Annotated in this window: 53 protein-coding genes (1 of these 53 running past the window's edge); 34 read left to right on the top strand and 19 right to left on the bottom strand. The window is 60.3% G+C overall.

The window, feature by feature from the left end:
- Window positions 1–572 precede the first annotated feature (572 nt).
- On the bottom strand, window positions 573–1,871 hold the full coding sequence (locus tag ACM6I6_RS17645) for an ATP-binding protein (RefSeq protein ID WP_414920323.1): 1,299 nt from the start codon (window positions 1,869–1,871) through the stop codon (window positions 573–575).
- 4 nt (window positions 1,872–1,875) lie between these two features.
- Window positions 1,876–2,577 (bottom strand): response regulator transcription factor, encoded by a 702-nt coding sequence (locus ACM6I6_RS17650; RefSeq protein ID WP_274077108.1) that lies wholly within the window; start codon window positions 2,575–2,577, stop codon window positions 1,876–1,878.
- A 269-nt stretch (window positions 2,578–2,846) separates the two neighbouring features.
- Between ACM6I6_RS17650 and ACM6I6_RS17655 the strand changes: the two genes are divergently transcribed.
- The 3 genes from ACM6I6_RS17655 (at window position 2,847) to ACM6I6_RS17665 (ending at window position 7,907) form a co-directional block, all read left to right on the top strand.
- A complete protein-coding gene (locus ACM6I6_RS17655; RefSeq protein WP_414920324.1) occupies window positions 2,847–4,004 on the top strand; it encodes an efflux RND transporter periplasmic adaptor subunit in 1,158 nt (385 codons plus the stop codon).
- 15 nt (window positions 4,005–4,019) lie between these two features.
- Entirely contained in the window at window positions 4,020–7,109 is a 3,090-nt protein-coding gene (locus tag ACM6I6_RS17660) for a multidrug efflux RND transporter permease subunit (RefSeq protein WP_414920325.1), read from the top strand.
- Window positions 7,110–7,265: 156 nt separating this feature from the next.
- Complete coding sequence (locus tag ACM6I6_RS17665) at window positions 7,266–7,907, top strand: DUF1345 domain-containing protein (RefSeq protein ID WP_406592163.1); 642 nt, start codon at window positions 7,266–7,268, stop codon at window positions 7,905–7,907.
- A 7-nt stretch (window positions 7,908–7,914) separates the two neighbouring features.
- Here the strand turns inward: ACM6I6_RS17665 and ACM6I6_RS17670 are convergent, their stop codons facing one another.
- Window positions 7,915–9,798 (bottom strand): fibronectin type III domain-containing protein, encoded by a 1,884-nt coding sequence (locus ACM6I6_RS17670; RefSeq protein ID WP_414920326.1) that lies wholly within the window; start codon window positions 9,796–9,798, stop codon window positions 7,915–7,917.
- Between the two features lie 193 nt (window positions 9,799–9,991).
- Between ACM6I6_RS17670 and ACM6I6_RS17675 the strand changes: the two genes are divergently transcribed.
- From ACM6I6_RS17675 to ACM6I6_RS17705, 7 genes are all read left to right on the top strand, one after another.
- Entirely contained in the window at window positions 9,992–10,861 is an 870-nt protein-coding gene (locus ACM6I6_RS17675; protein WP_414920327.1) for an AraC family transcriptional regulator, read from the top strand.
- A 22-nt stretch (window positions 10,862–10,883) separates the two neighbouring features.
- Window positions 10,884–11,492, top strand: a complete 609-nt coding sequence (locus ACM6I6_RS17680; protein WP_414920328.1) for a LysE family translocator — start codon at window positions 10,884–10,886, stop codon at window positions 11,490–11,492.
- A 120-nt stretch (window positions 11,493–11,612) separates the two neighbouring features.
- Complete coding sequence (locus ACM6I6_RS17685) at window positions 11,613–12,638, top strand: LacI family DNA-binding transcriptional regulator (RefSeq protein ID WP_414920329.1); 1,026 nt, start codon at window positions 11,613–11,615, stop codon at window positions 12,636–12,638.
- A gap of 125 nt (window positions 12,639–12,763) precedes the next feature.
- Window positions 12,764–13,546, top strand: a complete 783-nt coding sequence (locus ACM6I6_RS17690; RefSeq protein ID WP_323609390.1) for an AP endonuclease — start codon at window positions 12,764–12,766, stop codon at window positions 13,544–13,546.
- Window positions 13,539–14,561: a sugar kinase gene (locus ACM6I6_RS17695; protein WP_414920330.1), complete on the top strand. Its 1,023-nt coding sequence runs from the start codon at window positions 13,539–13,541 to the stop codon at window positions 14,559–14,561. Before ACM6I6_RS17690 ends, ACM6I6_RS17695 begins: the two co-directional genes overlap by 8 nt.
- Window positions 14,562–14,601: 40 nt before the next feature.
- Entirely contained in the window at window positions 14,602–15,897 is a 1,296-nt protein-coding gene (locus ACM6I6_RS17700) for an MFS transporter (RefSeq protein ID WP_414920331.1), read from the top strand.
- A gap of 13 nt (window positions 15,898–15,910) precedes the next feature.
- The gene (locus ACM6I6_RS17705; protein ID WP_406592166.1) at window positions 15,911–16,888 is read left to right on the top strand and encodes a 2-hydroxyacid dehydrogenase; all 978 of its coding nucleotides are present in this window, start codon (window positions 15,911–15,913) and stop codon (window positions 16,886–16,888) included.
- Window positions 16,889–17,123: 235 nt separating this feature from the next.
- Here ACM6I6_RS17705 and ACM6I6_RS17710 read toward each other — a convergent pair whose 3' ends face one another.
- Window positions 17,124–18,311 carry a pyridoxal phosphate-dependent aminotransferase gene (locus ACM6I6_RS17710; RefSeq protein WP_414920332.1) on the bottom strand — a complete coding sequence of 396 codons (1,188 nt, stop codon included), beginning with the start codon at window positions 18,309–18,311 and terminating at the stop codon, window positions 17,124–17,126.
- Between the two features lie 363 nt (window positions 18,312–18,674).
- Here ACM6I6_RS17710 and ACM6I6_RS17715 point away from each other — a divergent pair, with 363 nt between their 5' ends.
- Window positions 18,675–18,959, top strand: a complete 285-nt coding sequence (locus ACM6I6_RS17715) for a helix-turn-helix transcriptional regulator (RefSeq protein ID WP_274077121.1) — start codon at window positions 18,675–18,677, stop codon at window positions 18,957–18,959.
- A gap of 70 nt (window positions 18,960–19,029) precedes the next feature.
- Complete coding sequence (locus ACM6I6_RS17720; RefSeq protein ID WP_414920333.1) at window positions 19,030–19,680, top strand: response regulator; 651 nt, start codon at window positions 19,030–19,032, stop codon at window positions 19,678–19,680.
- A gap of 5 nt (window positions 19,681–19,685) precedes the next feature.
- Here the strand turns inward: ACM6I6_RS17720 and ACM6I6_RS17725 are convergent, their stop codons facing one another.
- From ACM6I6_RS17725 to ACM6I6_RS17735, 3 genes are all read right to left on the bottom strand, one after another.
- The gene (locus ACM6I6_RS17725; RefSeq protein WP_414920334.1) at window positions 19,686–23,279 is read right to left on the bottom strand and encodes an RHS repeat domain-containing protein; all 3,594 of its coding nucleotides are present in this window, start codon (window positions 23,277–23,279) and stop codon (window positions 19,686–19,688) included.
- Between the two features lie 198 nt (window positions 23,280–23,477).
- Entirely contained in the window at window positions 23,478–24,623 is a 1,146-nt protein-coding gene (locus tag ACM6I6_RS17730) for a glycerate kinase (RefSeq protein WP_414920335.1), read from the bottom strand.
- A gap of 231 nt (window positions 24,624–24,854) precedes the next feature.
- Window positions 24,855–25,976: a sugar diacid recognition domain-containing protein gene (locus ACM6I6_RS17735; RefSeq protein WP_323606132.1), complete on the bottom strand. Its 1,122-nt coding sequence runs from the start codon at window positions 25,974–25,976 to the stop codon at window positions 24,855–24,857.
- 146 nt (window positions 25,977–26,122) lie between these two features.
- Between ACM6I6_RS17735 and ACM6I6_RS17740 the strand changes: the two genes are divergently transcribed.
- Both ACM6I6_RS17740 and rarD read left to right on the top strand, forming a co-directional pair.
- Window positions 26,123–27,133: an aldo/keto reductase gene (locus ACM6I6_RS17740; protein ID WP_414920336.1), complete on the top strand. Its 1,011-nt coding sequence runs from the start codon at window positions 26,123–26,125 to the stop codon at window positions 27,131–27,133.
- Between the two features lie 201 nt (window positions 27,134–27,334).
- Window positions 27,335–28,216 carry an EamA family transporter RarD gene (gene rarD / locus ACM6I6_RS17745; RefSeq protein ID WP_274077139.1) on the top strand — a complete coding sequence of 294 codons (882 nt, stop codon included), beginning with the start codon at window positions 27,335–27,337 and terminating at the stop codon, window positions 28,214–28,216.
- 120 nt (window positions 28,217–28,336) lie between these two features.
- On the opposite strand, the gene hppD is transcribed toward rarD, so the two are convergent.
- Window positions 28,337–29,413: a 4-hydroxyphenylpyruvate dioxygenase gene (hppD, locus tag ACM6I6_RS17750; protein WP_274077140.1), complete on the bottom strand. Its 1,077-nt coding sequence runs from the start codon at window positions 29,411–29,413 to the stop codon at window positions 28,337–28,339.
- A 445-nt stretch (window positions 29,414–29,858) separates the two neighbouring features.
- Here hppD and ACM6I6_RS17755 point away from each other — a divergent pair, with 445 nt between their 5' ends.
- Window positions 29,859–31,391: an EAL domain-containing protein gene (locus ACM6I6_RS17755; protein WP_414920337.1), complete on the top strand. Its 1,533-nt coding sequence runs from the start codon at window positions 29,859–29,861 to the stop codon at window positions 31,389–31,391.
- Window positions 31,392–31,618: 227 nt separating this feature from the next.
- Window positions 31,619–31,981 carry a histone-like nucleoid-structuring protein, MvaT/MvaU family gene (locus ACM6I6_RS17760; RefSeq protein ID WP_008065377.1) on the top strand — a complete coding sequence of 121 codons (363 nt, stop codon included), beginning with the start codon at window positions 31,619–31,621 and terminating at the stop codon, window positions 31,979–31,981.
- Window positions 31,982–32,159: 178 nt separating this feature from the next.
- Here the strand turns inward: ACM6I6_RS17760 and ACM6I6_RS17765 are convergent, their stop codons facing one another.
- Complete coding sequence (locus tag ACM6I6_RS17765) at window positions 32,160–32,684, bottom strand: DUF4946 domain-containing protein (RefSeq protein WP_414920338.1); 525 nt, start codon at window positions 32,682–32,684, stop codon at window positions 32,160–32,162.
- Between the two features lie 145 nt (window positions 32,685–32,829).
- Here ACM6I6_RS17765 and gloA point away from each other — a divergent pair, with 145 nt between their 5' ends.
- Entirely contained in the window at window positions 32,830–33,351 is a 522-nt protein-coding gene (gene gloA / locus ACM6I6_RS17770) for a lactoylglutathione lyase (RefSeq protein ID WP_274077143.1), read from the top strand.
- Window positions 33,352–33,529: 178 nt separating this feature from the next.
- Here gloA and ahpF read toward each other — a convergent pair whose 3' ends face one another.
- The 3 genes from ahpF to ACM6I6_RS17785 all read right to left on the bottom strand — a co-directional run bounded on the left by ahpF (window position 33,530) and on the right by ACM6I6_RS17785 (window position 36,859).
- Entirely contained in the window at window positions 33,530–35,092 is a 1,563-nt protein-coding gene (gene ahpF, locus ACM6I6_RS17775) for an alkyl hydroperoxide reductase subunit F (RefSeq protein ID WP_414920339.1), read from the bottom strand.
- Window positions 35,093–35,219: 127 nt separating this feature from the next.
- Window positions 35,220–35,783, bottom strand: coding sequence for an alkyl hydroperoxide reductase subunit C (gene ahpC / locus ACM6I6_RS17780; RefSeq protein WP_007975937.1), 564 nt, complete (start codon window positions 35,781–35,783; stop codon window positions 35,220–35,222).
- A gap of 137 nt (window positions 35,784–35,920) precedes the next feature.
- Window positions 35,921–36,859 carry a site-specific integrase gene (locus tag ACM6I6_RS17785; protein WP_414920340.1) on the bottom strand — a complete coding sequence of 313 codons (939 nt, stop codon included), beginning with the start codon at window positions 36,857–36,859 and terminating at the stop codon, window positions 35,921–35,923.
- Between the two features lie 254 nt (window positions 36,860–37,113).
- Here ACM6I6_RS17785 and ACM6I6_RS17790 point away from each other — a divergent pair, with 254 nt between their 5' ends.
- Window positions 37,114–38,127, top strand: a complete 1,014-nt coding sequence (locus ACM6I6_RS17790; RefSeq protein ID WP_414920341.1) for a DNA-binding protein — start codon at window positions 37,114–37,116, stop codon at window positions 38,125–38,127.
- Here ACM6I6_RS17790 and gorA read toward each other — a convergent pair.
- The 3 genes from gorA to galU form a co-directional block, all read right to left on the bottom strand.
- Window positions 38,124–39,482 carry a glutathione-disulfide reductase gene (gorA, locus tag ACM6I6_RS17795; RefSeq protein WP_414920342.1) on the bottom strand — a complete coding sequence of 453 codons (1,359 nt, stop codon included), beginning with the start codon at window positions 39,480–39,482 and terminating at the stop codon, window positions 38,124–38,126. The two genes, ACM6I6_RS17790 and gorA, sit on opposite strands and share 4 nt — an antisense overlap.
- Window positions 39,483–39,573: 91 nt before the next feature.
- Entirely contained in the window at window positions 39,574–41,097 is a 1,524-nt protein-coding gene (locus tag ACM6I6_RS17800; RefSeq protein ID WP_414920343.1) for an MFS transporter, read from the bottom strand.
- A gap of 816 nt (window positions 41,098–41,913) precedes the next feature.
- Entirely contained in the window at window positions 41,914–42,753 is an 840-nt protein-coding gene (galU, locus tag ACM6I6_RS17805; protein WP_274077150.1) for a UTP--glucose-1-phosphate uridylyltransferase GalU, read from the bottom strand.
- Window positions 42,754–43,045: 292 nt separating this feature from the next.
- Here galU and ACM6I6_RS17810 point away from each other — a divergent pair, with 292 nt between their 5' ends.
- A complete protein-coding gene (locus ACM6I6_RS17810; protein WP_110747774.1) occupies window positions 43,046–43,234 on the top strand; it encodes a hypothetical protein in 189 nt (62 codons plus the stop codon).
- A gap of 130 nt (window positions 43,235–43,364) precedes the next feature.
- Entirely contained in the window at window positions 43,365–43,646 is a 282-nt protein-coding gene (locus tag ACM6I6_RS17815; RefSeq protein WP_274077151.1) for a hypothetical protein, read from the top strand.
- 11 nt (window positions 43,647–43,657) lie between these two features.
- On the opposite strand, the gene ACM6I6_RS17820 is transcribed toward ACM6I6_RS17815, so the two are convergent.
- Window positions 43,658–43,888, bottom strand: a complete 231-nt coding sequence (locus ACM6I6_RS17820) for a hypothetical protein (protein ID WP_414920344.1) — start codon at window positions 43,886–43,888, stop codon at window positions 43,658–43,660.
- Between the two features lie 73 nt (window positions 43,889–43,961).
- Window positions 43,962–44,315, bottom strand: coding sequence for a hypothetical protein (locus tag ACM6I6_RS17825; RefSeq protein WP_274077153.1), 354 nt, complete (start codon window positions 44,313–44,315; stop codon window positions 43,962–43,964).
- Between the two features lie 211 nt (window positions 44,316–44,526).
- Between ACM6I6_RS17825 and ACM6I6_RS17830 the strand changes: the two genes are divergently transcribed.
- From ACM6I6_RS17830 to ada, 5 genes are all read left to right on the top strand, one after another.
- Entirely contained in the window at window positions 44,527–44,829 is a 303-nt protein-coding gene (locus ACM6I6_RS17830; protein ID WP_008065357.1) for a DUF1883 domain-containing protein, read from the top strand.
- 35 nt (window positions 44,830–44,864) lie between these two features.
- Window positions 44,865–45,032, top strand: a complete 168-nt coding sequence (locus ACM6I6_RS17835; protein ID WP_274077159.1) for a hypothetical protein — start codon at window positions 44,865–44,867, stop codon at window positions 45,030–45,032.
- A 119-nt stretch (window positions 45,033–45,151) separates the two neighbouring features.
- On the top strand, window positions 45,152–45,856 hold the full coding sequence (locus ACM6I6_RS17840) for a 2OG-Fe(II) oxygenase (RefSeq protein ID WP_414920345.1): 705 nt from the start codon (window positions 45,152–45,154) through the stop codon (window positions 45,854–45,856).
- 5 nt (window positions 45,857–45,861) lie between these two features.
- A complete protein-coding gene (gene alkB, locus ACM6I6_RS17845; RefSeq protein WP_323606427.1) occupies window positions 45,862–46,527 on the top strand; it encodes a DNA oxidative demethylase AlkB in 666 nt (221 codons plus the stop codon).
- Between the two features lie 87 nt (window positions 46,528–46,614).
- A complete protein-coding gene (gene ada / locus ACM6I6_RS17850) occupies window positions 46,615–47,679 on the top strand; it encodes a bifunctional DNA-binding transcriptional regulator/O6-methylguanine-DNA methyltransferase Ada (RefSeq protein ID WP_414920346.1) in 1,065 nt (354 codons plus the stop codon).
- 138 nt (window positions 47,680–47,817) lie between these two features.
- Here the strand turns inward: ada and ACM6I6_RS17855 are convergent, their stop codons facing one another.
- On the bottom strand, window positions 47,818–48,801 hold the full coding sequence (locus tag ACM6I6_RS17855) for an MDR family oxidoreductase (protein WP_274075999.1): 984 nt from the start codon (window positions 48,799–48,801) through the stop codon (window positions 47,818–47,820).
- 120 nt (window positions 48,802–48,921) lie between these two features.
- On the opposite strand from ACM6I6_RS17855, the gene ACM6I6_RS17860 reads away from it, so the two are divergent.
- From ACM6I6_RS17860 to ACM6I6_RS17895, 8 genes are all read left to right on the top strand, one after another.
- On the top strand, window positions 48,922–49,986 hold the full coding sequence (locus tag ACM6I6_RS17860) for an NAD(P)H-dependent flavin oxidoreductase (protein WP_414920347.1): 1,065 nt from the start codon (window positions 48,922–48,924) through the stop codon (window positions 49,984–49,986).
- A 132-nt stretch (window positions 49,987–50,118) separates the two neighbouring features.
- Entirely contained in the window at window positions 50,119–50,886 is a 768-nt protein-coding gene (modA, locus tag ACM6I6_RS17865; RefSeq protein WP_414920348.1) for a molybdate ABC transporter substrate-binding protein, read from the top strand.
- Complete coding sequence (gene modB / locus ACM6I6_RS17870; RefSeq protein WP_414920349.1) at window positions 50,887–51,567, top strand: molybdate ABC transporter permease subunit; 681 nt, start codon at window positions 50,887–50,889, stop codon at window positions 51,565–51,567.
- Window positions 51,568–51,570: 3 nt separating this feature from the next.
- Complete coding sequence (gene modC, locus ACM6I6_RS17875) at window positions 51,571–52,650, top strand: molybdenum ABC transporter ATP-binding protein (RefSeq protein ID WP_414920350.1); 1,080 nt, start codon at window positions 51,571–51,573, stop codon at window positions 52,648–52,650.
- A 76-nt stretch (window positions 52,651–52,726) separates the two neighbouring features.
- The gene (locus tag ACM6I6_RS17880; protein ID WP_414920351.1) at window positions 52,727–53,746 is read left to right on the top strand and encodes a DNA topoisomerase IB; all 1,020 of its coding nucleotides are present in this window, start codon (window positions 52,727–52,729) and stop codon (window positions 53,744–53,746) included.
- 72 nt (window positions 53,747–53,818) lie between these two features.
- The gene (locus ACM6I6_RS17885; protein ID WP_274075993.1) at window positions 53,819–54,040 is read left to right on the top strand and encodes a hypothetical protein; all 222 of its coding nucleotides are present in this window, start codon (window positions 53,819–53,821) and stop codon (window positions 54,038–54,040) included.
- A gap of 130 nt (window positions 54,041–54,170) precedes the next feature.
- A complete protein-coding gene (locus ACM6I6_RS17890; RefSeq protein WP_274075992.1) occupies window positions 54,171–54,401 on the top strand; it encodes a hypothetical protein in 231 nt (76 codons plus the stop codon).
- Between the two features lie 200 nt (window positions 54,402–54,601).
- Window positions 54,602–54,886, top strand: a complete 285-nt coding sequence (locus ACM6I6_RS17895; RefSeq protein WP_323606172.1) for a hypothetical protein — start codon at window positions 54,602–54,604, stop codon at window positions 54,884–54,886.
- Window positions 54,887–54,932: 46 nt separating this feature from the next.
- Here the strand turns inward: ACM6I6_RS17895 and ACM6I6_RS17900 are convergent, their stop codons facing one another.
- On the bottom strand, window positions 54,933–55,574 hold the full coding sequence (locus ACM6I6_RS17900) for a TetR/AcrR family transcriptional regulator (protein ID WP_414920352.1): 642 nt from the start codon (window positions 55,572–55,574) through the stop codon (window positions 54,933–54,935).
- Between the two features lie 167 nt (window positions 55,575–55,741).
- On the opposite strand from ACM6I6_RS17900, the gene ACM6I6_RS17905 reads away from it, so the two are divergent.
- Window positions 55,742–56,570: the 5' portion of an NAD(P)H-binding protein gene (locus ACM6I6_RS17905; protein WP_414920353.1), read on the top strand. It continues 8 nt past the right edge of the window; 829 of the gene's 837 nt are visible here — the first part of the coding sequence; its start codon is at window positions 55,742–55,744; its stop codon lies off the right edge, out of view.

The following is a 56,570-nucleotide window of genomic DNA, read 5'->3' on the forward strand; positions in this document are numbered from 1 at the left end:
GAATACGTATGGGTTCGTCGCAGGGGATCCCGTTAACCTCAGTGATCCGACTGGGCATTTTCCTGTTCGCAAGCTGCTTGTCGGCGCAATTGTTGGCGTTGGTGTTTCAAGCGGGATCGCGGCTGTATTTACTGAAGGCGAAGTTAGAATCGCGCTAACCGTTGCTGCTGCTGCGCTTTTTTCTGCGGCTTCGATATCAACCATGTTATCTGCCAAGGTCGATCGTCCGAACATATCCAGGCATACTCCTAGGCATACTCCTAGGCCTACTCCTAGGCCTACTCCTGGGACAATTGAGCAAACGAGCCCTCTCGACTGGCGAAGGGGGTCGCTGCCGCGCTACGAGTCGCCTCTTTCTAACGATTCCATCGAATTGTCTAATTTCCTATCTAGACGTGAACCTCCTCCTCCTTACCCGTTTAATGACCAGGCTCTGAATGCACAATCATTGAACAGCTCGGGGGCCTACCCTTTCCAGTCACCGACAAACTCACTGATTGGCGCAAGCGTATTGCCATCGACCACGGCGACTAATCAAGTCGCTCGCATTCGCTCATCCATTTAACAGCCAATCAGGCGGGCGTCGGCAACCACAACCGAAACCGCGCCCCGCCCAACGGCGACGACTCGACCGTCAACGTGCCGCCTTGCGCCTCCAGCGCCCGGCGGCTGATCGCCAGCCCCAGGCCAAATCCACCGGTGGACCGGTCCCGGCTGCGATCGAGTCGATAGAACGGCTCGAAAATCCGCTCACGCTCGTCATCCGGAATGCCGATTCCGTCATCGTCCACCCAGATTTCGCAGCCCCTGGGGCAAACCTGAACGCCAATCTGAATGCGCTTTTCGCAGTAGCGCATGGCGTTGCGCAGCAGGTTCTGCAGGGCGCGGGCGGTCAGGCGTGGGTCGAGGCTGAAGCGTTCGAGCTGGCCGTGGAGCAGCACGTCGATGACGATGTCCGGGGCTTGTTCGTCATCGATGCTGCCCAGGATGCTGTCGATGAATTCATCCAGCGACACCTCGACCTGTTCCGGCACCCGTGCCGGGTTTTGCAGGCGACTGTAGGACAGCAGTTCCAGCACCAGCTCATCGAGTTCACGAATGTGGTCGACCAGCCCTTGCAGGCGCTCGCGGCTGGTCGCCGGCAAGTCGTCGGACAGCGCCAGGGCCAGGCCGAAATCCAGGCGCGTCAGGGGGGTGCGCAGTTCGTGGGACACCGCATTGAGCAAGTCCCGTTGCTGGTTCAGCAGGTTCTCGATGTCGCCCGCCATGGTGTCGAAGACATTGGCCAGGCCGCCGATGTTGGAGCTGGGGGCGATCTGTGTGCGCTCGCTCAAATGGCCCTTGCCGAAGCGTTCCGCCGCGCTTTTCAGGCGCTCCAGGTCGCGCCAGTGCGGACGCAGCCACAACAGCAGGCAGGCGAGCATGGTCGCGCCGATCAGCACGTTGATGCTCCAGTACAACAGGCTGACGTCCATCGGGTCCGGCGGCACGACCATCTGCACCACGGTGTGCTCGTCCAGCGGCGTCACCGCCAGGGTGCGCCAGCCCCAGTCGCCAATGCGCACGACGTTTTCGCCGCGCTGCAAACGCTGCTGTTCCTCGAGGGTAAACCCGGCATCGTCGTTGCCGCTGAGCACGATGTGCAGCGGCTGGAACTCCTTGTCCATTTGCGCCGCCAGGGCCGGCCATTGCTCGGACGGGACGGCCTTGAACTGCTTGACCATGAGGGTTTGCAGGCCACGGGAATAGTCGAGATTGTAGGTGAGGAAGCGCTCGTGGAAGACCTTGATCACGAGGTCCGGTACCAGGTAGATCGCGGCGCTGAAGGAAACGATGGTCACCAGGTACAGGCGAAAGAGGATCCTGAACATCGTCTTAGCATTCCCACTCGGAACGGCTGAACAGATAACCCTTGCCCCACACGGTCTTGATCTTGCGCGCTTCGCCGGCGTTGTCGTCGAACTTGCGCCGCAGCTTGGAGATCGCCACGTCCACCGAGCGGTCGGTGCCGTTGAATTCGATGCCGCGCAGGCGTTGCAGGATCTGGTCGCGACTGAGCACTTCGCCGGCGTGTCGGGCCAGCACCACCAGCAGGTTGTATTCGCCGCTGGACAACTCCACCGGTTGTGCGCGCCAGGTCACCGTGCGTTCGGACAGGTCGATGCACAGGTTGCCCATGAGGATGCGGTCGTTGGCCGCCGGTGGATCGCTGAGGCTGCTGCGCCGCAGCAAGGTGCGCACCCGAGCCAGCAGCACCCGGGGCTCGCAGGGTTTGGTGACGTAGTCGTCGGCGCCCATTTCCAGGCCCAGCACCTGGTCGTGGCTATCGTCGCGGGCGGTGAGCATCAGGATCGGCAAGGTCGCCGAATCGGCACGCAGCAAGCGGCAGACCTGCAGGCCATCGAGACCGGGCAGCATCAGGTCGAGGATCACCAGGTCCGGCGGATCGAGCCGCGCACGCTCGCGCACCTGGTCGCCGCGGCCTATCACGCTGACGCAGTAGCCGTTGCGTTCCAGGTAGCTGGCAATCAGCTCGGCGAGTGCGGTGTCGTCTTCGACCAGGAGGATGTTGGGCATGGGGTGTTTTCCAGCAAAATGCGAGGGTGACTGTTCCGGTCTCTTCGCGGGCAAGCCCGCTCCCACGAAGATTTCGCGGACAACTGTAGGAGCGGGCTTGCCCGCGAAGAGGCCGGGACAGTCGCAATAAAATTCAAGTTGTTCAGGATATACGCCCTCACGCACACCCGAGTAAAACCCTTACACAATTTCACACAGCACCAACAAAGCTTCACCGCTACCCTCGCCGTCGCCCAGTAGGATGCTGGGGGTCATTATTGGGGTCTTTCATGTCTAAGAATCTGCTTGCCGGGCTCAGCCTGATCGCACTGGCGTTGACGCTGAGCGCGTGCGACAGCGCCTCGAACGCCGAAGAACAGGCGCCGCCAGTCACCGTGCGCATCGAAACCATCGAAGCCCGCCCGCTGTCGATCAGCAGCGAATTGAGCGGGCGGATTGCCGCGCCGCGCATTGCCGAAGTCCGTGCCCGCGTGGCCGGCGTGGTGTTGCAGCGGGCCTTTCGCGAAGGCAGCGACGTGAAAAAGGGCGATGTGCTGTTCCGCATCGACCCGGCGCCGTTCAAGGCCGACCTGGACAGCGCCGACGCCGCGCTGCGCAAGGCCGAGGCCAATGCGTTCCAGGCCAGGCTGCAGGAACAGCGTTACGCCCAGTTGATCGAAGGCAACGCCATCAGCGGCCAGGACTACGACAACGCCCGGGCCGCCACGCGGCAAACCGCTGCCGACGTCGCCGCCAGCAAAGCCGCCGTGGAGCGAGCGAAACTGAACCTGGGTTATGCCACGGTGACGGCGCCGATTTCCGGGCGCATCGGCCGCGCGTTGGTCACTGAAGGCGCGCTGGTGGGGCAGAACGAAACCACGCCACTGGCGCTGATCCAGCAGTTGAACCCGATCCACGCCGACCTCAGCCAGTCGACCCGTGAACTCAACGACCTGCGCCGCGCCTTCCGTTCCGGCCAGTTGCAGCAGGTCGGCCAGGACCAGGTCAAGGCCACGCTGATCCAGGACAACGGCAGCCTCTACACGCTGCCGGGCAAGCTGCTGTTCACCGACATCACGGTCGATCCGGGTACCGGCCAGGTCATCCTGCGCAGCGAATTCCCCAATCCCGATCTCGACCTGCTGCCCGGCAGCTTCGTGCGCGTACGCCTGGAGCAAGGGGTCAACCAGCAAGGCATCAGCGTGCCGCAACGGGCCATCCAGCGTGACAGCGCCGGCATCGCCCAAGTGTTGTTGCTTGACGCCGAACAGCGCGTGGGCCTGCAACCGGTGGAACTGGGTGGCGTGCAGGACGACCGCTGGATCGTCACCGGCGGCCTCAAGCCCGGCGATCGCATCGTCATCGAAGGCCTGCAGCACGCCCGCCCCGGCGAGACCGTGCAGATCGATGACACCCCTCTTCCACTTGCCCAGGTTTCTGGCCAGTAAGCAGGACGCTTGTTTATGCCGCAGTTCTTTATCGACCGCCCGGTGTTCGCCTGGGTGGTGGCCCTGTTCATCCTGCTGGCCGGTGCCCTGGCCATCCCGCAGTTGCCGGTGGCGCAGTACCCCGATGTGGCGCCGCCACAGATCGAAATCTATGCCGTGTACCCGGGCGCTTCGGCGCAGACCGTGGACGAAAGCGTGGTCAGCCTGATCGAGGAAGAACTCAATGGCGCGGATCACCTGCTGTATTTCGAGTCGCAAAGCAGCCTCGGCAGCGCCACCATCAAGGCGACTTTCCAGCCGGGCACCGACCCGGAAATGGCCCAGGTCGACGTGCAGAACCGCCTCAAGGTGGTCGAATCGCGCCTGCCGCAAGCAGTGAACCAGCAGGGCTTGCAGGTGGAGAAAGTCTCCGCCGGTTTCCTCCTGCTGATCACCCTCACCTCCAGCGACGGCAAGCTCGACGCCGTGGCGCTCAGCGATTACCTGGCGCGCAACGTGATGAACGAGATCAAGCGCCTGGACGGCGTCGGCAAGGCGCAACTGTACGGCGCCGAACGGGCGATGCGGATCTGGATCGACCCGCAGAAACTGATCGGCTTCAACCTCACGCCTGCCGATGTCAACGCCGCCATCGTCGCGCAGAACGCCCAGATCTCGGCCGGCAGCATCGGCGACTTGCCGAGCCGCACCACCCAGGAAATCACCGCGACCATCCTGGTCAAGGGTCAACTGTCGACCCCTGAAGAATTCGCCGACATCGTGCTCAAGGCCAACCCCGACGGCTCCACGGTGCGCGTGGGCGATGTCGCGAGGGTCGAGATCGGCAGCCAGGAGTATCAGTTTTCCACACGCCTCAACGGTAAACCCTCGACTGCCGTCGGCGTGCAACTGTCGCCGGGGGCCAACGCCCTGAACACCGCGACGCTGGTGCGGGCGAAGATGGATGAACTGGCGCGTTACTTCCCCGCTGGCGTGGAATACAAGATCCCGTACGACACCTCACCGTTCGTCAAGGTCTCGATCACCAAGGTGGTCTACACCCTTGGCGAGGCGATGTTGCTGGTGTTCGCGGTGATGTTCCTGTTCCTGCAAAACGTGCGCTACACGCTGATCCCGACCCTGGTGGTGCCGGTGGCGCTGATGGGGACGTTTGCGACCATGCTGGCGCTGGGTTTCTCGATCAACGTGCTGACCATGTTCGGCATGGTGCTGGCCATCGGCATCCTGGTGGATGACGCGATCGTGGTGGTGGAAAACGTCGAGCGGATCATGGCCACCGAGGGTTTGTCGCCCAAGGAAGCGACACGCAAGGCGATGCAGCAGATCACCGGCGCCATCGTCGGTATCACCCTGGTGCTGGTGGCGGTGTTCATTCCCATGGCGTTCATGCAGGGTTCGGTCGGGGTGATCTACCAGCAGTTTTCGCTGTCGATGGCCACCTCGATCCTGTTCTCGGCATTCCTGGCCCTGACCTTGACCCCGGCGCTGTGCGCAACCTTGCTCAAGCCGATTGCCAAGGGCGAGCACCACGAAAAGAGCGGGTTCTTCGGCTGGTTCAACCGCCGTTTCGAGCAGCTCACCGAGCGCTATCAGGGTTGGGTCGCCTATGCGTTGAAACGCACCGGCCGCTACCTGCTGATCTACGGTGTGCTGCTGGTGGGGCTGGGTATTTGCTTCAGCCGCCTGCCCTCCTCGTTCCTGCCGGTGGAAGACCAGGGCTACACCATCACCGACATCCAGTTGCCACCCGGCGCGAGCAAAAACCGCACGGTGCAGGTGGTCGAGCAGATCGAGGCGCATAACGCCACGGAACCCGGCGTGGGCGACAGCACGGTGATCCTCGGTTTCAGTTTCTCCGGCAGCGGCCAGAATGCGGCGCTGGCCTTTACCACGCTCAAGGACTGGTCGGAGCGCAGCAGCGACGACTCGGCCAGCTCCATTGCCGATCGCGCCAACATCGCCGTCAGCCAGATCAGGGATGCCGTGGCCTTCGCGGTACTGCCGCCACCCGTGGACGGTCTCGGTACCTCCAGCGGTTTCGAGTTCCGTTTGCAGGATCGAGGCGGCCTCGGCCATGCCACGTTGATGCAGGCGCGCACTGAATTACTCGCCGCCGCCGAGAAAAGCCCGATCCTGATGAATGTGCGTGAAAGCGCCCTGGCCGAAGCGCCGCAGGTCGAGCTGATCGTCGACCGCAAGCAGGCAAACGCCCTGGGGGTGTCCTTCGCCGACATCGGCAGCGTGTTGTCCACCGCCGTCGGCTCAAGCTACATCAACGACTTCCCCAACCAGGGGCGGATGCAGCGTGTTGTCGTGCAGGCCGAGGGTGATCAACGCAGTCAGGTGGCCGATCTGCTGAAGATTCATGTGCGCAACAGCGACGGAAAAATGGTGCCCTTGTCGGCCTTCGTCCAGGCCAGATGGACCCAGGGGCCGGCGCAATTGACCCGCTACAACGGCTATCCGGCGGTGAGCATTTCCGGCGAACCGACGCCCGGCCACAGCACCGGCGAAGCCATGGCCGAGATCGAACGGCTGGTGGCGCAGGGTCCGACCGGGTTGGGCCAGGAGTGGACCGGGCTGTCGTTGCAGGAACGCCTGTCCGGCAGCCAGGCGCCGATCCTGTTGGGCTTGTCGCTGTTGATCGTGTTCCTGTGCCTGGCGGCGTTGTACGAGAGCTGGTCGATTCCGACCTCGGTGTTGCTGGTGGTGCCATTGGGCGTGCTCGGTGCGGTACTGGCGGTAACGCTGCGCGGCATGCCCAACGATGTGTTCTTCAAGGTCGGGCTGATCACCATCATCGGCCTGTCGGCAAAGAACGCGATCCTCATCATCGAGTTCGCCAAGAGCCTGTACGACGAAGGCCACGACCTGATCGACGCCACATTGCAGGCCGCACGCCTGCGCCTGCGGCCGATCGTCATGACCTCGCTGGCGTTCATCCTCGGCGTAGTGCCCTTGGCGATCGCCACCGGCGCCAGCTCGGCGAGCCAGCAAGCCATCGGCACCGGGGTGATTGGCGGGATGATCACCGCGACCCTGGCCGTGGTGTTTGTGCCAGTGTTTTTCGTGGTGGTGATGAAGCTGGTGCGCAGAAAGCACTAACCAACACCAATCCCCTGTAGGAGCTGCCGAAGGCTGCGATCTTTTGATTTTGATTTGTTTAAGATCAAGATCAAAAGATCGCAGCCTTCGGCAGCTCCTACAAAAGCGGGGTGGCCTGCGTTATGGTGCAACGAGGTTCCGTCAAAGTATGCCTTCATGCCCTATCTCACCCACACCCACCCTCGCCTGTCGGCCGCCACCACCTTCGGCATCGCGGTGGGCATTCTGGCGCCGGCCGATTCGATCATCAGCAAGATACTCTTTGGCTGGAATGCCGGGGTCTGGACTTATCTGCTCCTGATGATCTGGCTCGCCGCGCGCAGTAAAGCGCAAGACGTGCGGCGCATTGCCGAGATCGAAGACGAAAACGCCGGGCTGGTGCTGCTGGTGGTCAGCATCGCCGCGATTGCGAGCCTTGCCACCATCGCCTTCGAACTGGCCGGCAGCAAAGACCTGGAAACCACGCGCAAGTTGCTGCACTACGGGTTTACCGCGTTGACCGTCACCGGTTCCTGGCTGCTGATCGGGGTCATCTTCAGCCTGCACTACGCCCGCCTGTTCTACACCTGGGAAGGCAAGGACCCGGCGCTGCGATTTGCCGAGGGTTTGACCACCCCCAACTATTGGGACTTCCTGTATTTCTCCTTCACCATCGGCGTGGCAGTGCAGACTGCGGATGTCGGTGTGGCGACTCGGGATATGCGCAAGATTGTACTGGCGCAGTCGTTGATCGGGTTTCTATTCAATACAGCGATATTGGGCTTTTCGATCAATATCGCCGCGGGATTGTTTGGCTGATGTTGCCTCATTTAGTCGTCATCTCAGCGATTAACGGCAGCGATTCCCCAACAGCATTTCGCGCTGTAATCCGCACGTCATAGCGGGTGTTTGCAAGCAGGAGCGGCGTCAACATCGTGCCATCTGCGGTGTAATGAAGATCGCGTCCCTGTGGTCCGGTCAATATGATTCGATAATCGATTACATCCATCCCATCTATCGGAGCATCCCATCTCAGTATGGATAACAACACCGATGTTGAATAACGGAAGTTTCGGGGAGCACTTGGCGCGACGTGTTTCCCGTGAGACACGTCAGCCGAAACAGACCAATTTCCAGCCGCGTCTCTGGCGCGCACTTCAAATCTTTCGACGGCACCCTCTATCAAACCAGTGACAGGATGGCTGGTTCCGCTCACAGCGACCCAAGCCCCGTCGTTGCGGCGAACTTGATAACCTGTCACGCCCACATTGTCTTCAGGGGCACTCCAGTTCAGTGTTGCGTTACCTGGTGTTGATGCAATGAGTTTCAATTTCCTCGGCTTGGTGGGGGGCACTCGGTCATGGGTCACTACCTGAATCGACACAGGCAACGCCGGAGCGGGACCTTCGATCCTGCGTGGCTGGAGCTTGAACGTATAGGCCTTTTCGGGGATCAAGTCAGTTAAGATGTGTTCCAGCGCAGTGGTTCGTACAGGTTCACGCCCTGGGCAGGTGATTTCGTAATCGATAAAATAGGAGAGATCTTCCGGTCTTTCCCACTTCAACCATGCCTCGGAAAATGTCCTGCCCGGATTGTGCAGGCCGCGCGGTTGCGTCAGGTTCGGACCCATGGTGACTTCGGCACTGGAGGGCTCCGAGAAGCCACTGCCGTTAAAACCTCGAACCTCGATGAAGTATCGCGTACCAGGCGCCAGATACTTGAGGGTGTCTGTGAGATTCGCGGTTCTGTGCCTGTCAATCACCTCGGGGTATTTATCCACAAGGCCATACGCGACTTCATAATTGGGGGACTGGGGCGGGCCCCAAGTGACGCGAACCTGATCGAAGGTCACCAGCGTATGCAAAGTCCCTGGTTTTGAAGGAATGGCAGGTCCATCCAGTGTTTTTTCGGTGATCCGCGCAGGCGAGGACTCGCCGTTGGCGTTGGCTGCACTGACCTCGACAAAGTACAGCGTATTTTTAGTCAGCCCGGTCAGCTCAAGGCTCGGTTGCACCGAACTTTTCGTCTGGACAGGACCGTTTGGCTCGATTCCATAGCGGATGACATATTCAATAGCCCCCGCCGAAGGCGACCACGCCAGGACCATCGACACAATGGCGGGCGTTGCACGCAAATTGGTCGGGGCTGCAGGCACCGCCAGCGTGGTTGCCGTTGTTCGTACCGACGCCGAATCACCCGCCGCGTTGAACGCCACCAGATCAAAATAATAGGCGGTCCCCGAGCGTAACCCGCTGACCGTGCAGGCCTCGACAGTGGCGGTGATCGTATTGATCACCGGACCATTGGGGAGCAAGCCGTAACTCACTCGATAACCTGAGGCAAGCGTGGACTTTTGCCAGGTCAATGCCACTGAGTCTTTCGTCGGCCTGGCACTGAATCCGGTCGGGGCAACAGGCTTTGCGATGCCGGCCTTTGTGGTTGCGATACCTTCCGATTCTGGCGAGAGGCCGGTCCCATCTTCCGCGCGTACCTGGATGAAGTATTTGGTTTCCGGCTGCAACCCTGTAATGAGCAAGTTTCGGGCCGTCGTATGTTTTTTATCGATAGGGTTCGGCCATTGATCATCACGCCCATAGGCAACTTCAAATCGGTTGAATGGCGTGGTGTAGGACCACGCGACATTCATCGAATCCGAGGTTATGGAAGAGAACTGGAGAGTACCGGGTTTCTGCGGTAGTAAAAGATTCATGACCTGCCCTTTCTGCTCAAATAGCTCCATGGCCTGAGACTAAAGCCCAACCTCTTTGAAAAACAGCTATCAGAACAGTTAGTGGCGTTGCAGCGTTTTTGTGCTATGGCCCAATGTTTTTTGCACAAACGTTCTAGCCATCGCCCTCGGCGCAAGCGTTAAATACGCTGGCAATCCGTCCCACAGGTACAACATGACCGCCCACAACTGGATCGACCTGGCCCAGGATGCCGACACCGGCATCGAGACCCTGCGCGCGCATTTCCAGGGCCATGCCTACGATCCGCATTGGCATGACAGCTACCTGGTGGGTGTGACCGAGCAAGGGGTTCAGCAATTCAATTGCCGCCGCACGAAGCACCAGAGCACACCGGGCAAGGTGTTTTTGCTCGAGCCGGGCGACATTCATGACGGCGATGCGCCGACCGCCGACGGTTTCACCTATCGCATGTTGTACCTCGACCCGCACTGGTTGCGGCGCGAACTCGCGGCGGTGTTCGACAATGCCCCGCAAAATGCCGAGTTGAGCTTCGCCAATACCCTCGCAACCGACCCGCGCCTGGCCCATGCGACCAGCCTCGCGTTTGAAACCCTGCACCGCGGCGAATTGAAGATCGTTCGCCAGACCACCCTCGACGCCCTGCTCGAACGCTTGACCAGCCATTTGCACTGGCGCACTCGCCATGGCGAAGACCCGCGCCTGCCCCAAGTGGCGCAGAAGGCTCGAGAATACCTGCACGCCAACGCGCAATATGACATCGGCCTCGACCAGTTGGCCGCCGTTACCGGGGTCGACCGCTTCCGCCTGACCCGCGCCTTCAAGGCGGCTTATGGCATCGCGCCCCATGCGTATCTGGTGCAGTTACGTTTGGCCACGGCACGGCGAATGCTGGCCCGTGGTGAGCAACCTGCGGTGGTGGCGATGACCTTGGGTTTTGCCGACCAGAGCCATCTGGGCCGCTGGTTCGTGCGTGCCTACGGCATTACACCAGCGCTGTACCGCAAGCGTTGCTCAAATCTTCCAGACAGAAAGACGCCGCTTTGTGAAGATCGAATTCAATGATCTTCACCGGAGTTTGCCTGATATGCTGCCCTCTTTCCCGACGTTACTGCCCTTCCTGTTGTTTGCCTTTGTCGCCTCGATTGCCCCTGGCCCCACCAACATCCTGGTGTTGAGCAACAGTGCCCGATACGGCTTGGCGGCCGCCGTGCCGATCATATTCGGCGCCTGCGCCGGGGCCGCGACCATGGTGCTGCTGGTGGGCACCAGTGCAGGTTCGTCGCTGGCCGCCTGGCCCGCCCTGCAAACGGTCATGCAGTGGGCCGGTGTGATGTGGCTGAGTTACCTGGCGTGGCAGATATTCCGTGCCCCGACCGTCGCCATCAGCGCGCAGAAAACCGAGCGCCGCCTGGGCATGTTCGGTGCCGCCAGCCTGCAATTGATCAATCCGAAAACCTGGATGATGGCGCTGGCGGTGGTCAGCGTGTTTGCCGGGGCTGGCGAACAGCGCCTGGTTCATGTGCTGTATCTGTCGCTGGTGTTCTTTCTGATTTCCCTACCTTGCCTCGGCGTCTGGGCGCTGCTCGGCGCGGGCTCCACGCGATGGCTGGGTTCACCCCGGGCCATGCAGCGCTTCAACCGCTGCATGGCCCTGTTGCTGCTGGGTTTAACCTGGCTGAGCGTGTTGGCTTGATCCCAATTGTCAGTATTTATTCATCGAATACTTGACGAAGCATTGGTTTCTGGTGTTTTCTGAAACCGGTTTCAGCGCCATGCGCTCGAACTTATAAATCCAATAAGAAGGTTTGTAGCCGTGAACGATTTTTCCGCCGCCCAGCGCAGCCGCGTGACCATGCTCGACGTGGCCGAACACGCCAAGGTCTCCAAGGCCAGCGTTTCACGGTTCATCGGCGACGATCGCGCACTGCTCTCCGATGCCATCGCCCAGCGCATCGAACAGGCCATCGCCGAGCTGGGCTATCGCCCGAACCAGATGGCCCGCGGCTTGAAGCGCGGGCGTACCCGCCTGATCGGCATGCTGGTGGCCGATATCCGCAACCCCTATTCGATTTCCGTGATGCACGGCGTGGAAACCGCCTGCCGTCAGCACGGCTACAGCCTGGTGGTGTGCAACACCGACCGCGACGACGAGCAGGAACGCCAGCATCTGGCCCTGCTGCGCTCGTACAACATCGAAGGCTTGATCGTAAATACCCTCGGCCATCACCGTGACGCGTTGCACGAACTGCACCGGGAGATGCCCCTGGTGTTGGTGGACCGCAAGGTCGAGCACCTTGAGAGCGATAGGGTCGGGTTGGACAACCCGGCGGCCGTCGCGATGGCCCTCGCCCACCTTGAAGAACGCGGCTACCGTGACGTGCTGCTGGTCAGCGAGCCGTTTGACGGCACCAGTTCGCGAATCGAGCGGGTCGCCAGCTTCAAGGCGCAGATCGAGCAGCGGCCCGCGCTTCGCGGGACAAACATCGAAACCGGCAGCGAGCTGACGGCAAATCTGAAAACCTTCCTCGATACGCCCGGCCCTGGCCCGAAAGCGCTGTTTTGCGCGAACGGGATCGCCGCGCTGGCCAGTACCTATTCCTTGCGTGAACTCCATTGCAATCTGTTTGAGGACGTGGGGCTGATCGCCCTCGATGACCTGGATTGGTATCCGTTGGTGGGCAGCGGCATCACCGCCCTCGCCCAGCCGACCAGCGAGATTGGCGCGAGTGCGTTTGAGTGTTTGCTCAAGCGGCTGCGTGGGGATGACGGGCCGCTGCGGACGCTGGATTTTTCGGCGCGGTTGATTGTCAGGGGGTCGACCCTTGGAGTTTTCCGGTGATTGGACGGGCCCCTTCGCCGGCAAGCCAGCTCCTACAGAGAGCTGGCTTGCCAGCGAGAGAGAGGCCCTAAAGATCGCCATTTTTTTTGAACAAATATGAAACCGGTTTCAGAGGTAAAAAAACAATGAACAAACCTGCCGTTTCCATCAGCCTCTCCAGCTACGGCGCCGATCTGGTACGCCAGCGCGGTCAAGGCAGTTTCATCGACGTACTGGCCGCCGCCGGCGCCTCGCGCATCGAATGGCGCGAAGAATTGCTGACCGCTGAAGACCCCGCTCAACTGGCCAATGCTACTCAAGCCGTGGGCCTTGAAAGCGTCTATTCCTCACCCATGGAACTGTGGCTGGCCGGCCAGGCGAAACCCAATCCCGAGCTGGTCACCGCGCTGCAACGCGCCCAGGCATTCGGGGCCAAATGGCTGAAGGTGTCCCTGGGTTACTTCACCGACAACTGCGACCTTGTGGCCCTGAACCGCACACTCGCACAGAGCCCGGTGCATCTGCTGGTCGAGAACGACCAGACCCTGCAGGGCGGTCGCATCGAGCCGTTCCAGCGTTTTTTTGCTGAAGTCGAGCAACACAACCTGCCCATCCAGATGACCTTCGACATCGGCAACTGGCACTGGCAGGACCAGTCGCCTGCCAGCGCCGCGCGCCTGCTCGGCCGCCACGTCGGGTATGTGCACTGCAAGGCGGTGACCCGCCGCGCCGACGGCAAGCTGGTCGCCATCCCACCCGCCGCCAGCGACCTGCATCAGTGGGAACAGCTTCTGCGGCACATGGCCCAAGGGGTTATGCGAGCCGCGGAGTATCCGCTGCAAGGTGACGACCTGGTGCAACTGACCACTGAACACGTCGCCGCCCTCGCCCACCTGGGCCACGCGCAGCTGGAGAACGCCCATGTCTGAGATCGATATCCTGTCGTTCGGCGAAACCATGGCGATGTTCGTCGCCGAGCAGGCAGGCGACCTGGCCAACGTCGGCGCGTTTCACAAACGCATCGCCGGTGCCGACAGCAACGTCGCTATCGGCTTGTCGCGCCTGGGGTTCAAGGTGGCCTGGTTGAGCCGGGTGGGTGCCGACTCCTTGGGTCGCTTCGTGATCGACACGCTGGAACAGGAAGGCCTGGATTGCCGCCACGTCGACATCGACCCCGCGCACCCCACCGGTTTCCAGCTCAAGTCGCGCACCGACGATGGCAGCGATCCTGCGGTCGAATATTTCCGCCGTGGTTCGGCGGCCAGTCACCTGTCGGTGCACTCGATCGTGCCCGACCTGCTCAAAGCCCGGCACCTGCACGCCACCGGCATTCCCCCGGCGCTCTCTGAAACCGCGCGGCAGATGTCCTTCGAACTGATGACCCGCATGCGCCAGGCCGGGCGCAGCGTGTCGTTCGACCCGAACCTGCGCCCAAGCCTGTGGGCCAGCGAGCAAAAGATGATCACTGAGATCAACCGCCTCGCCGCCCTCGCCCACTGGGTGCTGCCGGGGCTGAGCGAAGGTCGCTTGCTCACCGGTTTCGAAGACCCGGCCGACATTGCCGCGTTCTACTTAGGCCAGGGCGCCGAAGCCGTGGCGATCAAACTCGGCCCGCACGGTGCTTATTACCGCACACACCTGGATCAAGGATTCGTCGCCGGCGTGCCGGTGCAAACGGTGGTCGACACCGTCGGTGCCGGCGATGGTTTTGCCGTCGGCATGATCAGCGCCCTCCTGGAAAACCACAGCTTTGCCGACGCCGTGCAGCGCGCCAACTGGATTGGCAGCCGGGCGGTGCAGAGTCGTGGGGATATGGAGGGGTTGCCGACCCGAGCCGAGATGTCCGTTGAATTCGAGGCCGTCATCGCCAGCAGGCTGGCTCCCACAAAACCTGTGGGAGCCAGCCTGCTGGCGATGAGGCCGGCACAGTCACTGAAGATTTAACACCTGCTGCGACAAAAACAACAAGCTCAGGAGCATCACCATGAAAACCGCAACCCTCGCCACCCGCCGCTGGTGGTACATCATGCCCATCGTGTTCATCACCTACAGCCTGGCGTACCTGGACCGCGCCAACTACGGCTTCGCCGCCGCGTCCGGCATGGCCGCGGACCTGATGATCACCCCGGGCCTGTCATCGATGCTCGGCGCGCTGTTCTTCCTCGGTTACTTTTTCTTCCAGGTACCGGGGGCGATCTACGCGCAGAAACACAGCGTGAAGAAACTGATCTTCGTCAGCCTGATCCTCTGGGGCAGCCTCGCGACCCTGACCGGGATCGTCTCCAACGCCTACTGGCTGATCGTCATCCGCTTCATGCTCGGCGTGGTCGAAGCTGCCGTCATGCCGGCGATGCTGATCTACCTGTGCCACTGGTTCACCCGCGCCGAACGCTCGCGGGCCAACACCTTCCTGATCCTCGGCAACCCGGTGACCATGCTGTGGATGTCGGTGGTCTCGGGCTATCTGGTGCAGCATTACAGCTGGCGCTGGATGTTCATCGTCGAAGGCTTGCCGGCGGTGCTCTGGGCGTTTATCTGGTGGCGCCTGGCCGATGATCGTCCGGCCCAGGCCAAGTGGCTCAACGACCAGGAAAAACAGGACCTGGAAAGCGCCCTGGCTGCCGAACAGGTCGGCATCAAGGCGGTAAAAAACTACGCCGAAGCCTTCCGTTCGCCGAAAGTGATCATCCTCGCCCTGCAGTTCTTCTGCTGGAGCATCGGCGTCTATGGCTTCGTGCTGTGGCTGCCGTCGATCCTCAAGGCCGGCGCACAGATGGACATGGTCGAGGCCGGCTGGCTGTCGGCGCTGCCTTATCTGGCGGCGGTGATTGGCATGCTGCTGGTGTCCTGGGGCTCGGACAAACTGCAAAAACGCAAACGCTTCGTCTGGCCACCACTGTTGATCGCCTCGATCGCGTTCTATGCGTCCTACGCCCTGGGCGCCGAACATTTCTGGTGGTCCTACACCTTGCTGGTGATTGCCGGTGCCTGCATGTACGCCCCTTACGGGCCGTTCTTCGCGATCATTCCGGAGATCCTCCCGGACAACGTGGCCGGCGGCGCGATGGCGTTGATCAACAGCATGGGCGCGCTCGGTTCGTTCGGCGGCTCCTACCTGGTCGGCTACCTGAACAGCTCCACTGGTTCGCCCGGCGCGTCCTACCTGTTGATGAGCGGCGCGCTGATGTTCTCGGTGGTGCTGACGATATTCCTCAAACCCGGCGCCAGTGATCGGGAGCGTCCCCCGGTCGCTGTGACCCGTACCGCCGCCCATTCCTGACTGGATGACGACTATGAAAAAGCAGGTTGTTCTGTACAAGAAACTCTCGCCGCTGCTGATGGCCCGCTTGCACGAGCAGGCCGAGGTGACGCTGATCGAGAGCCTCGACGACGAAGGCCTGGCCCGTCTGCGCGAGGCCCTGCCCCACGCGCACGGCTTGCTGGGGGCCAGCCTGAAACTGGACGCCGGACTGCTGGACCTGGCGCCAAACCTGGAGGCCATCGCCAGCGTCTCGGTGGGGGTCGACAACTACGACATCGACTACCTGACCGACCGCCGGATCCTGCTCAGCAACACCCCCGACGTGCTCACCGAAACCACCGCCGACACCGGTTTCGCCCTGATCCTGGCCAGTGCCCGGCGCGTGGTGGAACTGGCAAACCTGGTGCGCGCCGGGCAATGGACCCGCAACATCGGCCCCGCGCATTTCGGCAGCGATGTGCATGGCAAGACCCTGGGCATCATCGGCATGGGGCGCATCGGTGAAGCGCTGGCCCAGCGTGGGCACTTCGGTTTCGGCATGCCGGTGATCTACCACAGCCACTCGCCGAAACCGGCGGTGGAGCAGCGTTTCAATGCGCAGTACCGCAGCCTGCCGGAGCTGTTGCAGCAGGCCGATTTTGTTTGTTTGACCTTGCCGCTGACCGCTGAAACCGAAGGCCTGATCGGCGCAGAGCAATTTGCCCTGATGCGTCCCGAAACCATCTTCATCAACATTTCCCGGGGCAAGGTGGTCGACGAAGCGGCACTGATCGAGGCGTTGCGCACGGGACAGATTCGTGGGGCCGGGCTGGATGTGTTCGAGCGTGAACCGCTGAACCTTGACTCGCCGTTGTTGCAGATGAACAACGTGGTGGCGACGCCGCACATGGGTTCGGCGACCCATGAGACACGGGAGGCCATGGCCCGGTGTGCGGTGGATAATCTGCTGGCGGCGTTGGCGGGTGAACGGCCGGCCAATCTGGTGAATGTGCGGGCGTGGAAGGCTTGAGGGATTGGGTGTTTGTCAGATAGCTATCGCCAGCAGGCTGGCTCCCACATTGGATCTGTGCCGTTCACAAATCTCCTGTGGGAGCTAGCCTGCTGGCGATGAGGCCGGCACAAACACTGCAAATCCCATAGCTATCGCCGGCAGGCTGGCTCCCACATTGGATCTGTGCCGTTCACAAATCTCCTGTGGGAGCTAGCCTGCTGGCGATGAGGCCGGCACAAACACTGCAAGTTTCTCAGGCCCGCCGCGCTTCCAGAAGATCCATCGCACACAGCGCAATCCGCCGACACGCATCCGCCAATTTGCGCTGATCCACCACCAGCCCAATGCGAATATGCCCCGCCGCACTCGGCCCAAACGCCTCCCCCGCCAGCACCGACACCCCATACCCCTCCAGCAACCGCTCGGCGAAATGCTGGGCGGTCAGCCCGGTCTGGCGCACGTCGACCATCACGAACATCCCGCCATCCGGCCGAATCGGACGGATACCCGGACAATGCCTGAGGCTCGCACACACCAGGTCGCGGCGCTGGCGATACTCTTCGCGCATCGACGCCACCTCCGGCAGGTCTTCATCCAGCGCCAGCTGCGCGGCCTTTTGCACGAACTCCGGAATGCCGAACAGCATGCACAACGACAGATGCTCCAGATGGTCACTCAAGGTTTTTGGCCCGATCACCCAGCCCACTCGCCAGCCGGTCATGGCATGGGATTTGGACAGGCTGTTGATGGTCGCCGTACGCTCGGCCATGCCCGGCAGGCTGGCCGGGCTGATGTGTTCGCCCTCGTACAGCAGATCGCTGTAGACCTCGTCGCTGATCAGCCACAGGTCATGCCGAATACACAGCAACGCCAGTTCCTGCCAGATCATCAGCGACAGACTGGCGCCGGAAGGATTGTTCGGGCTGTTGAGCAACAGCGCGCGGGTTTTGGGGGTAATCCGGGCCGCCACGTCCGCCGGATCGACCCGAAAACCGTTCTCCGGACGCACCGGCACCGACACCACCTTCGCCCCACACGCACCGAACACCCCTTCATAGGTCACGTACATCGGTTCGGCGACTATCACTTCGTCGCCCGGATCGAGCACGCACTGCGCGACCGAATACACCGCGTTTTGCGCCCCGGGCATCACGATCACATGGTCGGCGTCCACCACCTGACCGCTTCGACGTCGATGTCGCCGGGCAATGCTGTCGCGCAAGGCCCGACTGCCACGCGCTGACGAATAGTGGGTGTCGCCGGCCAGCAAGCTGTCGATGGCCGCCTGAACGATGGGCTTGGGTGTATCGAAATCCGGGTCGCCGACCGACAGCAGCAATATGTCGACGCCCTGTGCGCGCATTTCCAGTGCGCGGTCATGAATCTGCCAGGCCGCGGCGCCTTCACCGGCGATGCGTTGGGTCAAGCCTGAATAGCGCATGTATTTCTCCAGTCGCGCGAGTTCCTGACACAACCCTATCTCAAATCGCGAAGCGCGCCACCCTGGCGTTCGAATCCCCTTCAATCGGGATTTTATTGTTCAAAAGGTTGCACCGGCGCATCGCGTAGAAAATACCTACACCAGACGGTGCGATAGCTGACAGCCATATCGGCATTTCGTCATTAAAGTCGCCTACCTGTAATTTCTGTCAGGTTCCAAAGTCGTCTGCTTTCGATATAACTGGACCATGCCGACAGCCCTGAATCAGGTGTCTGAAGGCAGGCCGCATGAACCATGCCTTTATGAAGTAGGAAGATTCTGCCGTGCCCACGCCATCATTGATGATAATTGGGAGAGTCCGTCATGTACCGTTCCAACCCAGCTCCAACACGGTCATCGTCAGCCCAGGTCAGTTTCCAGCCACCAGAACCCGCACAACCCAAGCCGATCACACTCACGAACAGGGAAAGAGAAGTCTTGCAGTGGAGCGCTGCCGGCAAATCCTCCTGGGAAATCGGCCAGATCGTCGAATGCACCGAAGCCGGGGTGAACTACCACTTCTGCAACATCCGCCGAAAATTCGGTGTGAGTTCGCGCTGGAGCGCTGTGGTCAAGGCGCTGGAGCAAGGCCTGATTCATCTGCCTTGACCCGCGGCCGGCCAATGCCTGCCGCGATGCACCTGCATCGCGCTGGTGTTGCCGATCGGGGCGCGGCTTCATGAGCCAGCGCATCATTCTTGCCGATGACCATCCGGTAGTGTTGATAGGTGCCAGGACGGCCTTGACCGCATCGCCCGGATCGCCGTTTTCCGTGGTCGCTGAAGCGCTCAACGCCGATGAGCTGATCTATCACCTGGACGTCACACCCTGCGACATCCTGATCAGCGATTATTCGATGCCCTACGGGCGCTTTCCCGATGGCCTGGCATTGATGGGTTACCTGAACCGTCACTTCGGCCACATACCGCTCATCGTGATGACCATGTTGCGCAACCCTTCCCTGCTGCAGGCCTTGCTCAATCACGGTGCGTGTGGCCTGTTCGACAAGCGCAGCCCGTTGAGTGAACTGAAACAGGCCGTAAACAGTGTGACCAAGGGGCGTCGCTATCTCAGCCCTTCTTTTGCCCGGATTCTCGAGGCCCGGTCCCTGCCCCACTGTCGTGCCGACGCGACGGCGAATCTTTCGGAACGAGAAATGGAGGTGGTGCGGTTGTTCGTCCAGGGGTTGTCCGGCCGGCAGATTGCCGCGCAGTTGAATCGCAGTGAAAAAACCATCAGCAGGCAAAAAAGAACCGCCATGGACAAGTTGGGACTTGGCCATGACGGTGGGTTGGTGGAGTTTGCCAGGGTGAGTGGATTAGATGGATGAAGTCTTCAGCGACGCACACTCAATCGAGATATTTCATCCATCCACTTTTGAATTTTATCTTCGCGAACCATGTAAGAACGACGCTGATTCTTCTCCAATTTAATTTTGATATTAAGTTCATTTATTCGCCCCTGGTTAGGATTAGGCGCTTGAACAGGTTTTGGCTTCGGTTGCGCGTTTACGGCTTTAGATACTGGCTTCGATGGGCCAGGCAGAGGCATTTGCCCTCTTCCTGATTGGGCGATGTCTCCACTGGCATTTGCAGGTGGAGCCACCTTGGCTTTTGCGTAGACGGGACTATTGTTTTCCAGATTAAAGTTGTCTACCCAGCCGCTGGCCTTACCAGGTCTTGGATGCCGGGTCGAGGTGCTCGGCAGAGGAATGCTTGTGACGGTATCGCTGACAGATGCCGTAGGGACAGTTTTATTGACGCTTTTAATTGTCGTATCGACCTGGCTCCCTGCGAGTATTCCCGTATTGGCTGCGGTCTGACTTGCACTTGTACCCGCCTTATAAACTTTAGTGGGTGCTATGGCTGCAAACTCCCGCGCGTTCTGTTCGATTACTTTTTTTATCCAACCCATATGCCCTGTCGGATCGATAAATCTAATCGGATTCCCCAGGCAATACATATACGCATTCATTCCCCCTTCATCAAAGGGACTCAAATTATCCGGACTATGGAACCGCATCAAGCCCGTACTGAACGCCCGATACCCATTACCCAGCAAATACCAACCGGTTGACGTTTCCCGAAGCTCGCCGTTGTAACCCAACCGTGAACTCGCCGGCTGCTCTGAACTGCTGTGCCCATACGCGGAATAAGCAATGCCATTCGTCATACCCTGCCCGACCTCCCACAGCACACTGTTCTTGTCATCACTGGCCAGCAGTAGGGACTTTGGGCCAGCACCTGCCTGGTGCTCGGCGAGCACATTTCCTTCGGCACGTACGAAAGTACTGCTATTGGCACCCTCGATCTGGTTGGCCAGTTCACCGTTCTGGTAGAAACGCTGTTCGTGACTGCCGCCAACACTGCTGCCGCTCAGCGTGTCCAGCGAGTCATAGTGATAGTCACTTTCCGTTCCACCGGCCAAGGCGCTGACGCTGATCAGACGCCCCAGGCTGTCATAGGCCAAAATGCGCCCGACTTCGTCCTGCAGCAGATTACCTTCGGCGTCATAATTGAAGTCGATTCTCGGCGGATAGAGCGGGTCGCCAGGCCTGGGTGGAGTCAATACATTGCTCAGCCCGGTCAGTTGACAAGGATCTTGCGGATTGCTGTACTCGAAATAGATCGCGTGGCGCCCACCCTCGAACGTGGTTTCCACGAAGTCGAGATTGTCCTGCGCATCGAAGCTGAATATTTGTCCCTTGATGACCTTGCCATAGGGGTCTTCAGGCCGCTGGCTGCCCGTGCAGCTGTAGTCGACCAGGCGTCCACGTGCGTCATACGCGTAGGTTTCGTCACGCAGCGTCGTACTACCTTGCATCAACGAGCGCATTGTCAGCCGGTCGACTTCGTCGTACGCCTGGCTCAGGGTCTGAATGACCTGATTGCCCATGTCGAACCTGCGCAGCGTCTCACGGCCGAAATCATCGTACTCCAGGTCGATCTTCAGCCTTTGCGTACCATCGAGGGTGTCGATCGTCTTGAGTTGCCCCACAGTGTCGTAGGTGAAGGTCGAGCGGGTGCTGCCCAATTCAGTGGCCACCAACCGGGCAAACCCGTCGTACTCGTAGGTCTGGATTTGCCCGAGCACATCGGTATAACTCATCAACCTGGCTTGCCGGCTGTATTCGTAGAACATGGTGTACGGCGTTCCACCGCTCTGTTCACGTTTTTCCGATTTTACTTCACCGGTGCTGAAATACTGGCGTTCAAGGCTATGTTTAATGCCCGCTGCGTCGACTTCTTCAGTGCTGCGCAGGCGCGCGTTTTCAGCGTCATAGCTATAGACGGCGGTACTTTCAACGGCGATCCGCTGCTCCGGGTCTTCACCGAGTTCCGGGCGGTAGACGTAACCGGTTTCCACACCGCTGGGCCGCTTGACGCTTTTCGGCTGGCTTTGCCCCGGATCGAAGTTATAGACACTTTTACGTCCGCCGGTAATCGACACGACCATCCGATCGAGCCCGTCGAAGCCCTGTTCACCCAGTACGCTGCCGTTGACGCTGATCTTCACCGGCAGGTCTTCACTGCTGTGCGCGGCGTACTGGCGCTCGACTTCGTTGCTGTCGGGCAAAACCGTCCTGGTCATCCGGTCGAAAGCGTCGTACTCATAGCGCGTCCAGTTGCCGGCGGCGTCATATTCCTCGGCGGTCCGCCCGATGCCATCGTAATGGTAGAGATGCTCGCTGATCGTCTGCCCGCCCAGGTCGATACGTTTAACACTGTCGGGTTTGTCGAACAGGTTGTTGACCGTCACGGTTTTGCCCATGCCGTCGAGCCATTGTGTGGTGGTGCGGCCAATCGGGTCTGTGACCTCGTGCTCCTCGACGCCATCGGGTCGAATCACACTGCGCTGCTCACCCCAATCGTCGTAGTTGAACAGGCTGGTCATGGGCACGTCCGTGGCCCTTTCCCAGTCGATCACGGTCTCGCTGATCAACTGCTCCAGGTGGTTGTAGGTGGCTTTGTAGGTATCGCGAAACGCTTGCGGGTTGCCGCCCAGGGCATCGGCATCGCGGCGTGTTTCCTTGATGACCCGATTGTGCCCATCCAGGTGAGTGATGGTTTCAACACCCTTGACGTCCCTGGCGGTTTGAGTCGCCTGCTGACCATTGGCGTTGACCTGCGAGTAAGTGTAGTTACGGCTGGCCTCGTAAGGCGTGCCCGGCGCCACGGTTTCCTTGGTCACACGCCCTAACAGGTCATACTCGTAGGCGATTTCCACCTTGTTGTCGTCATGGTTGAGCAGTGGCTCGCCATTGAACAGGGAATGCTCCAGGTTGATGATTTTTTTCTGCCCGTCAAAACCGGTCAGGGTGTTGACCGTGTGCAGCACCGCCTCACCACTACGGGCATTTCGGGCCATTCTGTAGGTATAGGCGGTGGTGGTGGTCTTGCCGTTGAGTGTCACGGCGTCCTGCAACTTGCGTCCGTGCTCGAACGGGTTGTTTGGCGTGTTGATGTATTTGTAGGCAGTGTCCTGCAGCGCCTGGCCCTGGCCATTGATGACCTGCCCCAGCGTCTCGTCCTTCATGGCCAGCCAGGGCCCGGAACCGGTCAGTCCCAGTTCCGCGGTGTAGGTGTAGCGGGTCTGCAGGGTCGGGGCCTTGCCGTATTGGGAGGCAGCCGGCTTCACGGTCTTGCTTTTGAGATTGCGCACAAACCCCTGCGGGTCGGGCGGGCAGCCCACCTCGCCTTGCGCCGGGTACCACTCGCTGGTTTCGGTCACGCCGTCGGCGTTGACCTGGGTCAGCAGGTTGCCGAAGTCATCGTAGGTGGTGGTGACGATTTCCTCGTGGCGTGGATTAGTGGTATTGAGCTCACGCCAGGTGCGGGTCACGGTTTTCGGCAGCTGGCAATAGGGCGGCTGGTCTTTGAACTCCAGGCCCGGGACCAGATGGTATGGCGCTGCGTCGGTCGACAACATGGGGGCTGAGGATAAGCGGATGACTCTCGCCATACAGCTGGCCGAACTGACCTCTGGGCGAATTAAGCGCTGATGAGAGAAAAAGCGAAACTGTCAAAGTTGACAGGTGGGTATTGATACAGGGATCCGCAAACCCGTGACAACCGGCGATACCCAAGCACGTTCAAGTTAGATAACGACCGGTCGCCACAGGTTAAGTCAGCGCTGGCCGGTAGCCGTCCGCCAGACCCGAGCAATGTCTGTCGCCCGTTCACGCAACAAACGCGGAGCCTCGGTACACGCCTGCTCCAGTGTCATTGGCCCGCTCGTCAAAGCGAACGCGGCGTCGATGCCATGTTCGTACAACGCCTGGTAGCCTTCGCCCAGTGTGCCGGCGATGACGATGACCGCAACGCCCTGTTCTTGAGCGATGCGGGCAACACCAAACGGTGTCTTGCCGCGCAATGTTTGCGCATCGAAACGACCTTCACCGGTGATCACCAGATCGGCACCCACCACCGCCTCGGCCAGACCCACCAGCTCCGCCACCACTCCAACCCCTGCCATGAATTGCGCCCCGAGAAACGCCTTGGCGGCAAACCCAAGGCCGCCCGCCGCACCGCTGCCCGGTTCGTCGCGTACGTCTTGTGCCAAGGCGTTTGCGCAGTGATTGGCAAAGTGCCCGAGGGCTCGGTCCAGCTGTTCGACCTGTGCAGTCGTTGCGCCTTTTTGCGGGCCAAAAATGGCGGAGGCTCCGTGAGGACCGCAGAGTGGATTGTTCACGTCCGCTGCAATGTCGAAGCGCACTTCGGCCAGACGCGGATCGATGCCGGTCAGATCAATGCGGGCCAGTTGCGCCAGCGCCAGACCACCGGGTTGCAATTGCTGGCCCTGTGCATCGAGCAGCCTCACGCCCAAGGCTTGCATGGCACCCGCACCGCCGTCGTTGGTGGCGCTGCCGCCGATGGCCAGGATCACCCGCTGCGCACCCGCATCCAATGCCGCACGAATCAACTCGCCGGTGCCGAAGGTGCTGCTGATGCAGGCATCGCGGCGGTCGAGGGGCACCAACTGCAAACCACTGGCTTCGGCCATTTCGATGATTGCGGTGTGGTTTTGGGGTAACCATCCCCATGCCGCATTGACCGTTTCGCCCAGTGGCCCGCGCACGTCGGTTCGGCGCAGCTCGCCATCGCATGCCGCGAGCACTGACTCGACCGTCCCTTCCCCGCCGTCGGCCATTGGGCATTTGATCAATTGTGCATCGGGCCAGACTTCGGCCAAACCCAGGGCAATGGCATCGGCTACGCCTTGTGCGCTGAGACTGTCTTTGAACGAATCGGGGGCGATGACGATTTTTTTCATGGGCGTTCTCCAGTTCCAATGCGCTCATCCTGCCAGCCGGCCGGAACAATAACGCCGGGCTGCTGCACAAGCGGCACTGAGGATTATTGTTCATTCACACAAACCCGCTGCCTACTGTAGGAGCGAGCTTGCTCGCGAAGGATTCAAGGGCGTCGCGTTTATCCAGGTATTACGCGTTATCGTTAACGTCCATCGCGAGCAAGCTCGCTCCTACGGGGGCAGGTCGATTCTTTATGGGAGGGCTTCGGTCTGGGGGAGCAGTTGCACGCCGAGGTAGAGCGCGAGCATGCCGTCCAGCTTCAGTGGATCTACGCCGCTGAGTTCGGCAATGCGCTCCATCCGATAGCGCAGGCTGTTGCGGTGAATGCCCAAGGCGTCGGCACAGGCCTGGCTTTGCCCATCGTGTTCACACCAGCTGCGCAGGGTCGCCAGCAGTTGGCCGTTATTGTCCCTGGCGATGACCTGGCGCAACGGGTTGAGCAGCTCGTCCAGCGCATCGTCGTTGCGATGACGCCAGAGCATCACCGGCAATCGGTAGCGATCAAGGGTCAACAAGCGCGACTGCGGCAACACCTCGCGCCCGTAGGCAAGCAAGTCACCGACCCGACGATAGCAGCGGCGCAACCCCAGCAAGCCATCGGCCTGCCCGCCCACGGCGATGCGCAGAATGTTCCAGCCCAGGCCATCGAGTTTCTCCAGCAGCCGATCATTTTCGACGCTCTGGCTGGCAGGCCTGCACCACAGCAACGACGACTTGGCCGGACTCACGCACCAGCTATCCGGATAGCGCGACATCAGCCAGGCGCTGAGCGCCTCGACGGTGTGCCCAGGACCGTGCTCCGTGCCCAGTTCGAACAGGTATGGCACCCGCGTCATCTGCGGCTTGAGCCCCAGCTGTTGCGCCTCGTCGATCAGCCGTGGCGAACTGCCGGCCTCGCTGAGCAACAGCGCCAGCAAGTCATCGCAACGCTGGCGCCGCCATTGCTGCTCGGCCTGCTGGTTGCGCTGGCCCACCAGCATCTCGGCGGTCATGCGCACCAGTTCGGCGTAGGTGCGCAATTGCTCGGGTTCGCCGGTGATGCCCAGCACGCCGATCAGGCGCTGGTCGAGCATCAGCGGCAGGTTGATACCCGGCTGCACGCCCTTGAGATGGATCGCGGTCTGCGCATCGATCTCGACTACGCGACTGTTGGCCAGCACCAGTTGCGCGCCTTCATGCCGGGTGTTGACCCGCTCCGGTTCGCCGCTGCCGAGGATCAGGCCCTGGCTGTCCATGACGTTGACGTTGTACGGCAGGATGGCCATCGCCCGGTCGACGATGTCCTGGGCCAGGTCGTGATCGAGTTCGAACATAGCGGTAATCCTGAAAAGCGTGATGGGACAGGTAGTTCCAGAGAATCTCCCACATTTTTGCTGCACCGTGTTCGATAAATCAGTTTGATCCACAGGCGGGTTCTGGTATTTGTTTGAGCCCTTCCCTGCGGCAAAAGGATTTCCTCATGAGCTACCGCACACTGGGTCAGTCGGGTTTGCAGGTGTCCACCCTGACCCTGGGCACCATGATGTTCGGCGAACAGACCAGCACCGAGGATTCCCTGCGGATCATCGACAAGGCCTGGGACCAGGGCATCAACTTCATCGACACCGCCGACGTCTACACGGGTGGGCGCTCGGAAGAAATCGTCGGCGAAGCAATCGCCGGCAACCGCCACGAATGGGTGCTGGCGACCAAGGTCGGTTTCGGCCCGGCGGACGGTGTGCCGAACCGCAGCGGTTTGAGCCGCAAGCATGTGTTCAATGGCATCGACGCCAGCCTGACGCGGTTGGGCACTGACTATCTCGACATCTATTACCTGCACCGTGAGGACCACAACACGCCGCTGGAGGTTACGGTCTCAGCGATTGGCGACCTGATCCGCCAGGGCAAGATTCGCTATTGGGGGCTGTCGAACTATCGTGGCTGGCGCATCGCCGAAGTGATTCGCGTGGCCGACAAGCTCGGGGTCGACCGGCCGGTGATCAGCCAGCCGCTGTACAACATCGTCAACCGCCAGGCCGAAACCGAGCAGATCACTGCCGCGCAAAATTACGGTCTCGGGGTGGTGCCCTACAGCCCGCTGGCCCGCGGTGTGCTCAGCGGCAAATATGCGCCGCACGCCAAGCCCGACGCCAACAGCCGCGCAGGTCGTGCGGACAAACGCATCCTGGAAACCGAATGGCGCATGGAGTCCTTGCGCATCGCCCAGCAGATCCAGCAATACACCCAGGAACGCGGCGTGGGCATCGTCGAGTTTGCGATTGCCTGGGTGCTGAACAACAGCGCCGTGACCTCGGCCATCGTCGGGCCGCGCACCGAAGAACAGTGGGATGCCTACACCAAGGCGCAGGCGGTGAAGATTTCGGCTGAGGATGAGGCGTTCATCGATTTGCTGGTGACGCCGGGGCATGCGTCGACGCCGGGGTTCAACGATGTGAGCCATTTCGTGTCCGGCCGTAAACCCCATAATTAAACACCCCTGTAGGAGCGAGCTTGCTCGCGATGGTGGTCAACGATAACGCGGGGAGACTGAATGCCCGCGGTGACCATTCGCTCATCGCGAGCAAGCTCGCTCCTACAGGGTCGTTGTAAATATTGATCATCCGGCCAATATTCAGCACAAAAACCACGTATCCTCCGCACCCCGTTTTACGTTCAACCTCGCGAGGACAGCTTGTCTAAAGGTATCGCTTTATCGGTGTCAGCCTCGGTGCTGTTTGCCGTCATGTATTACTACACTTCGTTGCTCAAGCCCTTGAGCGGCGTGGAGATTTTCGGCTGGCGCATGCTGTTGACGGTGCCGTGCATGACGGTGTTCATGCTCGTATCCGGGGAATGGCGGCGGGTGATCGACCTGCTGCGCAGGATTGGCGCGCACCCGAAGCTGATCGGCGGCCTGATACTGTCGGCAGCGCTGCTGGGTGTTCAACTCTGGCTGTTCATGTGGGCCCCGCTCAATGGCTACAGCCTCGATGTATCCCTGGGCTACTTCCTGTTGCCGCTGGCGATGGTCCTGACCGGGCGTATCGCCTACGGCGAACGGCTGTCCTACCTGCAAAAAGTCGCGGTGTTCTTCGCCAGCCTCGGCGTGGTCAACGAGCTGTATCAGGTCGGCGGATTCTCCTGGGCGACACTGGTGGTGGTCATCGGCTACCCCCTGTACTTCGTGCTGCGCAAATGGCTGAAGGCCGACAACCTTGGCGGGCTCTGGGTGGACATGACCCTGATGCTGCCGATCGCCTACTGGTTCGTGCACGGTGGCGAGCAAGGCTTCGGCGTCTTCGATCAGCATCCGGCGCTGGCGTGGCTGATTCCATTGCTTGGTCTGATCAGTGCGTCGGCGCTGGTGGTCTACATCATCGCCAGTCGCTTGCTGCCGTTCAGCCTGTTCGGGCTGTTGAGCTACGTCGAGCCGGTGCTGTTGCTGGGGGTGGCGTTGTTGCTGGGGGAAAGTATCAAGCCCGGTGAATGGCTGACCTATATTCCGATCTGGATGGCGGTAGTGGTGTTGGTGTTTGAAGGGTTCAAGCATCTCGTTCGGCATCGCCGACCTTAAATCCAACACAAATGTGGGAGCTAGCCTGCTGGCGATGGCGTCTTCAGTTTCAACATTGATGTTGACTGACAGACCGCAATCGCTAGCAGGCTAGCTCCCACAGTTTTTCGGTGTAACGGTTTAGTCGGTGGAAAGAACACCACGACGAACCTGATCCCGCTCAATCGACTCAAACAACGCCTTGAAGTTGCCTTCACCGAAACCGTCATCCCCTTTACGCTGGATGAATTCGAAGAACACCGGCCCCATCAGGGTTTCCGAGAAGATCTGCAGCAGCAGGCGCTTGTCGCCCGACTCGGACGAACCGTCCAGCAGAATGCCGCGCGCCTGCAACTCGCCCACTGGCTCACCGTGGTTGGGCAAACGGCCTTCGAGCATTTCGTAGTAAGTGTCCGGCGGCGCGGTCATGAAGCGCATGCCGATGCTTTTCAGGTGATCCCAGGTCTTGAGCAGATCATCGGACAGGAAGGCCACGTGCTGGATGCCCTCGCCGTTGAACTGCATCAGGAACTCTTCGATCTGCCCGGCGCCCTTGGACGATTCTTCGTTCAATGGGATGCGGATCATGCCGTCCGGGGCGGTCATGGCCTTGGAGGTCAGGCCGGTGTACTCACCCTTGATGTCGAAGTAGCGGATTTCACGGAAGTTGAACAGCTTCTCGTAGAAGTTCGCCCAGTAAGCCATGCGACCGCGATACACGTTGTGGGTCAGGTGGTCGATGATCTTAAGGCCAGCACCGACCGGGTGACGGTCAACGCCTTCCAGGAACACGAAGTCGATGTCATAGATCGAGCTGCCTTCACCGAAACGGTCGATCAGGTACAGCGGCGCGCCGCCGATGCCCTTGATCGCCGGCAGGTTCAGCTCCATCGGGCCGGTCTCGATGTGGATCGGCTGGGCGCCGAGTTCCAGGGCGCGGTTATAGGCCTTTTGCGAATCCTTGACGCGGAACGCCATGCCGCACACCGACGGGCCGTGCTCGGCGGCGAAGTACGAGGCGACGCTGTTGGGTTCGTTGTTGAGGATCAGGTTGATCGCGCCCTGGCGATACAGGTGCACGTCCTTGGAGCGATGGGTCGCGACCTTGGTGAAGCCCATGATCTCGAAGATCGGCTCCAGGGTATTGGGGGTTGGCGATGCCAGTTCGATGAACTCGAAGCCCATCAGGCCCATTGGGTTTTCGTATAAATCTGCCATGGTTGGCGCCTCATCATGCTTTTGGAATTAACAAAGGTTAGTTGCCAGCAATGCTGAGACCGGTGGGTGGCGCACAGGAGATGCCCCGCACGCTGCGGGCGAGGAAGTCACCGTAGATCAATTGAAACCCGAATATCTTCATTGTCGACCCGAGGCTCTGAGGGCGAGGCTTCTGCTGCCAGAAGACGATTATTATTGTATGCGTAACCTGATTCTACACAGCGTAAATCAATTTGTCCGCCTCCTGTATCAAATCCCCTTTTTCCCTCACCGTGCAAGGGGTTTGTTGCACAGGTAAATCCCCGCCCGGATCACCCCTGTTCACGCGTAGACATCGTTTTTTCCTGAAGGGCCAACTATCCTGCCCCGTACCTGAACTCTTCATGGGAGGCCTCACGCCCCGCCAGCCTTTGAGAGCCCGACTTCATCGATACAGGTTTCGCGAATGCCACTGAAAACCAAAGCCCGACAACGCCGCATGAGGGTCGCCGTGACCCTGTTGAGTGGACTGCTCCCGATCCTGCTGGGTTTTGCCATTCTGCATATGCAGGCCGAACGTGTACTCCGGCACAGTACCGAGCACACCGCCGAGGAAGCGCTTCGCCAGTTCGAACTGATGCTCGACAACACCGCCCAGGCAGCGCGCGAATTATTGCCGTTGGCCGGCCAGAGTTGCATTGACGTCAACCTGGCATTGCGCGAGCAGGTAACAAAGCGTCCATTCGTGCGCTCAACCAACCTGCTGTGGGACGACACAATCTATTGCAGTTCCCTGTTCGGCGATTATCACGAAAAAATCGCTTCGGGAGACTTTGCCAACGGCCAGCTGTTGCTGATGAAGGGCAACCCGGTAACGCCCGACACCGCCTTACTGGTCTATAGAATCAGCGACGGCAAACGGGGCGCCATGAGCACGCTGGACGGATACCACCTGAGTAATCTCTTGCGCCTGATCGGGCGACAGAAACTGCTGTTGTTGCAAGTAGGACCTAACTGGTTGTCCGCCGACGGTAGTTTTCACGTTGGCGACCCACCCGAGTTCCCCGTCGCAGAAAACAGTCTGACCTCTTCGCGTTATCCCTTCAGTGTGAAGGCCGGTTTCCCCGCAGGCGAAGTGTGGCGGTACATGAGCAGTGAATATCCGCCACTGTTCAGCTTGTTGCTGTTTTTCGGTGTGATCTCCGGTTTTATCGCGCATGTCATCCAGAAACGTTCGTCGTCCCCGACCCTTGAGATGCAACGCGCACTGGACGCGGGAGAGTTCGTGCCATATTTCCAGCCGGTGGTGCAGGCGCACAGTAAAAAGTGCAGGGGGGTCGAGGTGCTGATGCGCTGGAACCATCCCAAGGAAGGCCTGGTGCGCGCCGATCTGTTCATTCCGTTTGCCGAACACTGCGGACTGATCGTGCCCATGACCCGCTCGATCATGGAACAGACCGCCCGGCTGCTGGCACCGCGGTCGGCGTCCTTTACCGAGCCGTTTCACATCGGCATCAATATCACCGCCGATCATTGCCGTGATCTTGCACTGGTCGAGGATTGCCGCCAGTTCCTCGACGCGTTTGCCCCCGGCTCCATCCACCTGGTCCTGGAGTTGACCGAGCGCAAGCTGATCGAGCCCACGGCCATTACCCATCAACTGTTCGAGCAGTTGCATGACCTTGGCGTGATGATCGCCATCGACGACTTCGGTACAGGCCACTCGAGCCTGGGATACCTGCGCCAGTTCAACGTGGACTTCCTGAAGATCGACCAGAGCTTTGTCGCCATGATCGGCGTCGACACCCTCTCCAGCCACATCCTGGACAGCATCATCGAGCTGGCGGCCAAGCTCAATCTGGCCATGGTTGCCGAAGGGGTGGAAACCCCGGAACAAAGTGACTACCTGACCGCCCACCATGTGAACTACCTGCAAGGTTATCTATTTGGCCGACCGATGCCTGCGGCAGACTTCATTAACGCATTAAGTGATCATTAACTAGTGGCCTTTAGCAGCCAACCACTCTCTCCAAAATGTATCAAGGCACAACTCTTGTTACATGAAGAAAAAGACATGATTTACTCTTGATCAATTAACTACTACAATTTTTCATGCCTGCGCTAGATTGGCAGGTGAGCCATTTATCACCGAGTCGCTTCAAGGCTCTTGGCTTATAGCTTTGTTTGCGGTTGGTATCAGCCAAACACACTATTGGAGTAAAGATATTGTCCAGACTCGCTGAATTTCGTGCAGCTGAAAAAGCCCTTCAAGAGCAGCTCAAGCAGCTTGAATCCCTGAAGAACGATGCCGGGCTCAAGAAAGAAATCGAATTCGAAGAAAAGCTCCAGGGGCTGATGAAAACCTACGGCAAGAGCCTGCGCGACATCATCGCCATCCTCGACCCGAACCCGGCAAAATCCGGTCTGCAACAGGCCGCGCCGAAAACCCGCCGCGCTCGCGTGGTCAAGGTTTATCAGAACCCGCATACCGGCGAGCTGATTGAAACCAAGGGTGGCAACCATCGCGGGCTGAAGGCCTGGAAGGAACAATACGGTGCCGCCACCGTCGATTCCTGGCTGCGTGGCTAAACCTTCGTACTGAAAAAAAACAAAGCCCTGCACATGCAGGGCTTTTTTCATTGATAGCATCTAAATGCAAGCATCTCGGCCGATCAACCGGTACTTTCCGGGCAACTTTCTGCTTAATCCTTTTGGCTATCCAACACTCTCGGCACTGCATGAAAACGGCGTTCATTGAAGCCTTCAACTAAAGTTGCAAGCCGTTACGAGCCGCCTCTATTTCATTCTGGCTGGCCTTATAAGCCTCAGCCTGCCCGGCGTAGGAAAGAACGTACGCCTTATCGGCATCCACCGCCGCGACCAATGTTTGGGACAGCACATGCCGGCCGTTCTGGGTGATGGTGCAGGTGGTTTCCAGGGCCGCCAGGCGACTCAAGGTGGTCGAGTGAATCCGGTTGCAAACGCTTTGATAACCACCCTGGAAAAAGTCTTTCTGCACCGACTTGCGCATCTCCAGCAACACCGCTTCCAGGTTCACCTGATGACCGCTTTGCACCCGGGTCATGGTCAGTTCCATCACCATCACCGGCGTGCCTTGCGCATCATTCTTGACCGCACGCTGGCGACTGACTCCGGCGCCAGCGTCGCCCTGGGCAACCTCTTCGACCTGCCAGCCTGGCGGCCAGGTCACCACCGGCTCATCGGTATCAGCCTGCGCCGCGACTGAAAGCACACCACTCAAGAGAATCAACGCCCTGCACAAACGAATCATTGCAATCAACACCCGGCCAGTTAGCCCTGAAGTCTGATCCTCGACCGGCGGTCAGGCAATAGCAGGTGCTTCGGGTTTGGTGATGTCGCCGTCCATGCGTATCATTGTCGTCATTCGTCAGCCCCAATTATTTTCCGGAGGGCCCATGAGCCTGCACGAACTGAACACATTCCCCGGCGTGACCGCACAGCCTGACACCGCCACCCGGCAATTCGTCTTCAACCACACCATGTTGCGGGTCAAGGACATCACCAAGTCCCTGGACTTCTACACGCGCATCCTCGGTTTCTCGCTGGTGGAGAAACGCGATTTTCCGGAAGCGGAATTCAGCCTCTACTTCCTCGCCCTGGTCGACAAGAGCCAGATTCCGGCCGATGCCGCCGCGCGTACGCAGTGGATGAAATCGATCCCCGGCATTCTCGAGCTGACCCATAACCACGGCACCGAAAACGATCCGGACTTTGCCTATCACAATGGCAATACCGACCCGCGCGGGTTCGGCCACATCTGCATCTCCGTGCCGGACATCGTCGCCGCGTGCGAGCGCTTCGAAGCGCTGGGCTGCGACTTCCAGAAGCGCCTGAACGACGGCCGCATGAAGAGCCTGGCGTTCATCAAGGACCCGGATGCCTATTGGGTTGAAATCATCCAGCCAGCCCCACTCTAACGCACACCGCCTATCCCCCTGTGGGAGCGGGCTTGCTCGCGAAAACGGTGTGTCATTCAGCAGTGATGGTGGCTGACACACCGCTTTTCGCGAGCAAGCCCGCTCCCACATTTGGAAATGTGTCGGACACAAAAAACCCCATGATCATTCATGGGGTTTTGTGTTTTCAGCGCCCGGTTTATGCCGGGGCCGAGGTGCGGATCAAGTGGTCGAATGCGCTCAGGGAAGCCTTGGCGCCCTCGCCCACTGCGATCACGATCTGCTTGTACGGCACGGTGGTCACGTCGCCAGCGGCGAAGATGCCCGGCACCGAGGTTTCGCCACGGGCATCGACGATGATCTCGCCACGGGGTGACAGCTCGATGGTGCCCTTGAGCCAATCGGTGTTGGGCAACAGACCGATCTGCACGAAGATCCCTTCCAGTTCCACGCTGCGCAATTCGTCAGTTTGACGATCCTTGTAGCGCAGGCCGTTGACCTTTTGCCCGTCGCCCGTCACTTCAGTGGTTTGCGCACTGGTGATCACAGTCACGTTCGGCAGGCTGTGCAACTTGCGCTGCAACACCGCATCGGCACGCAGCTGTACATCGAACTCCAGCAGCGTGACGTGGGAAACGATACCGGCCAGGTCGATAGCCGCTTCGACGCCGGAGTTGCCGCCGCCAATCACCGCCACGCGCTTGCCTTTGAACAACGGGCCGTCGCAGTGCGGGCAGTAGGCCACGCCCTTGTTGCGGTATTCCTGCTCGCCGGGCACGTTCATTTCACGCCACCGCGCACCCGTGGCCAGGATCACGGTCCTGGCTTTCAGCTTAGCGCCGCTGGCGAACTGAACTTCATGCAGCTCGCCGTCTTTTCCCGGCAGCAGCTTGTCGGCGCGTTGCAGGTTCATGATGTCCACGTCGTACTGCTTGACGTGTTCTTCCAGGGCGACAGCCAGTTTTGGCCCTTCGGTTTCCTGCACGGAGATGAAGTTTTCGATGGCCATGGTGTCCAGCACCTGCCCACCAAAACGCTCGGCCGCGACACCGGTGCGAATGCCTTTGCGCGCAGCATAGATCGCCGCCGCAGCGCCCGCCGGGCCACCGCCGACCACCAGCACGTCAAAGGCTTCCTTGGCGCTGATCTTCTCGGCCTGGCGCTCGATGCCGCTGGTATCGATCCTGGCGAGGATTTCTTCCAGGCCCATGCGGCCCTGGCCGAAGTTCACGCCGTTGAGGTAGATGCTCGGTACCGCCATGATCTGGCGCTCATCGACTTCTGCCTGGAACAGCGCACCGTCGATGGCGACGTGGCGGATGTTGGGGTTGAGTACCGCCATCAGGTTCAACGCCTGGACCACGTCCGGGCAGTTCTGGCAGGACAGCGAGAAATAAGTCTCGAAGTTGAACTCGCCCTTGAGCGAGCGGATCTGTTCGATCACTTCGACACTGGCCTTGGAGGGGTGACCGCCGACTTGCAGCAAGGCCAGCACCAGGGACGTGAATTCGTGGCCCATCGGGATGCCGGCGAAACGCAGGCTGATATCCGCGCCCGGGCGGTTGATCGAGAACGATGGCTTGCGGGCGTCATCACCGTCGTCGAGCAAGGTAATCTGGGTGGAAAGACTGCTTACGTCTTTCAGCAGTGCGAGCATTTCCTGGGATTTCGCACCGTCGTCGAGGGAGGCAACGATCTCGATCGGCTGGGTGACCCGTTCCAGGTACGATTTCAACTGGGCTTTAAGATTGGTGTCCAACATACGGGCGATTTCCTTGAATGTGTGGCATAAAAAAACGCCCGAGCGAATCTCGCCCGGGCGTTTTTAGTGGGCGGTGCAGCTTGCTTAGAAGGTGCGGAAGTCCGCCCTGATGAAGCGCGTCACGGACTTAGATCTTGCCGACCAGGTCCAGGGACGGGGCCAGTGTGGCCTCGCCTTCTTTCCACTTGGCTGGGCAGACCTGGCCCGGGTGAGCAGCGACGTACTGGGCCGCCTTGATCTTGCGCAGCAGCTCGGAAGCATCACGACCTACACCGCCGTCGTTCAGCTCGACGATCTTGATCTGGCCTTCAGGGTTGATCACGAAGGTGCCACGGTCAGCCAGGCCAGCTTCTTCGATCAGCACGTCGAAGTTGCGGGAGATGGCGTGGGTCGGGTCGCCGATCATGGTGTACTGGATCTTGCCGATGGCAGGCGAAGTGTTGTGCCAGGCAGCGTGGGCGAAGTGGGTGTCGGTGGAAACGCTGTAGATCTCGACGCCCAGTTTCTGGAAAGCGTCGTAGTTGTCAGCCAGGTCTTCCAGCTCGGTCGGGCAAACGAAGGTGAAGTCGGCCGGGTAGAAGAACACCACGGACCACTTGCCTTTCAGGTCGGCGTCGGAAACTTTTACGAAGTCGCCGTTTTTGAATGCGTCAGCTTTGAATGGTTTAACTTGGCTGTTGATGATAGGCATCGTTGACTCTCCGTCAGGGGTTAAGAAGTTGATGGAGAGACTTTACCCACTCGACGGACGGTTGGCTCATTGGCAAACCTCATGCCGCTGATTGGCTTTCGCTATTAGCCAACAGTATTAATAGAAGAAAAGCGAATTTACGACTCGAGTGGCTTTTCCGCGAGACGGGCCATGCCGGGAAAGGGACTGGCTTCGATGTAGCGCATGGCGGATTTGATGTCCTTCCAGCCGACGTAGCTCATCAATGACTTCAAGTCCCATCCGCTCTGGTGTGCCCACGAGGCAAACCCACGGCGCAGGGAGTGGCTGGTGTAGTGCTCGGCGGGTATGCCGGCGCGCTCCAGCGCCTGGCGCAATAGCGGGATCACGCTGTTGGCGTGCAGGCCCTCCTCGCTCAAATGCCCCCAGCGATCAATGCCACGGAACACCGGCCCGCGAACCAGCGCGGCCTCGGTGATCCAGTCGATGTAGGCCTGCACCGGACACAACCGCTGCAACGCGGGGGTCTGGTAGGTCTTGCCGAGGTTTTCCCGATCGCTCTTGCTGCGGGGTAAGTACAGCGTGATGCCGGAACCCGCGCTCGCCTGGACATGCTCGATCTGTACGCGGCATAACTCATCGCTGCGAAAACCACGCCAGAAGCCCAGCAGGATCAACGCCGTGTCGCGCCTGGCCCGCAGCAACCCCGGTCGATCGCCTTGCGCCCGGGCGGTTTGCGCTTCCAGCTCGAGCCAGGCCACCACCTGCTCCAGATGCTGCAGCTGCAGCGGCTCGGCCTGTTTTTCCTGGGCCGGATGCAGCGCCCGAATGCCCTTGAACACCTTGCGCACCACCGGCGCCTTGGTGGGGTCGGCAAACCCCTGGCTGTTATGCCACTGCGCCAGCGCGGACAAGCGCAGCTTCAAGGTGTTAATCGACAGCACACCCGCGTGGGCCACCAGATAGCGCGCCACGCTGTCGCCGGTTGCCGGCAGGAACCCTCCCCAACTCACCTCGAAATGCTCGATGGCCGCCCGATAGCTGCGACGGGTGTTGTCGCGCGTGGCGGCTTGCAGGTAACGATCCAGCTCGCTCATGTAAATAACCTTGCTTCAACTGTAGGAGCGAGCTCGCTCGCGATGGAAGTTAACGATGACGCTGGCCAGGTGGATGTACGCGGTGCCGGTGTTTGTGTACGGATCTGGAGGCGCGAACGCCTCAAAATCGATATGACACGGGGTAATACCAGTATATCCCGTATCAGGATAATCAGATATCAAGCTTCATCAAATGAATGGTACAATGTGTATATACGTGGTACGTACCACACAGTAAAAACGCAGGAGTTCTCATGGCCCGTGTCGGCGTGAATAAACAAGTGGTGCAAGCGGCGCGGTTGGCGATCATTGCCCGTGGCGAAAACCCCAGCATCGATGCCGTGCGCATCGAAATGGGCAATACCGGTTCGAAAACCACGATCCATCGCTATATGAAAGAGCTCGACGACAGCACCCCGGACGCTGACGAGACGCCGTCCGAGCCGATCGACGACGAGTTGCTGGCCCTGGTGACGCGCCTGGCACAGCGCCTTAAAGAGCAGGCGCAGGAACCGATCGACCAGGCCCGCGAGCAGTACGAGCAACAACGCAAGGCGCTGGAATTGCAGCTGCAACAGGCCGAGCAAGCCAATACGCAATTGCAGCAACACTACGAACTGCAAAGCCTGGCCCTGACCCAGGAATCCGAGGCACTGCAAAGCACCCGCGATCAACTTCAGGGCGAACAGACCCGCAATGCCGGACAGAGCCAGGCATTGGCTGATTTCGAATTGCGTTTGCGAGACAAGGACGAGCAGATTCGCTCGCTCGAAGAGAAACACCTGCACAGCCGTGACGCCCTGGAGCACTACCGCAACGCGGTCAAGGAGCAGCGCGAGCAGGAGCAAAGCCGCCACGAAGGTCAGGTGCAGCAACTGCAGATGGAGTTACGCCAGGCTCAGCAGAGTGCCTTGGTGCGCCAGGACGAAATCACCCAGTTGCACCGCGACAACGAACGCCTGCTGACGGAGAACCGCGGCACCTTGCGCGAGCTGAGCCTATTGCAAGAGCAGCTCAAGCAAAGCAATACCCGCCAGGATCAACTGCTCGACCAGGCCAACCGGGTCGACAGCGAACGCACCCTCCTCCAGGAACGCCTGCGTGTCGCCATGCTGGAAAGCCAGGCGCTCAAACAGAGCGTCGAGGAGCAAACGCAGGCGAACAAGTCACTGGAAATCGAACTGCTGAAAACCCAGGCAGAGCTGGAAGAAAGCGTACGCCTGGCCGCTGCCGTTGCAGTAGAGCCAGGCGTCGCCAAGGGCGATTAAGCGCCGACCGGTGTCCGCAGGGTGACGAACTCTTCGGCGGCCGTCGGGTGCACACCGATGGTTTCGTCGAAGTGGCGCTTGGTGGCGCCGGCCTTCAAGGCGATGGCCAGGCCCTGGACGATTTCGCCAGCCTCGGGACCGACCATGTGGCAACCCAGCACCTTGTCGGTCTGGGCGTCCACCACCAGCTTCATCAGCGTGCGCTCCTGGCATTCGGTCAGGGTCAGCTTCATTGGCCGGAAACGGCTTTCGAAAATCTGCACCTCGTGGCCAGCTTCCCGCGCTTCCTCCTCGGTCAGACCCACCGTGCCGATGTTCGGCAGGCTGAACACCGCCGTCGGGATCATCTTGTAGTCCACCGGGCGATATTGCTCAGGCTTGAACAGGCGTCGCGCTACCGCCATGCCTTCGGCCAGCGCCACGGGCGTCAGCTGCACCCGGCCGATCACATCGCCCAGGGCCAGGATCGAAGGCTCGGCCGTCTGGTACAGGTCATCCACCTCGACGAAGCCTTTCTTGTCGAGCTTCACCCCGGTATTTTCCAACCCGAGGTTGTCCAGCATCGGCCGCCGACCGGTGGCGTAGAACACGCAATCGGCCTCCAGCTGCCGGCCATCCTTGAGCGTCACCTTCAGGCTGCCATCGGCTTGCTTGTCGATACGCTCGATGTCGGCATTGAATTGCAGGTCCATGCCGCGCTTGGTCAGCTCTTCCTGCAAATGCTTGCGCACGGAACCGTCGAAGCCGCGCAGGAACAACTCACCGCGATACAGCAACGTGGTCTCGGCACCCAGGCCGTGGAAGATCCCGGCGAACTCGACGGCGATGTAACCGCCGCCTACCACCAGCACGCGCTTAGGCAGCTCTTTCAGAAAAAACGCCTGGTTGGAACTGATCGCGAGCTCGTGCCCGGGAATCTCTGGAATCTGCGGCCAGCCGCCGGTGGCGATCAGAATGTTTTCAGCCGTGTGGCGCTCGCCATTGATCTCGACGGTATGCGGGTCGACGATCTTGGCGTGACCTTCGTGCAACGTTACGCCGCTGTTGACCAGCAGGTTGCGGTAGATGCCGTTGAGGCGATTGATCTCGCGGTCCTTGTTGGCGATCAGCGTCGCCCAGTCGAACTGCGCCTCATCCAGGCTCCAGCCAAACCCCGAAGCCTGCTCGAAGTCCTCGGCGAAGTGCGCGCCATAAACCAGCAGTTTCTTCGGCACGCAGCCGACGTTCACACAAGTGCCGCCCAGGTAGCGACTCTCGGCCACGGCCACTTTCGCCCCGAACCCGGCAGCAAACCGAGCCGCCCGCACACCGCCAGAACCGGCGCCAATCACATAAAGGTCAAAATCGTAGGCCATTTTCAATCTCCTCGGCAGGCCAATAGCATACCTGCGGACGGCCGCTGAGCAAGCGTTGTGCTGAAATGCTCGGGCCAATCTACGTTTTCGGTCAACGCTTCTCTGCAGATTGCGTTTTCGGAATCCGCAGAGTGCGCCACGCAATCAAAATTGCCATGAGTGCCAAGCCGGACGTCACCCACGAAACCAAACCGATTCCACCTTCGAATGCCCTTCCCGCCTGCGCCATCAATTCCCCTGCTTGATCACCCGACAAGTCTGCAGCCACATGATAGGCGCCGGACAGCGTCTCTCTCGCCAGCATCATCTGCACTTCAGTCAGGAAATCCGGAAGCTGCAATGCACCGCGATAGTAGGCGGTGACGACACCGCCGAGCACGGTCGTCCCCAAAACCACGCCCACTTCATAGGCCGTTTCGCTAATGGCAGACGCGGCGCCCGCCTTTGCCGGTGGCGCAGCTGACAAAATCACATCGTTAGACACCGTTGCGATCGCGCCCACGCCAATGTTCAGCAAGGCGAAAGCCACCACCAGAACGGTCAGGCTACTGCCCATGCTGGCGACCAGCAAAAACGCCGCACCAGCAAACGCCATCAAGATGGGTATCAGCACATGTACCTGTAATCGCTGTGCGACAGGCACGATCGCCACCCCCACGACAATCGCCATGACCTGACCAGGAACCAACGCGAGGCTGGCACTCAAGGGCGACATCTGAAGAACGATCTGCAGGAACTGAGTGGCAAAGAATACGAAGCCGACGAGAAACGCGAGGCTCATCAAATTGATCGCGACAGAGCCGCTAAAGGTACCACTGCGCAACAGACTCAGATCCATCAACGGCACTGGCAGACGCAACTGTCGACGTACAAACATCCCGCCCGCAATCAGGCCTGTTGCAAATGTTGTCAGCGCCATCCAGTCGATACCATGACTGGCGCTGTGTTTAATGCCATAAACAATGGCACCTAGGGCAACCATCGATTGCAGAATGCTTACCGGATCCAGCGGACCCGAAACATCTCGCTCGGATTCGGGCAACAACAGTGGCCCCAATACCAGCAGTGGCACCAACACGGGCACCGCCAGCAGGAAAATCGACCCCCAACTGAAGAACTCCAGTAACACGCCACCCACCAATGGACCGAGTGCCGAACCGACCGTCAAAGTCGTTGCCCAGATCGCGACCGCCAGTCTGCGTTCTTCCCGGTCCTCGAACAGCGAACGTATCAACGCCAACGTGGAGGGCATCAGCATTGCACCGAAAACACCCATGCAAGCTCGCCCGACAATCAATTGCGTGGCGGTATCGGAATACGCGGTCAGCACCGACACAATGGCAAACCCCAAGGACCCAGTCAGCAACAACTTACGATGACCGACCCGATCTCCCAGACTACCCATCGACACCAGCAACCCCGCTAATACCAGCGAGTAAGCATCGATCATCCACAACTGCTGGCTGGCACTCGGACGCAGGGCCTCGGCAATCTTTGGCAATGCAAATCCAAGCACTGTGTTGTCAACGGTTACCAGTAATACCGGCAGCATCAGTACGCATAGGCCTGGCCATCGCGTTGTTTGGCGTTGTGCCGCGCCTCTTGTTGAAGCCATTCACGAACCTCCTTGTAATCATAAAAACCAGGGATGTTTTCAGCCCCACGACTCGCTCCCTACGTGCCGTCGCGGTAAAACATCTATCGTGTAAACACTTGCGTCCATAATCCCAGTTGAAAGGTACGTTAGTAAAAAGCAGCAAACATCATTTATCTGCCTCTTTCTGCAAATCAGAATTTTCTCTCGAGAAACCGGGCAATGGATGTAAGCCAGTTCCTACTTTCTCATGCGCTGCAGGAGCGAGCGGGCGGCGATCCGAATTGCTGGGGAAGGTCGTCTTTGAACATTTTGCTGGTCTTGCGGGCGCCATCGCTGCGATGCGGCGACCCCTGTAGGAGCGAGCTTGCTCGCGATGGAGGTCAACGATGACGCGGGGATCCTGACACCACGCGGTGCTCTCATGTTCTTCGCGAGCAATCGAGCGTCGACCGGCTGCTCCTTCAGGCTTTTCCAAGTGACTCGCTGTAGGAGCGAAACCATAAGTGGCCGTTACCGCAGGAATGGATATGTACTCGGTCAACAAAATCCAGGTCGACTTTCAGGCCGCCATCGCCAGCAGGCTGGCTCCCACAGTAGATCGAGTACGGCTGCGAGAGATACTTCGGCGGTCACTCCGCTATCGCTGGCAAGCCAGCTCCTACAGGGGATCGGGTGCAGCAACGAAAGGTTGGTGGGTTGTCAGGACGCCATCGCCGGCAGGCCAGCTCCCACAAAAGCAAACGCCCCGATCAAGTCGGGGCGTTTCTTTAAACCTTCTTCAGCTTGATTAAAGCCTGTGAAGATCGCTTTTCAATACAAGCGGCCGGGGCGCTATCAGTAAGCCTTACCCGTCTTGTAGAAGTTCTCGAAGCAGAAGTTGGTCGCGTCGATGTAACCTTCGGCGCCGCCGCAGTCGAAACGCTTGCCCTTGAACTTGTAGGCCATCACGCAGCCGTTCTGGGCCTGTTTCATCAGGGCGTCGGTGATCTGGATTTCACCGCCCTTGCCTGGCTCGGTCTGTTCGATCAGGTCGAAGATGTCCGGGGTCAGGATGTAGCGACCGATGATGGCCAGGTTCGATGGCGCATCTTCCGGTTTTGGTTTTTCCACCATGCTGTGCACGCGGTAGATGTCGTCGCGGATCATCTCGCCGGCGATCACGCCGTACTTGTTGGTCTCTTGCGGGTCGACTTCCTGGATGGCCACGATCGAGCAGCGGAACTGCTTGTACAGCTTGACCATCTGGGTCAATACGCCGTCGCCATCGAGGTTGACGCACAGGTCGTCCGCCAGTACAACGGCGAAGGGTTCGTCGCCGATCAGCGGACGGCCGGTCAGGATCGCGTGGCCCAGGCCTTTCATTTCGGTCTGGCGGGTGTAGGAGAACGAGCAGTTATCGAGCAGCTTGCGGATGCCGACCAGGTACTTTTCCTTGTCGGTGCCCTTGATCTGGTTTTCCAGCTCGTAGCTGATGTCGAAATGGTCTTCCAAGGCGCGCTTGCCGCGACCGGTGACGATGGAAATCTCCGTCAGGCCAGCGTCCAGTGCTTCTTCGACGCCGTACTGGATCAGTGGCTTGTTTACCACCGGCAGCATTTCCTTGGGCATGGCTTTGGTCGCTGGCAGGAAGCGAGTGCCGTAACCGGCTGCTGGAAACAAGCATTTCTTGATCATATAAGTCCTTGAAAGGGCTGTGTGTACGAGTTTCGGCGCAGTCTAATCAGGCGGCGTACACCTTACAATGCCCCGCACTGGCTAACCGATGCCATCATAGAGAAATATTCTCGCTGTTAGTTCCGCAACGAGCACCGCGAATGGATCAGCAGCCTGTTATTGATAGCAGAGTCCACCAGACTTGCACGACAAGTCAACCAACGGGCAAGCGCACCACCGTGCGCCCATCGGCACCCGAACGGTGCATTTGGCGGTATCATGGCGCCATTGAACCAGCCAGCGAGGCAAATAGATGTCAGAAGCAAAAAGCGTCAACGGGTACTTGATCAATAAGGCCAAAGACGGCCAGTGGTGGGTAGCCGGCGTTGGCGGCGAGAACATTGCCGGACCTTTCCCATCCGAAGCCATGGCGATCGAAGTGGCATCGGTGTTGCAACTGGAACACCCGGCACCGAAACGACGGGGCAAGGACAAGAACTGATCCGGCCCGACGCCCTGCCCTTGTGCAGGGCTTTTTTTGCGAATGCCGGGAAGAAGTGGCCTTTCGCTATAACCTTTTGCCGCCCACGCTGTCACAGGCTTTGCCCTCTCTTCCTGACGACGACAACGACATGACCAAATTTTTGCCGCTGATTGCGGTGCTGGCCCTCAGTGGCTGCGCAACCTCCGAAACCACTTACCTGAACAATGGCGAACAAGGCCTGGCGATCGACTGCTCCGGCGAGGCCAATTCCTGGGCGACCTGTTACGAAAAGGCCGATGCCTCCTGCGCCGGTACCGGCTACCGGATCGTCGGCACTGACGGCACACCTTCCCCTGAGGAAAGCGACAAGACCCTGGGCGTCGACGTTGGCAACTTCAAGAACCGCAGTGTGGTGGTGGTCTGCAAATAGGGCCGCGTGCCCTACATGTGGATTTCCGCGAACTTGATCCCCAGGCCGCGTACGGTCTCGACCAACTCGTCGAGACTGCCGAAGGATTCGACTTCGTCGCTATCGTCCACCAGGAAAAAACTGCGCCCGGCGCTTTTCTTGAAAAACACGATCCATTCACCCGGATTCGCCGGGTTCTGAATCACATGGGTGGCGCAGATGTGGCCCTCTGCGTGCCGCTCCCGTACCTTCTCTCGCATCATGCTCGACTCCAGAAATGACAATGCCGCCAAAAGCCTTGCTTTGGCGGCATCGGTGCTGACGGTCGACAGTCTATCAGCCGGAAATGCACGCCGTGGCGGCATCGCGAACATCGAAGGGGCGAATTGGCACGTTGGAGATGCGCTCATGCAGCTTGATGCTGCTGCCACCGGAGCGATCCTCGATATCAAACACCGCCGCCGGGCCGGATGACAGCTTCTGCGGCACGATCACTCGCACCCCGTCTTTCTGCTCCTCGATTTGCAAGGCACCACGGCTCTCGGCGAGTTTTTCGCTCAGGCACTGCGCGTATTCATGGGGCTTCTTGCCTGAAATCACACTCATGGTCGGCAACGTCTGGTTGATCTCCGAGACACTTGCACAACCACTGATTGCCAAGACCGACAAGCCAAACATGCCCCACTTCATATGAAACCTCCGTTAAAGACCCTCCGACAGCTCAAACACGGGTTTTCTCCGAGGCGCAGTGCTTTTTTCTTCCCGGGTGTGCGCAATCTGCGTTTTTATTGCTCCACCGGGCCCGCACAGCCGGATAATAACGCCTCAGGGCTGATAAACTGCGCCAATCGACCATGCTATCGTTTTGATTTTGTAGAAAAAGCCCTTCTGGAGGCGCCTCATGAAATTTATCCACCAGCGCGAGCACCTCAACGAAGACGACATCGTCGTCATTCAATGCTCGCAAACGTGCAACATACGCTTGATGAACGACGCCAACTTCCGCAGCTTCAAGAATGGCGGCCGTCACACCTATCACGGCGGCGCGTTCGACACCTTCCCGGCCCGCATCACCGCGCCGAGCACCGGGTTCTGGAATATCACCATCGACACGGTCAACCGCCGGCCGATCAGTGTGACGCGCAAACCGACCCTGACGCACTCCATCAAGATCATCCGCCGCTCCAGCTCGAAACTGAGCTGAGCAGCGACTCACTACGCAGACAGGCAGGTATGACCGTGGCCCAGACGACCAAATACGTCATCAAGTACAAACTCAATGGCGAACGCCGCTTCGAATTCGCCCAGCTGGAAAACGGCACGGCAGAAGAAGCCAAAGCCGCGCTGGACGCCCTGCATGGCCAGGAAGACGTCATCAGCGACATCAGCGTCAGCAAAGCGCTGTAACATTGCCCCCGGCGAACATGGACGTCTGCTCCCCGCCGACATTTGACCGCAAGTGTCGGAGTGTTCAAATCGGCAATGCCGCTTAGTCTCGCCACCTCAATGACCTGAGGGCCTCGGCAATGAGCGAGCAATATCTGGACAGGCTGGACTGGCCCCTGCTGGAACAGCGACTCGATCAGGACGGCTGCGCGGTCATCGCGTCGCTGTTGAGCCACAAGGCCTGTGACCGGATCAGCGCCTTGTACGGCCAAACCGAACCCTTTCGCTCGCAGGTGATCATGGCCCGCCACGGTTTTGGCCGTGGCGAGTACAAGTATTTCGACTACCCCTTGCCGCCGCTGGTGGCCCGCCTGCGCAGTGCGCTGTACCCGCGACTGGTGCCGATTGCCAATCGCTGGCATGAGCAGATGGACCTGCCGAGCCGTTTTCCCGACAGCCACCCGGCCTTCCTCGAGCGTTGTCATGCCGCCGGCCAGCAGCGTCCTACACCGCTGTTGCTACAATATGGCCCCCAGGACTACAACTGCCTGCACCAGGATCTGTATGGCGAGCATGTCTTCCCACTGCAGGTGGCGATTCTTCTGTCAGAACCGGGGGAAGACTTCACCGGCGGTGAGTTCGTGCTCACCGAGCAGCGTCCGCGCATGCAGTCGCGCCCGCAGGTCATCGGTCTGAAAAAAGGCGACGGCCTGATCTTTGCGGTCAACCAGCGCCCGGTCAAAGGCGTGCGCGGTTACTATCGGGTGACCCTGCGCCACGGCGTCAGTCGCCTGCACAGCGGACAACGGCATACCCTTGGGATCATCTTTCACGACGCATCATGAGCACCATGCACCCGACCACCCTAGACCTGTTTGCCGACTTCGAGCCCGAACAGCAGCGCCGGCGCGAGCAGATCGGCGAACAGTCCTACGTCCTCAGGGGCTTTGCCCTGCCCTGGCTGGAACGTTTGCTGCCGGCACTGGAAGCCGTGCTGGCGGCCGCACCGTTCCGGCAAATGGTCACCCCTGGCGGCTTCACCATGTCGGTCGCCCTGAGCAGTTGCGGAACCTGGGGCTGGACCACCGACCGCAGTGGTTATCGCTATACCCGCGACGACCCGCAGACCGGCCTGCCCTGGCCTCCCATGCCCGAGGTTTTTTTCCAGCTGGCGCAGGCGGCGGCCCGGGAGGCAGGATTTGAAGATTTCGTGCCGGACTCCTGCCTGATCAATCGTTATGTGCCTGGGGCGAAAATGTCCCTGCATCAGGACAAGGATGAAAAATCCTACGCTGCACCTATCGTTTCGGTATCGCTGGGGTTGCCGGCGATGTTCCTGTTCGGCGGCTTCGAACGCAGCGACAAGAGCCAACGGCTGCCGCTGCTGCATGGCGACATCGTGGTCTGGGGCGGCGTCGATCGCTTGCGTTATCACGGCGTCCTGCCGATCAAGGATGGCCAGCACCCGCGCCTGGGCGAACAGCGGATCAACTTCACGTTTCGGACCGCGCGCTGACGCCGTGGAGTTTGACCGCAAGCGCCGGAGTGTGGACATTTGAGCCGGTGGTTAATCTGCGGCAAACGGGTCAAAGGATGTAATGCCATGACAAGCCAATCGACAATCATCAGCACCGAAAACGATCCACGCTGGGCCGCGGTTCTCGCCCGCGATCCACAGGCGGACGGGCAATTTGTCTACGCGGTGAAAACCACCGGGATCTACTGCAACCCCAGCAGCCTCTCACGCTTGCCGAAACCGCAGAATGTCGAATTCTTCGACAGCGCCGAACTGGCCCAGGCCGCGGGCTATCGTCCCAGCAAGCGCGCGGCGAAAGATCAAAGCGCTGTCGCCGCGCAACATGCAGCCACCGTCGCTGCCGCGTGTCGCCAGATCGAAACCGCCGAGGCGCTGCCCGCGCTCAATGAGCTTGCTGAAGCAGCAGGTTTGAGCAGCTTTCATTTCCATCGGGTGTTCAAGTCCGTGACCGGCCTGACGCCCAAGGGTTATGCCGCGGCCCATCGTTCCCGCCGGGTGCGCGAGCGGCTGGTGGATGGTCGCTCGGTCACCGATGCGCTGTACGCTGCCGGCTTCAACTCCAACAGCCGATTCTACGAGGCGGCGGATCAGGTGCTGGGCATGAAACCCAAGGATTACCGTGGTGCAGGGCAAAACAATGACATTCGTTTTGCGGTTGGCCAGTGTTCCCTCGGCGCGATTCTGGTGGCGCAAAGCGAGCGTGGCGTCTGCGCGATTCTGCTGGGCGATGATCCGCAGCAATTGGTGTGCGACCTGCAGGACAAGTTTCGCCGCGCCAACCTGATAGGTGCCGATCACGCGTTCGAACAGTTGATCGCCAGGGTCGTGGGTTTCATCGAGGCGCCGGCCCTGGGCCTGGACTTGCCGCTGGATGTGCGCGGCACGGCGTTTCAAGAGCGAGTCTGGCAAGCGCTGCGGGAAATCCCCGCCGGCAGCACCGCCAGCTACGCCGATATCGCCCAGCGCATCGGCGCTCCCAAGGCTGTTCGCGCCGTGGCCCAGGCCTGTGGCGCGAACAGCCTGGCGGTGGCGATTCCTTGTCACCGGGTGGTGCGCAGTGATGGCAATTTGTCGGGGTATCGTTGGGGGGTGGAGCGCAAGCGGCAATTGTTGGAACGGGAAAAACCGTGAATGGAGGTTGATGTGGTGTGGCCGCCCGCAGACCTGTAGGAGCCCGGCTTGCCGGCGAAGGCGATTTGACGGACGCCTTCGCCGGCAAGCCGGGCTCCTACAATGTTTTGTATTGGCCGCTAGCCGGCGATTTTCCAATCAGCGATTCACATCCACCACCACCCGCCCACGCAATTGCCCCGCCAGCAGGCGCGGCGCAGCCTCGATCGCTTCGCTCAATCCGATTTCATGGCTGATCAATGGCAACAGGTCGAAGTCCAGATCCCTGGCCAAACGCCCCCACGCCTCTACACGCCGGGCTTTCGGCTGAGTCACGCTGTTGATCCCGGCCAGGGTCACGCCACGCAGGATAAAGGGCGCGACGGAGGCCGGAAAATCCATGCCCTGGGCCAGACCACAGGCGGCCACGGTGCCTTCGGACTTGGTGCTGGCACAGGCATTGGCCAAAGTGTGGCTGCCCACCGAATCGATGACCGCTGCCCAACGCTCCTTGGCCAAGGGCTTGCCCGGCTCGGACAAGGTGGCGCGGTCGATGATTTCGCTGGCGCCCAGCTGCTTGAGGTATTCGTGCTCCGACAGGCGACCGGTGGAAGCGACCACCCGATAGCCCAGCTTGCTCAGCAAGGCGATGGCGAAACTGCCGACACCGCCGTTGGCCCCGGTGACCAGGACTTCGCCTTGGTCCGGTGTCACGCCGTTGCGTTCCAACGCCATGATGCACAGCATCGCCGTGTAGCCCGCCGTGCCGATGGCCATTGCCTGTGCTTCAGTGAAGGCCTCGGGCAGCGCAATCAGCCACTCGCCCTTGAGCCGGGCCTTTTGCGCCAGACCGCCCCAGTGCCCTTCGCCCACGCCCCAGCCATTGAGCAGGACTTTGTCACCGACCTTGTAGTCCGGATGCCCGCTGGCTTCGACGGTTCCTGCCAGATCGATCCCCGGCACCATCGGGAATTTTCGCACCACCGGGCTGCTGCCGGTGATCGCCAGGCCATCCTTGAAGTTCAGCGTGCTGTACGCCACACGCACCGTCACATCGCCCTCGGGCAGCTGGTCTTCATTGATCTGTTGCAGTGTGGCCCGGTAACCGCTGTCGTCTTTGTCGATCAAAATACCTTGGAACATTGCTGCCTCCTGGTGAGATCACCCGTTGTGGTGGGATTTAAATACCATATCGCAAAAAAATACCGTACTCGACTTTAAGCCAATATGATGGACCGCTATCAACGACGGAGGACTGCTGAAATGAGCCAATGGCCAGATACTCGTCTGCTTGACCTGCTTGGGATCGATCTGCCAATCATCCAGGCCCCCATGGCTGGTGCCACCACTGCGGACATGGTCATTGCGGCGAGCAACGCCGGCGGCCTCGGCTCGATGCCTGCCGCCATGCTGAGCGTCGAGCAATTGCGCGAAGAGCTCAAGCGCATCCGTCAAGAATGCCAGCGCCCGATCAACGTCAACTTCTTCTGCCATCAACCACCGACGGTCGACGAGCAACGCGCCCGGGACTGGAAGAACCTGCTGCAACCTTATTACCGCGAACTGGGTGTCGACTTCGATGCGCCGACGCCGGTGTCCAATCGCGCGCCATTCGATGAGGCAGCCTGCGCAGTGGTCGAAGAGCTGCGGCCCGAAGTCGTGAGTTTCCACTTTGGCCTGCCGGAAAAATCCCTGCTGGATCGAGTGAAAGCCACCGGGGCAAAAGTGCTGTCCTCGGCCACCACGGTCGAAGAGGCCATCTGGCTCGAGCAGCATGGCTGCGACGCAATCATCGCCATGGGTTACGAAGCGGGCGGACATCGTGGCATGTTTCTCAGTGATGACCTGAGCAGTCAGGTTGGCACCTTCGCCCTGGTACCGCAGGTCGTCGACGCGGTGAAAGTGCCGGTGATTGCCGCTGGTGGCATAACCGATGCGCGAGGTGTGGCGGCGGCGTTCATGTTGGGGGCTTCAGCGGTGCAAGTGGGCACCGCGTACCTGTTCACGCCGGAGGCCAAGGTCAGTGCCTCGCATCACAAGGCGTTACGCACCGCCAGGGAAAGCGAGACGGCGCTCACCAATATTTTCACCGGACGTCCGGCGCGAGGGATCATTAATCGAGTGATGCGCGAACTCGGACCGATGAGCGCCCAGGCACCGCGCTTCCCCCTCGCCGGCGGTGCATTGATGCCGTTGCGCGCCAAAGGCGAGGCAGACTTCAGTAACCTCTGGGCCGGGCAGGCGTTTACCCTGGGCGTCGAGTTGAGCAGCGCTGAACTGACCCGGCGCCTGGCCGAAGAAGGCTTGGCGAAATTGCTACATCGCTGAGGGTTTGTGGCGAGTGACAACCTCACTCGCCATAACCGCGCTGCAACGCATTCCGTTTACAGGCATTTCGCTATATATTCATCTATATAACGAATCACCCCTCGCAACACCTGCCCATGACGGAGCCGTTTCATGACCCTTCGCGCCTCACGTTTTGCACCCACCTGCCTGGCGAGCGTGCTTGCCGTGTTTGCCTTCGGCTCCGCCCAGGCGGACGAGGTGCAGGTCGCTGTCGCTGCCAACTTCACCGCGCCGATCCAGGCCATCGCCGCCGATTTCGCGAAGGACACCGGGCACAAGCTGGTGACTGCGTTCGGTGCCACCGGCCAGTTCTACACCCAGATCAAGAATGGCGCGCCGTTCGAAGTGTTCCTCTCGGCAGACGACACCACCGCGCAAAAACTTGAAGCCGAAGGCGACACCGTCAAGGGCTCGCGCTTCACCTACGCCGTCGGCACCCTGGCGCTGTGGTCGGCCAAGGAAGGTTACGTCGATGCCCAGGGCAAAGTGCTGGCCGATAACACGTATCAGCATTTGTCGATCGCCAACCCGAAAGCCGCACCTTATGGCCTGGCAGCGACCCAGGTATTGGCCAGGCAGGGCCTGACCGACAAGGTCAAGGACAAGATCGTCGAAGGCCAGAACATCACCCAGGCCTACCAGTTCGTGTCCACTGGCAACGCCGAACTGGGGTTTGTCGCCCTGTCGCAAATCTACAAGGACGGCAAGATCACCAGCGGTTCGGCGTGGATCGTTCCGGCCAACCTGCACGACCCGATCAAACAGGATGCGGTGATCCTCAACAAGGGCAAGGACAATCCGGCCGCCAAGGCACTGGTTGACTACCTGAAGGGGCCAAAAGCCGCTGCCATCATCAAGTCCTACGGTTATCAGATCTAAATGTCGCTATCGAGTGCCGACTTTTCCGCCATCTGGCTGACCCTGAAACTGGCGTCCCTGACGACCGTCATCCTGTTGCTGGTTGGCACTCCGCTGGCGTTATGGCTCTCGCGCACCCAATCCTGGTTGCGCGGCCCGGTCGGGGCGATCGTCGCCCTGCCACTGGTGCTGCCGCCCACGGTGATCGGGTTCTATCTGTTGCTGGCGCTCGGCCCCCACGGGTTCGTCGGCCAGTTCACCCAATCCCTGGGCCTGGGCACCCTCACGTTCAGTTTTGCAGGCCTGGTGATCGGCTCGGTGCTGTACTCGATGCCGTTCGTGGTCCAGCCGCTGCAGAACGCTTTTTCCGCCATTGGCACCCGCCCTCTGGAAGTGGCCGCGACCTTGCGCGCCGGTCCCTGGGACAGCTTTTTCAGCGTCACCTTGCCCCTGGCCCGCCCCGGTTTCATCACGGCGGCCATCCTCGGCTTCGCCCACACCGTCGGCGAGTTCGGCGTGGTGCTGATGATCGGCGGCAACATCCCCGACAAGACCCGGGTGGTCTCGGTACAGATCTACGATCACGTCGAAGCCATGGAATATGCCCAGGCCCATTGGCTGGCCGGGGTCATGCTGGTGTTCTCTTTTGCGGTGTTGCTGGTGCTGTACTCCAGCCGTAAAACCAAAGCAGGCTGGAGCTGATCGATGATTCACACGCGTCTGAAGTTGAGCTATTCGGGATTCGCCCTCGATGTCGACCTGCATTTGCCCGGCCGTGGGGTGACGGCGCTGTACGGTCACTCCGGGTCTGGCAAGACCACCTGCCTGCGCTGCATCGCCGGGCTGGAACGGGCCGACCAGGGGTTTGTCCAGGTCAACGATGAAGTGTGGCAAGACAGCGACAAGGGGATTTTCGTCCCGCCGCACAAGCGCGCACTGGGTTACGTCTTTCAGGAAGCCAGTCTGTTTCCTCACCTGTCAGTGCTGGCCAACCTGCAGTTCGGCCTCAAGCGCATCCCCCGGCAACAGCGCCGGGTCGACATGGCCCATGCGACCGAGCTGCTGGGCATCAGCCACCTGCTCGATCGCCATCCGCAGCACCTGTCCGGCGGCGAACGCCAGCGCGTGGGCATGGCACGCGCGCTGCTCACCAGCCCGACGCTGTTGTTGATGGACGAACCCTTGGCCGCGCTGGACGCTCAACGCAAAAGCGAGATCCTGCCTTACCTGCAACGGCTGCACGATGAGCTGGACATCCCGGTGCTGTATGTCAGTCACTCCCAGGACGAAGTCGCGCAACTGGCCGACCACATCGTCCTGCTCAGCGACGGCAAGGCGCTGGCCAGCGGCCCCATCGGCCAGACCCTGGCCCGCCTCGACTTGCCGCTGGCGCTGGGGGACGACGCCGGCGTGGTGATCCAGGGGCATGTCGCGGCCTATGACGCCCACTACCAGTTGTTGACCTTGCAACTGCCCGACACCGACCTGAATATTCGCGTGGCCCACACGCCGATGGCACCGGGCCAGGCGCTGCGCTGCAAGGTTCAGGCGCGGGACGTCAGCCTGAGCCTGCACGGCGACGAACAAAGCAGCATCCTCAATCGCCTGCCGGTCACGGTGGTCAGTGAAATGGCCGCCGACAACAGCGCCCATGTACTGGTGCGCCTGGATGCCGCGGGCAGCCCATTGCTGGCGCGTATCACCCGCTATTCCCGGGATCACTTGAACCTGCACCCGGGCCAACGACTCTGGGCGCAGATCAAGGCCGTGGCGGTGCTGGCGTAAAGCCGGGGGCACGACTGCCGCGGCGCGGGGTCAATGGCTGTAACGGCCCCTCGATCCCTCGCCCAGGACATTCGCCATGCCCGATGCACTGCCCCGTGACCTGCATTACGTCGATGACACCCAGCCGGGCATTACCCGCCGGAAACTGCGCGGCAAATTCTGCTACTTCGAGCCCTCGGGCCTGCGCATCGTCGACCCGGAGGAGATCCAGCGCATCAATGCCCTGGCGGTCCCACCGGCCTACACCGACGTGTGGATCTGCACCGACCCGCGCGGCCACCTGCAAGCCACCGGCCGCGACGCCCGCGGGCGCAAGCAGTACCGCTATCACCCGCGCTGGCGAGAAGTGCGCGACAGCGACAAATACTCACGCCTGCGGGATTTCGGCCTGGCTTTGCCGAAGTTGCGCAAGCAACTGGAAGCCCTGCTGGCGGCGCCGGGTTTCAGCCGCGACAAAGTCATGGCCACGGTCATCACCCTGCTCGACGCGACGCTGATCCGTGTCGGCAATGCCCAGTACGCCCGGGACAACCGCTCCTATGGCCTGACCACCCTGCGCGACCGGCATGTGGAGGTCAACGGCAGTGCGATCCTGTTCCAGTTTCGCGGCAAGAGTGGCATCGAACATCAAATTACCGTGAAGGACCGGCGACTGGCGCGGATCGTCAAGCGCTGCCAGGAGATTCCCGGGCAAAACCTGTTCCAGTACCTCGATGAAAACGGTGAGCGACACACCATCACTTCCGCCGACGTCAACGCCTACCTGCAAGACCTGACCGGCGCCGACTTCACCGCCAAGGATTACCGAACCTGGGCCGGCAGCGCCCTGGCCCTGTCGGTGTTGCGCGAGCTTGAGTGGCAACCCGAATCACAGGCCAAGCAGCATGTGGTGGCGATGGTCAAGGACGTCGCCCGGCAGTTGGGCAACACCCCGGCGGTGTGCCGCAAGTGCTACATCCACCCGGCGGTGCTCGAGGGTTTTCCCCTCGGCGCCCTGGCGCAATTGCCAAGGCCGAGGGTGCGCAAAGGCCTGCGGGCCGAGGAAGTCGCGCTGGCGATGCTGCTTGAGAAAATGGCGTCTGAACCGACGAACTGACCTGCCTATTTTTTGCACGATTGCAAATGGCTTCTATAGTAGATCTGTACACGAATCAGCTGCGGTGAAGCCATGGAAGACATTTTTGTCGTCAAGCGCTGCAACAAGATCATCATCCATGGACGCCGGGCTGGAGAAACCGTGCATCAACCCGCTGACGCCGCCGTCTGGTACCGCATCGCCGATACTCGCACCAATGGCTTCATCGGCGACGGCTACGATCTTGAACGCGATGCCCAATACGTATGTCGAGAGCTCAACGCCCGATCGCAAATGACGGTCCGACAAGGCTGACGAGCATTCGCCAAGCGGTTACGGGTCTATACTGAGACAGTGCTGAAGGATCAGCGCCTCATCGGTGGAAGCTCGCTGGCGGCGGGCTTTTTACTGCCAATCTTCAGGTTTCTTAACGGAGGTGTTCCCCATGTCCGAAAAAGAGTCCATCACCACCCTGCTCACCCTGCTCGACTCCCGTCAGGTTCGCCTGGCTGCCGCGTGCAAGGAAATCGCCGACTGGGTCGATCATCAAGGCGGACACCCGACTGCGCTCAGGATCCGTGACCGGCTGAACGATATCGAAAAGGATACGCCGCTGATCCGCAACACCCTGTCGGCGCTGCGGCCAGTCGATCCGCCGCTGCCACGGTTCAGATGATTGCGATTCGGATACCGCTGCACAGACACGACCTGACGCGGGACACATGACCGGCGACACTATCGTCACCGCGTGTATGTGTCTCTGCGATTCTGGCCCCCCAACCCAGCCCGGCGCTGGGATTTTTTACGCCCTCAAGCGGCGAACGTCAGCAAGCCTGGGTTGTCCAATGATCACCTCGCCACGAAGGAGGCGTTCAGATGGTTACCCACTTCAAAGTCAGCGGGCACCTCGCCTGCGGACACACAGGCAACAACCTCACCTCAACCCGGGAACTGAATCGGGTCAAATGCAGAAGCTGTCGCAACACCGACGCTTACAAAGAGGCGCGCAAGAGCGAGCGCAACGCCGCCCGCCGCGCCGCACGCAAGGCAAGAACCCCTCATGTGCTCATAGACTGGCGCCAGGACTGGATCGAGCGACTGTCCGCCATGACAGGCCTGCAACGGCTGCCGCGGGGTTTTCATGGGCAGGGATTTGTCTAGAGGCAACAGGATCGGGGTCGATCCTGTCGACTCCGATCCTTAGTGGTCAATGGCACACCAGCCCGAGGATTTCGTGCAGTGACATGCGCTTGAAGGACTCCACCAACCTGCACCCTTCCTCTGGCCCGGACGACACCGCCAGCCGCATCGTCGCTTCGCCCAGGTGCCAGATCAAGAAAGCCGCATCCGCCAACTGCTGGGCGTCGGCGCCTGGTGTTACCCGCAACATGGCCTGGGCCAACAAGTCGCCAGCGATTCGACTCTCCTGCAGTTCCAGCTCGAGCAGTTGCTTGTCGGCCTGCATGCCGGACCAGATGTCACGCATCGCCGGTGTCGCCAGGACAATGTCGTAATACTGGTCGAGCAACGTCGAATAGGCCGCCTGCAACCCTTGCACATCCTCGACCTCCCCCAGCGCCTGTTCGATGCAGCGACGACTTTCAGCGTTATAGCGCTCGGCCAAAGTGCGGATGATCGAGCTCTTGTCGGGGAAGTATTGATAAAGCGAGCCAATTGAAATCTGCGACAGCGCGGCGATTTCACTCATCTTCACCTGGTCGCTGCCTTTGCTCGAAATCAAGTCCGTCGCCACGGCAAGTATGCGCTCCTGACGCTCGCGACTGCGTTGTTGCGCAGGGACGCGTCGAATCGTTGCCTGTTGGGGCGTTTCAGTGTCCTTGTCTGTCACTTGGGTTCCTCCCCTTTTCTATAACATGACGATGACTCACCTTAGCATTGTGTGAAGGCGTGCCCATACGTCGGTTTTTGCACTTCGGTCGATTGACGGAAAAACATGAGGGTTTATCATCTTTAAAACATGAGCATCACTCACATTGGTGGCTGGAGATGAACGCGATGACAACCTCTCAAGAAACCCTGCTGATTCTCGGCGCGACCGGCAAAACCGGTGGGCGCATCGTTCAACGCCTGCAAGCACTTGGCTTGCCCGTTCGCCAGGGTTGCCGAGGGGCGACCCCGGCCTTTGACTGGGAGGATCGATCGACCTGGGCCGCGGTGCTCCAAGGCGTCCACTCGGCCTACATCAGCTATCAACCCGACCTTGCGGTTCCAGGCGCCTTGGAGAGCATCCAGGCATTCACCGACCAGGCTGTTCAATCAGGCGTGCGCAAGTTGGTGTTGTTGTCGGGCCGCGGGGAGGTCGAGGCGCAACAGGCCGAACGCGTAGTGCAAAACAGTGGCGTCGACTGGACCCTGCTCAGGGCCAGTTGGTTCTGCCAGAACTTCAGCGAAGCGCACTTTCTCGAACCGATCCTCGAAGGTGAACTGGCCCTCCCCGTCGGGCCGATCCCGGAGCCTTTTGTCGACGCAGAAGACATCGCCGACGTCGCGGTCGCGGCACTGACTCAACCCGGACATTCAGGCCAGCTCTATGAACTGACCGGACCACGCGCGCTGACATTCGCGCAGGCCGTCACGGAGATTGCCCAAGCCACCAACCGCGACATCGGGTTCCTGTCCGTACCGGCCGATGACTATCGCCAGGCGCTGGAACAGCAACAACTTCCACCGCCCCTGATCGACCTGGTCATGTACCTGTTCACCACCGTGCTCGACGGCCGAAACACAGCGGTCGCCGACGGCGTGCAACGCGCGCTTGGGCGTCCGGCGCGGGACTTCAGCGACTACGTCCGGCGCACTGCGGCGACGGGTGCCTGGAACCGTC

This window comes from Pseudomonas sp. IT-P218, from assembly GCF_949767605.1.
Lineage (GTDB): Bacteria > Pseudomonadota > Gammaproteobacteria > Pseudomonadales > Pseudomonadaceae > Aquipseudomonas > Aquipseudomonas putida_AE.

Bases quoted from the DNA above. Each gene is read 5' to 3' on its own strand.
- ACM6I6_RS17720 (WP_414920333.1), top strand. From the start codon at position 19,030: ATGAGCCAGCGCATCATTCTTGCCGATGACCATCCGGTAGTGTTGATA.
- ACM6I6_RS17800 (WP_414920343.1), bottom strand. From the start codon at position 41,097: ATGGCTTCAACAAGAGGCGCGGCACAACGCCAAACAACGCGATGGCCA.
- ACM6I6_RS17765 (WP_414920338.1), bottom strand. From the start codon at position 32,684: ATGATTCGTTTGTGCAGGGCGTTGATTCTCTTGAGTGGTGTGCTTTCA.
- ACM6I6_RS17670 (WP_414920326.1), bottom strand. From the start codon at position 9,798: ATGAATCTTTTACTACCGCAGAAACCCGGTACTCTCCAGTTCTCTTCC.
- ACM6I6_RS17725 (WP_414920334.1), bottom strand. From the start codon at position 23,279: ATGTTGTCGACCGACGCAGCGCCATACCATCTGGTCCCGGGCCTGGAG.
- ACM6I6_RS17740 (WP_414920336.1), top strand. From the start codon at position 26,123: ATGAGCTACCGCACACTGGGTCAGTCGGGTTTGCAGGTGTCCACCCTG.
- ACM6I6_RS17810 (WP_110747774.1), top strand. From the start codon at position 43,046: ATGTCAGAAGCAAAAAGCGTCAACGGGTACTTGATCAATAAGGCCAAA.
- galU (WP_274077150.1), bottom strand. From the start codon at position 42,753: ATGATCAAGAAATGCTTGTTTCCAGCAGCCGGTTACGGCACTCGCTTC.
- ACM6I6_RS17855 (WP_274075999.1), bottom strand. From the start codon at position 48,801: ATGTTCCAAGGTATTTTGATCGACAAAGACGACAGCGGTTACCGGGCC.
- ACM6I6_RS17655 (WP_414920324.1), top strand. From the start codon at position 2,847: ATGTCTAAGAATCTGCTTGCCGGGCTCAGCCTGATCGCACTGGCGTTG.
- modC (WP_414920350.1), top strand. From the start codon at position 51,571: ATGATTCACACGCGTCTGAAGTTGAGCTATTCGGGATTCGCCCTCGAT.
- ACM6I6_RS17690 (WP_323609390.1), top strand. From the start codon at position 12,764: ATGAACAAACCTGCCGTTTCCATCAGCCTCTCCAGCTACGGCGCCGAT.
- ACM6I6_RS17830 (WP_008065357.1), top strand. From the start codon at position 44,527: ATGAAATTTATCCACCAGCGCGAGCACCTCAACGAAGACGACATCGTC.
- ACM6I6_RS17650 (WP_274077108.1), bottom strand. From the start codon at position 2,577: ATGCCCAACATCCTCCTGGTCGAAGACGACACCGCACTCGCCGAGCTG.
- modA (WP_414920348.1), top strand. From the start codon at position 50,119: ATGACCCTTCGCGCCTCACGTTTTGCACCCACCTGCCTGGCGAGCGTG.
- ACM6I6_RS17890 (WP_274075992.1), top strand. From the start codon at position 54,171: ATGTCCGAAAAAGAGTCCATCACCACCCTGCTCACCCTGCTCGACTCC.
- ACM6I6_RS17735 (WP_323606132.1), bottom strand. From the start codon at position 25,976: ATGTTCGAACTCGATCACGACCTGGCCCAGGACATCGTCGACCGGGCG.
- hppD (WP_274077140.1), bottom strand. From the start codon at position 29,413: ATGGCAGATTTATACGAAAACCCAATGGGCCTGATGGGCTTCGAGTTC.
- ACM6I6_RS17645 (WP_414920323.1), bottom strand. From the start codon at position 1,871: ATGTTCAGGATCCTCTTTCGCCTGTACCTGGTGACCATCGTTTCCTTC.
- ACM6I6_RS17700 (WP_414920331.1), top strand. From the start codon at position 14,602: ATGAAAACCGCAACCCTCGCCACCCGCCGCTGGTGGTACATCATGCCC.
- modB (WP_414920349.1), top strand. From the start codon at position 50,887: ATGTCGCTATCGAGTGCCGACTTTTCCGCCATCTGGCTGACCCTGAAA.
- ACM6I6_RS17705 (WP_406592166.1), top strand. From the start codon at position 15,911: ATGAAAAAGCAGGTTGTTCTGTACAAGAAACTCTCGCCGCTGCTGATG.
- alkB (WP_323606427.1), top strand. From the start codon at position 45,862: ATGCACCCGACCACCCTAGACCTGTTTGCCGACTTCGAGCCCGAACAG.
- ACM6I6_RS17665 (WP_406592163.1), top strand. From the start codon at position 7,266: ATGCCCTATCTCACCCACACCCACCCTCGCCTGTCGGCCGCCACCACC.
- ACM6I6_RS17695 (WP_414920330.1), top strand. From the start codon at position 13,539: ATGTCTGAGATCGATATCCTGTCGTTCGGCGAAACCATGGCGATGTTC.
- ACM6I6_RS17825 (WP_274077153.1), bottom strand. From the start codon at position 44,315: ATGAAGTGGGGCATGTTTGGCTTGTCGGTCTTGGCAATCAGTGGTTGT.
- ACM6I6_RS17660 (WP_414920325.1), top strand. From the start codon at position 4,020: ATGCCGCAGTTCTTTATCGACCGCCCGGTGTTCGCCTGGGTGGTGGCC.
- ada (WP_414920346.1), top strand. From the start codon at position 46,615: ATGACAAGCCAATCGACAATCATCAGCACCGAAAACGATCCACGCTGG.
- ACM6I6_RS17860 (WP_414920347.1), top strand. From the start codon at position 48,922: ATGAGCCAATGGCCAGATACTCGTCTGCTTGACCTGCTTGGGATCGAT.
- ACM6I6_RS17675 (WP_414920327.1), top strand. From the start codon at position 9,992: ATGACCGCCCACAACTGGATCGACCTGGCCCAGGATGCCGACACCGGC.
- ACM6I6_RS17785 (WP_414920340.1), bottom strand. From the start codon at position 36,859: ATGAGCGAGCTGGATCGTTACCTGCAAGCCGCCACGCGCGACAACACC.
- ACM6I6_RS17730 (WP_414920335.1), bottom strand. From the start codon at position 24,623: ATGAAAAAAATCGTCATCGCCCCCGATTCGTTCAAAGACAGTCTCAGC.
- ACM6I6_RS17895 (WP_323606172.1), top strand. From the start codon at position 54,602: ATGGTTACCCACTTCAAAGTCAGCGGGCACCTCGCCTGCGGACACACA.
- gorA (WP_414920342.1), bottom strand. From the start codon at position 39,482: ATGGCCTACGATTTTGACCTTTATGTGATTGGCGCCGGTTCTGGCGGT.
- ACM6I6_RS17840 (WP_414920345.1), top strand. From the start codon at position 45,152: ATGAGCGAGCAATATCTGGACAGGCTGGACTGGCCCCTGCTGGAACAG.
- ACM6I6_RS17680 (WP_414920328.1), top strand. From the start codon at position 10,884: ATGCTGCCCTCTTTCCCGACGTTACTGCCCTTCCTGTTGTTTGCCTTT.
- gloA (WP_274077143.1), top strand. From the start codon at position 32,830: ATGAGCCTGCACGAACTGAACACATTCCCCGGCGTGACCGCACAGCCT.
- ACM6I6_RS17880 (WP_414920351.1), top strand. From the start codon at position 52,727: ATGCCCGATGCACTGCCCCGTGACCTGCATTACGTCGATGACACCCAG.
- ahpF (WP_414920339.1), bottom strand. From the start codon at position 35,092: ATGTTGGACACCAATCTTAAAGCCCAGTTGAAATCGTACCTGGAACGG.
- ACM6I6_RS17710 (WP_414920332.1), bottom strand. From the start codon at position 18,311: ATGCGCTATTCAGGCTTGACCCAACGCATCGCCGGTGAAGGCGCCGCG.
- ahpC (WP_007975937.1), bottom strand. From the start codon at position 35,783: ATGCCTATCATCAACAGCCAAGTTAAACCATTCAAAGCTGACGCATTC.
- ACM6I6_RS17790 (WP_414920341.1), top strand. From the start codon at position 37,114: ATGGCCCGTGTCGGCGTGAATAAACAAGTGGTGCAAGCGGCGCGGTTG.
- ACM6I6_RS17715 (WP_274077121.1), top strand. From the start codon at position 18,675: ATGTACCGTTCCAACCCAGCTCCAACACGGTCATCGTCAGCCCAGGTC.
- ACM6I6_RS17755 (WP_414920337.1), top strand. From the start codon at position 29,859: ATGCCACTGAAAACCAAAGCCCGACAACGCCGCATGAGGGTCGCCGTG.
- ACM6I6_RS17885 (WP_274075993.1), top strand. From the start codon at position 53,819: ATGGAAGACATTTTTGTCGTCAAGCGCTGCAACAAGATCATCATCCAT.
- ACM6I6_RS17820 (WP_414920344.1), bottom strand. From the start codon at position 43,888: ATGATGCGAGAGAAGGTACGGGAGCGGCACGCAGAGGGCCACATCTGC.
- ACM6I6_RS17815 (WP_274077151.1), top strand. From the start codon at position 43,365: ATGACCAAATTTTTGCCGCTGATTGCGGTGCTGGCCCTCAGTGGCTGC.